Consider the following 41,804-nt stretch of genomic DNA (forward strand, 5'->3'; position numbering starts at 1 on the left):
TTGGGCTACACGCAATTCAATACTGAATCAATAAATGTAGAATTTATTAAAGAAGAAACAGATTCAAGCTACATCTATACTTGGAGTGCCAATAATACTGAAGGATTTGAAGGAGAAGATGATAGCGAAGCTATTACATATTATTTGCCTCATATTATTTTTTATATAAAAAATTATCAATATAAAAATGAAAAAATTGGTGTTTCAGGAACTTTAGAAAATTTATACAAATGGTATTTTAGTTTGACAGAAAAAATTGATGAAAGTGATTTAAATAAAGTTCATCAAATTGCAGATGAAGTTACCAAAGGTTTAACCTCAAAAGCAGAAAAAGCAAAAGCTATTTTTGATTGGGTTCAAGACAATATCAATTATATTGCCTTTGGTGATGGTTATGGTGGATTTATTCCAGCTAGTGCAGCTTCAACATGTAAAACTCGTTATGGCGACTGTAAGGCCATGTCAAACTTACTCTATGAAATGCTTAATCATGTTGACATAGAAGCTTACAGAACTTGGATTGGTTCAAGAAACAAGCCATACTCCTACTTTGAGTTGCCTTCTGTCTATGTGGATGATCATGTCATTACAACCACAATTATTGAAAATGATACAATCTTTCTTGATGCAACTAGTAGTTATGTTCCTTTTGGAATGCCAAGTTCTTTTATACAAAACAAAGAAGCTCTTATAGGCATTGATAAAGATAATTTTAAAATCGTTAAAGTTCCTGCACAAAAATCAAGTCAAAGTATAACCAATGTTATTTCAAATATGACTTTAGAAAATGAAACTGTAAAAGTTTCAGAAAAACGTTCATTGAAAGGCTATGATAAAGTTGAATTCGTTTCAGATTACATCTATAAAAAAGACAGTAAAACTGAAGAAGAATATCTTAATACAACGCTTGCACTTGGAAATAATAAAACAAAATACACCAACATTTCTAAAATAAATTTTGATAACAAAAGTTTGCCACTAATTTTAGAATACAATTTAGACATTGACAGCTATACAAGAAATATTGGTGATAAAATTTATATCAATTTGAATATTGATCGCTCACTATCTGGTAGTGATTTAGACATTAAAGATCGTAAGTATAGTAAAAAAATAGATTATCAATTTGAAAAACAGTTTACGACTAATTTCGAAGTTCCTGAAGGTTATAAAGCGAGTTATATTCCTGATGAATTATCTTTTGACAACCCAAATTACGGTTTTAACATTAGTTATGAATTGAAAGACAATATCATCACCCAAACCAAGTTTATTTATGTTAAAACCTTAAGTATCAAAAAAGACGATTTCATACACTGGAATAGTTTTATAAAAAGCTTACAAAAAGCCTACAAAAAAAGTATAATATTAGAACACATATAATGATTAAGAAAATTGCACTTATAGCCTTATTAATTACAAGTACTTCAAGTTTTGCTCAACATTACAAGACTTATGATTGGGAGAAAAAGCCAAAACTACACGAATTAACCGATGACGAAAAAAAGGCATCGTCTGTAGCTATTTTAAAGAAGGTTATTGTTGAGTATGACGTTGAAGAAAATTCACCTGAACCTAGAGTTTATGAAACGAAACATACCATTATTCGAGTTAATGATGATTTAGGAATTGCACAGCATAATACCGTTTACATACCAATGTATGATGTAAAACAGCTTATTGATGTTAAAGCTAGAACCATTAGTCCTTCTGGAAAAGTAGTTTTACTTAATGAAGACAACATTAAGGATGTTAGTAATGTTGAAGAATATGGGGATTTTAAAATATTCGCCATTGAAGGTGCTGAATCTAATTCTGAAATAGAAGTCCTATACACTGTTGAAAGAGAATTCGAAATTTATGGTTCTGAAACTATTCAATCGAATTACAAAATAAAAGAAGCTCAGTTCTTATTTATAACTGGCAAACTGCAATCTAATGTAAAAGCTTACAGAACACTTGAAACTTTCGAACCCCATAGAATTAATGGCGATAAAGCTAAGCTTTTAACTATTAAAGATATTCCTGCAATGGTAGATGAAGAATATGCAACACCAAAGGCAAATAATATTGCAGTTGTATATCAGTGCTTTCTTAAAGGACAAAGTATTACTCAAAACAATTTTTGGAGAAACGTTTCAAATAATATTGGGCGACAATTTTTCCCGGAGACTGTGGTCAGTAAAGCTAAAGAAGATGTTAATACAATTGTAGCAGGAATAACTGATCTTAACAATTTTAAGAAGGCTGCTCTTGTTGATATTTTTATCAAATCTAATTACACGATTGTAAAGAATAATAATCAGGAACTTTCCGACTTAAATTATATCCTTACAAATCGCTCATCTAGTGATTACGGAATTCTAAAAGTCTATGCACAATATTTAACAGCACTTGATGTTGAATTCGAAATTGTAATTACTTCCAATCGTTTTTTGAATAAATTTGATCCTGAATTCTTTGTGCCAGGAATGCTTAGAGATTTCTTAATCTATATTCCTTCTGAGAGAAAATATATAGCACCAGATCGCTTTGAAGCAAGAATTGGTGAAGCGCCTTTTAATATTTTAGGTAATTATGGTTTGTTTATCTCTTCAGATTTCAAGCATTACTTTTCAAAAATCATACAAGAAGATCCAGATTATAGCCGAATTAGAAGGGATATGAACATTTCATTTAAAAACAACTTTGAAAGTGTCACCATTGAACAAGATCAAGAGTATTATGGGCATTGGTCTGAAACAAGTAGAGCTGTTTTAAACCTTTCTACAGAACAAGGTATTACAGAGTACAAAGATTATTTAACGGGTTCAGGGATAGAAGATAAAGAGATTTTGAGCTATGAGACCTTCAACACAGATATGAATCAATTAGAATATAATGTGCCTTTTAAAGTTAAAACAACGATTTCTTCTGAAGTATTATTGGAAGATGTTGGTGATAGTTACATTTTTCAAATAGGATTGGTAATTGGTACGCAAAGCGAGTTATACCAAGAAACCGAACGTATCAATCCAATTGAAATGATTTATCCAAACCGCTATAATTATGAAATTATAGTTACTATTCCTGAAGGTCATACTGTAGAAGGTTTAGAATCTTTAATGATTGATAAGAGATATGTTGCTGTTAATGGAAAGGAAACTGCGAAATTTGAGTCCAATTATAAATTAGAAAAAAACAAAATTATAATAACAATTGAAGAATTCTATAAAACACATGAGTTTAATCTTAACAAGTATGAAGAATTCAGACAGGTTATTAATGCCGCATCAGATTTTAATAAAGCTGCTATTTTATTTAAAGCAGTAGAATAATAACCTTTTAGTAAACCATAAAAAAAGCGACTATAAAGTCGCTTTTTTTATTATACAATAATCTTATAATCATCTTTTGGTGGCTCATCTATGCGTCCAAATATTTTATCTTTCCAATTCGTCCATTTATAGACTTTGGAGAATATAAATAGTAGTATAGGATAGATGATAAAGACTGGTACAATCATATCAATCATAGCTAGTTCAGGCTCTGACGTGTCTTTCAAAATTGAATGTGTTTGGAACACCGTCCAATCTGTTGTTACTAGTAAAGCTGTAAATAAATTGTTTGCAGCATGGAAGCCTAAAGCCAGTTCTAATCCGTCATCCATAATTGTCATTATTCCCCAAAATAATCCAGTACCTATGTAATAAATCATGATAGTGTATCCCAATTTTCCAACTTCAGGATTTGCCATATGAAGTCCACCAAAAATAATAGACGTAATTAAAATTGGTGTCCAATTTCTTTTACAAACATTCCTTAAGCTTTCATTAGTTTTAGAAGTAAAAAAATCAAACTTTTTTAGGGCTTGAAAAACTATTATCCCGAATATTATAGCTCCAGAACCTAGTGCCAGATTGGTTAAAAGATTAATGTCAGTAAGAATATTTGCGACTACAAACAATGGAATAAATAGCATGGAATATATAAATGCAAATGGAAAGTACTTATCCTTTGTTGCTGTTCCAAAGCCTTGCATTAAATAGCCTCTAAAAAGGTACTCTTCTAAACTTGTTTGAAAAGGAATCAGTGCTATGGCAATTACTGCTAGTATAGCGAAACGTTGCCATTCAAAATTGAATTCATAATTTTCTGGTGCTAAATAAAAATAATCCAGTAATACCAAACCTGAAGATAGAATGCCCCAAAATATGAATGCAAACCAAATTCGTCTCCAATCTAATTTAGGTCGAGCTGTAGCTATAGATGTCATGGTTTGCTTATGGATATATTTTACTACAAAATAAAGTCCTACAAATGCCGCTAAAAATGAAATTAACATTAGGAATAGAAATAAATTTGAATCTAACATTGTATACATAGATTCCTCAGTAATACTTTCTAATCCTTGACCTCCATCTTGAATGCCTTTCCAAATAATAGCTACTAAAAGAGGCATTTGCCCAATTAAAGCGGCTATAAGAACAACTACAGATCCAATTAAATATCTCCAAAAATCATGTTCTACTTTAAATGCTTGTTTTATAAACATAGTCTCAAATTATATATTAAGATTGGTGATATTCCAATCTTGGTTATTATCGTGCCGCAATGTACCATTTTTTACTAATAACGGACTTTCAATATTGTTTGTGAACAAACTCCCTGTTCCTAGGCCTTGTGGTAACTTACTATTAAGGGTAAACGTCCATTGCGCAATAGCATTTAAGCCAACGTTACTTTCTAATGCACTTGTAATCCACCATCCAATATCGTTATCTTCAGCAATATCAATCCATTGTTGGCTTCCTTGCCATCCACCTATTAAACTTGGTTTTAAAATGATGTAATGCGGCTTAATCATTTGTAGTACTTCGGTTTGTTTTGTTACAGAAAACACGCCTATTAGTTCTTCATCTAATGCAATTGGTAAAGGTGATTGTTTACAAAGCGTTGCCATGGCTTCAAACTGTCCTTGTTTAATTGGTTGTTCTATGGAATGTAAATCGTAATCAGATAAGCGTTTAAGCTTTTCTAACGCGTGTTTAGGAGCAAATGCACCATTGGCATCAACGCGTAATTCAATATCATTAGCTGAAAATTCTTGTCTAATAGATTTAAGAAGTGCCAATTCGGTTTCAAAATCTATAGCACCAATTTTCATTTTGATACAAGTGAAACCAGCTTTTAATTTATCTTTTATTTGGTCTTTCATAAAGGCTTCACTTCCCATCCATATCAAACCATTAATAGGTATTGACGCTTTACCAGTTGTGAAGTCTGAAGGAAATAATTCGAATGAAGATTGAGATGCAATAGATTTAAAGGCTTGTTCTAAGCCAAACTGAATACTTGGAAATTCAATTAATTTGTCAAGCAATTTAGCTAAACCTAGATGAATATGATTGCAAGCCCATTGCAATGTTTCCTCATAATCAGGGCGATCATCAACACTCAAGCCTCTGAATAAGCCACATTCACCAATACCAGTTTTGTTATTATCAGTGATAATGATGAACCAGGTTTCCTTGGTTTTCAAAATCCCTCGAGACGTACCACTGGCATTTTTAAAATTAAGGATGTATCGATGAAAAGTTGCAGTCATTATAGGGCAAAAATAAAGGTTCTAAAATTAGAATTTGTGATGAAAACTTAATTGCAGTTGTGCTTTTCCAATTGCATTTGTTTTTTGATTCATCCAACCCAATTGAAAACGCATACCTGGCTTCAAAACATAGCCTAAACCTAAATAGGTTCGATTACGATCAAAGAACTCTACTTCTCTTCCATCTCCAATATCTTTTTGTCCGTTAACAAACAACTCATTATACAAAGCTGCATAATATGTTCCTTTTTCTAACGCCGTATTATTAAACGGAACATTTAAAAATAAGTTATAACGATATCGAGTTCTAAAGTCTTGATTTTCAACAAATCGCTGCTCATACCTAAAGCGATGCGTAAAGTGCAATCTCTTTCCTAATTTCTGAGGAATTAAGACTTCTTGGTAAATTCTACTTTCAACAGATGTTGCATTTCCGTCACCAAATTCTCCAGAGGTTATATGACCATAACCAAGCGTTAACATTACATTTGAATTTTTAGGAGTATACGTTGCTCCTGCTCTAATTAGCAATTGTTCTAAATCGCCTCCTAAATTCCAATTACGATACTGGATATCACCTTGAAAACCAAATTGACTCTCTTTAAATTGGTGGTTAAAGAAATACATATACCAAGCTCCTGTTTTACCAGATTCAACTTGAGAAAAGGCATTGCCTACAAAAAACATTGAACTTAATAGAAATAGTTTGAGTTTCATAACTTAAATTTTTATGCAAAAGTAAAGATTTTTAAGGATTTCGTACTTTAGCAAAAACCTTTGTCTTAAATGGAAGATCCTAATTTCCCAAATATCATATTATATGCCATTCCATTTTTCATATTCGCAATGCTCTTAGAGCTGTTTGTAACTATAAAGCAAGGGATCAAAACTTATGAGCCAAAAGATGCATTTTCCTCCATTGCTATGGGATTAGGGAATGTTTTTTTGGGTTTTTTCAGCAAAGCATTAGTACTACTATCCTTTTTTTATATCTATGAAAACTTTAGGCTATTCACGATTCCTATTACCTGGTGGTGTTTTATTTTAATAGTCTTTGCTGATGACTTTGCTTATTATTGGTTTCATCGTGTGTCTCATGAATGTCGCATATTTTGGGCTTCTCATGTGGTGCATCATTCTTCTCAACACTATAATCTTAGTACAGCGTTACGTCAGACTTGGTCTGGAGGATTTTACACCTTTATATTTTGGTTATGGCTACCGTTATTAGGCTTTCATCCTGCTTTAATTATGCTTCAAATGTCTATAAGTCTTTTGTATCAATTTTGGATTCATACAGAAACTATACACAAATTACCACGTTGGATTGAAGCTATTTTTAATACTCCATCACATCATCGTGTACACCATGGAAGTAACCCATTATATTTAGACAGAAACCATGCAGGTATTTTAATTATTTGGGATAAACTCTTCGGGACTTTTCAACCAGAATTAGACAATGAAAAAGTCGTATATGGATTGGTAAAGAATATTAACACTTATAACCCAATAAAGATTGCTTTTATTGAATGGATTCAAATGTTTAAGGATGCGTTTTCAGGTCAAAAATCGATAAAAAACAGAATGCTTTATTTAATCAAACCTCCAGGTTGGAAACACGATGGTACTGGAACCGTTAGTGATGACCTAAGAGCTGAATGGCTCAAGAAAAATTAAAAGCATTACAACTCAATACTTTCACCTATTTCTAGTAGCATTAAATCTTTATCCTTATCAAAGAATTTGCGTTTTGCAGCTTCATGATCAATTTCGATATAACCAAATGTATCAAAGTGATATCCTAGGACTTTATCACATTGTACAAAATCGCTAGCTAATATAGCATCGTCAATTCCCATGGTAAAATTATCTCCAATGGGTAAAATTGCTAAATCAAGTTTAGTACGCAAAGGAATCAATTTCATATCCATGGTTAAAGCTGTATCTCCTGCTATGTAAATATTCTTATGTTCGCCTTCAATAACAAAACCTCCTGGTTGTCCACCATAACTACCATCTGGAAACGATGATGTATGAATGGCATTTACATATTTCACAACTCCAAATTCAAAATCCCATTGACCACCATGGTTCATGGGATGGTTTTCTATTCCTAGTTTATCGTAATGTGTAGCGATTTCAAAATTAGACACAACAACAGCTCCTGTTAGCTTAGCAATGGCTTCAACATCTAAAATATGATCTTGATGTGCATGCGTTACTAAAATGTAATCGGCTTTAAGATTTTCGATATTAATTGTTGAAGCTTTGGGGTTTCCAGATATAAAAGGGTCAACAAGAATATGAACATCGGCGATTTTAATACCCAAGCTTGCGTGACCGTAAAATGTAATTTGCATATGAAGAGAATTTGAATGGATAATTTAAGCATTGTAAAATACGAAAAAACTCAGACAGATTAAAGATAATGTGTCTGAGTTTTAAAGCCCCAAATTTTATTGTTAACATAATAGCAAACAATGTTAACCTACAAAATTTCTGTATTAAATATAAGGATTAATTATTTGAAAACCAAACAATTGTGTTAAAAAAATTATAAAATATAACCTACTCCCAAAAGAACAGAAAATAAGAAAGTAGTTAAGGCTAACACTTTTAATTGAGAATCAAAATCATTAGGTGCCTTAGCTTTATTAATTTTAATCATATGAATACATAACGGTACATAAGCAATGAAAAAAAGTAAATTATAAAACGATGAAAAATAAAGCAATCCAAAAATAAATGAAACAACAATAGCAGAACCAATTAAAAACATATGGTATTGCTTCGCTTTTTTCTTTCCGAGTTTAACAGCAAAAGTTATCTTATTAGACACCTTATCTGAATCTAAATCTCGCATATTGTTTAGATTTAGTACACCTGTACTTAATAACCCAAGAGAGACTGCAGGTAAAAAAACATGATGGTCCAGTCCTTTGACAAACAACAAATAACTACCACCAACACTAACTAAACCGAAGAATATAAAAACAAATATATCTCCTAATCCTCTATAACCATAAGCAGATTCTCCTACAGTATAGCTAATTGCTGCATAAATGGATAAACCAGCCAGTAGGAAGAACAAGAGCGAAAGCAATAAGTGACTTACACCAAATGATGTATAAATAAGAGCAACAGCTAAACCAACAACTATTAAGATATTGTTTTTGATGCCATGCATCATTTCATGCTCACTTATCGCACCACTTTGAATTGCGCGTTCTGGACCAACTCTATTTTCATTATCTGTTCCTTTGACTCCGTCACCATAATCATTGGCAAGATTGGACAGTATTTGTAAACTGATGGTCAATAAAATAGCGATGATAAACACAAAAATATTAAATGCACCATTGTGTTCGGCAAGACAAGCTCCAATTATAATTCCAGAAACGGACAAGGGTAAGGTTCTTAAACGAAATGCGGAAATCCAAGGCTTAATTTTTTTAAACATACAATAGCGATCTATTTATGGAATCCATTTTTTGTCGAAATTAGGCTTACGTTTTTCTAAAAATGCATCACGACCTTCTTTTGCTTCATCTGTCATATATGCCAATCGCGTTGCTTCACCTGCAAAAACTTGTTGTCCGACCATTCCGTCATCGGTTAGATTCATTGCGAACTTAAGCATCTTAATCGATGTAGGTGATTTGGCTAATATGTCTTGAGCCCATTCGTAGGCAGTATCTTCTAAGTCATCATGAGGAATAACAGCATTTACCATTCCCATATCATAAGCATCTTGTGCTGAATAATTTCTTCCGAGGAAAAATATTTCACGCGCTCTCTTTTGTCCGACCATTTTTGCCAAATATGCTGAACCATAACCACCATCAAAACTAGTGACATCTGCATCAGTTTGCTTAAAAATAGCGTGTTCTTTACTCGCTAAAGTCAAATCACATACCACATGTAAACTATGACCACCACCAACGGCCCAACCAGGAACAACAGCAATGACTGCTTTTGGCATGAAACGGATTAAACGTTGCACTTCAAGAATATTTAAGCGATGGTAACCATCTTCTCCTACGTAACCTTGATGACCTCTAGCCTTTTGATCACCACCAGAACAAAAACTCCAAATACCATCTTTTGTTGAAGGACCTTCAGCAGATAACAATACAACTCCAATGTTTACATCTTCGTTAGCATCGTAAAACGCATCATAAAGTTCGCTAGTTGTTTTTGGTCTAAAAGCATTCCTAATATCTGGGCGATTAAATGCTATTCTAGCAACACCATTGCATTTTTTATAGGTTATATCTTCATAGGTTTTAACTGTAACCCATTTTGCTTTATCCATACTTAAATCTGTTTAGCACAAAAATAATGCTTTTATCTATAATATGTAAGTACTAAAACATCCAAAACTGTAAATGAAAACGTACAATAGATTCATGACTATTTTTATGTGACTAATTAAAAAAAGTCGTGTCTAAAGCTATGGCATCATTTATGATTACACTTAAAATGCAATTTAATTAGTTAAACAAATTCAAAATTAGGGATATGACAATTGTAGATTCAAACGTTACTTCACAAATTATTAAACAAGAACAATCTGATGCAGGAATGCTTCATTTTTTCAACCATATTGCAGTGGTTGAATTTAACGAAGGCTTACATTTAGATTTAAATTCAGGCAGAAAAACTATTAATGATTTAATGAATTTCTTCGGAAACACAAAACCATTTGGATTAATAGCAAACCGAGTGAATTCCTACTCTATTTCATTGTTAGAAACTCCCGAAGTAAAATCAATCTTTCCAAATATGGTAGCATATGGCATTGTTAGTCATAATGAAGCTGGACGAATGAATGCAATTATTGAAAGTAGCTTTTGTTCTTCAGACAATATCAGTTATGACAATTTATACGAAGCTTTAGATACTGTTAATAAACGAGTACAAGATAAAATCATGATGTCTCTAAACTAATCGAATTCCATCAGAATCGATAGTAATCAATCGTTGTTTATAAAGGGTACCAATTGCTTTTTTGAAGCTCTTTTTACTCATTTCAAGTTCGTCTTTAATCTGATCTGGATTAGATTTATCAGTTAAAGGTAAAAACCCTTCGCTATCTTCTAGTGTGTGAAGAATTTTTTCAGCATTAGGCTCTATATTACGATATCCTATTTGACCTAAAGTAATGTCTAATTTATTATCTGGACGTACTTTTTTCACAATACCTTTAAGTTGATCGCCTACACTTAATTCTTTATAAATATCATCTTTGAAAATTAATCCTTGATGAAGTTTATTAACTATCACATTCATACCTAGTTCTGAAGGATGGGATACAATAAGATCTACCTCGTCAAATTGTTGAACTGTTAAATCTTTATTATCTAAAAAGCTATTGGTTTTACTTGACGCTACTAACCTACCCGATTCTTTATCTAAATAGCAGAATATTAAATACCAACCACCAGCTTTCATTTTAAAGGCTTGCTCTCTAAAAGGACAAAACAATTCCTTAACCATTCCCCAATCTAAAAAGGCACCATGATCTGTGACTTGATTACAACGTAATACTGCAAAATTATCGACAGTTACAAAAGGTTCATCAGTTACTGCAACTGGTCTTTCTTCATTATCCAAATACACAAAAACATCTATTGGTTCCCAAATTTTAAATTCCTCAGGGACATATCTATTTGGCAATAGTACCTCATTTCCATCAGCATCGGCAAGGTATAATCCTTGTTCACTTTCACGAATGATATCTAGCGTATTATATTCTCCAATTTTTATCATGCGGCAAAGATACAGATATTACATAATAGAAATAAAAAAAGCGTTACAATTCTAATAGAACCACAACACTTTTTACACTTATAAAAGTTAGTTTTTAATAAACTGACTCCTTCTTAAAATGTTTAGTCAGTAAATAATAAACTACTGCTCTGTATTTGTTACGGTTTGACTTTCCGTAAGTTTCCATTACTGCATCAATACCCTTGTCTAAATCTGCATTATCTTTTAATCCTAATTTTTTGATTAAAAAATTGTTTTTTACAGTTGCTAATTCCGAATCATCAGATCCTGAAACTGTTGCAGAATCGGCATTATAGATTGATGGTCCACATCCAATAGTTACTTTTGTCAATAAATCCATATCTGGATTTATACCACATTTATCTTTTAAGTCTGCGGCATACTTTACAATTAAATCGTCTCTTTTACTCATTTTAATTAATTTTTGTGTTTTAAAAGCTATATAAAGATAGTCATTTTTAAGACACATAAATTATGGATAAGTCACAAATATTAATTATTTAATAAATTTGAAATATTCTAAAAGAATACTATCATTTTCTGTTCGTGGCGTAAAAATCTCAAGTAATTTTGGTGTTTTAGATGTCGTGAAAAACGATTTTAGGGATTCGGATAGTTCGGTTTCATCAGATGCTTTGATATATTCAAATTTATACATTTTGCACAAATGTTGAGCCGACAAATGGTGCGTAGTTTCAAAAAAATTATCAAAATTATCTGTATTCTTATGACCTGGTAAAATTCTAAAAATACCACCTCCTTGATTGTTAATGACAATAATTCTGAAGCTAGTTGGAATATAATTATTCCATAAAGCATTGCTATCATAAAAGAAACTCAAATCTCCTGTAATACATGTTGTTTTTTTATTGGGTTTAGCCACAGCACATCCTATTGCTGTTGAAGTGCTACCATCGATACCACTAGTTCCTCTGTTACAAAATACCTCTAAAGATGGATTCAAATTAAATAATTGAGCATATCGCACAGCAGAACTATTTCCAAGTTGAAGTATCGTTTTATTCGGAAGGGCTTTTAGAATTTGACTAAACACTTTAAAATCTGAAAACGGAATCTCTTTTATATATTCTAAATGTTTTTTACTTCGATGCTTTTTTGTGGATAACCATATATCAAAATAATTGCTCTTAGTCACGTGAGTAACTTTTGATAAAAACTCAGAGAAAAATTGATTTGGAGATGCTTCAATGTGCTTAGTTATGCAGAAAAAAGTATCATAGGCTTTCTTCTTATCAATATGCCAATGTTGTTTAGGCTTGTGTTTACGCAAAAACGCTTTTATCTTCTTAGACACAATCATGCCACCAAATGTGACTAAAATATCTGGTTGTAGAGTTATTAACTCGGCTTCAGATAGAGGTGCAATCAATTTATCTATACTTGGAAAAAAGTTTGGATGATGCAAATTAGAAGTGGTTTCAGTAAACACGATGACACTGCTATCATCAGCTAATTCGTCTAAAAGTTGCTGTTCAATTGCGTTTGGTTCTAGAACACCAACCAAAATCATTTTTCGTTTTGCAACATACCATTCATCAATGCAATCTTCTAATTCTGCTTCATCAATTTTAATTGGTTTTATGTCCAACGATTCTGACTTAGGATTCACTGACAATGCTTCAGTAAGTTCATAAAGTGGTTCATCTAAAGGAATATTTATATGAACAGGTCCTTTTTTTACCTTGGCTAAATTTAAAGCCATGTTTATTTCAGCTTCATTAAAAGATTGAATGCCTTGTTGCAAACCTAATATGCGTTCTAATTTATTTTCTAAACTTTTAAAAATTGGCAATTCCTCATTATGAGGAACATTGATTTCATCTTTAATATCTAGTTTTAAATTCGCTGAATACACAATATGATTTTCAAATACATTTTTCTGATTAATGGTTTGCCCATCACCAATATTAATCAAATGTTTTGGTCGATCTGCCGACAAAATTGCTATAGGAATATCACTATAAAACGCTTCGGAAATTGCAGGATAATAATTTAACAACGCACTACCAGACGTGCAAATTACAGCCACAGTTTCTTTAATTTGTTGTGCAATTCCTAAGGCAAAAAAAGCGGCACAACGCTCATCTACAATACTATAACAGGTGAAATAATTATCACTAGTAAAACCTATTGTAAGAGGCGCATTTCTGCTTCCTGGAGAAATAACAATATGCTTGATCTGTTTAAGTTTGCATAACTGAATTACAGTTTGTGCCAATGGGATTTTAGGGTGTTTCATGAAGAATCAACTATATCTTATTCAAAAATAGCCAATATTGTCATATAGAAAACTAAAAAAATAAATAATGTTATTTTAATCAGAATTTATTTACATAAAATAATTAGTTTTACTTTTTTATTTTAAAAAGTAAAGCATATGAAACGTCAGTATATTGTATTCAGTTTAATTGTCTCATCATTATTTTTCACTTGTTCAAGTGATGATGGTAACGGTAATGGTGATCAGCAAGATCCAGCTGTTGGTGGTTGTGACACTACAATACCATTTTTGCAAACTGGTAGAGTAATGACTTATGCCGTTAATGGTAATAGTGCTGGTGCTGTATTGGAATTTGGAAATTGTGATGCAAATGGTTACTATATTGATAGATCATTTGGTGGACTTATGGGTACTGATCTTTACCGACAAAATGGTGATTTTTTAGAAATTGATTCTAATAATGATGGCGATTATTTTTCTGTAACCTATAAGCAAAATGCTGCTTTAGGTGATACTTGGACATATACACAACCAAGTGGAGATATTGTAACTCGTGAAGTTATATCTGTTGATTCTACAATTACTGTTCCTGCTGGAACTTTTACATGTAAAGTAATTTCATATCAAGATTCTGGAACTATAAATACGACCTATGTCTTTTGGGATGACCAAGTTGGGCAAATAAAAGAAGATGCAGGCTTTTTTGTAACAGAGTTAGAATCCTATTAAACTATATATGTTTTTATAGTTTCACTCTTAAAGACTGTTTCTTCCCATTCTTGTTCTGGATTAGAATCTTTAGTAATTCCTCCTCCAACATAAATTAGGGCTTGACTATTCTTGATTTGCATGCATCGCAGATTAACATACAAATGGCTCACTGTTTTGACAGAGTTATAGGCATTATTTTCAACATTACGTCTGTTCGTGTTTCTTGACGTGGTCTCTTTTAAATTGAGCTCACCCAAAAACCCTGTATAAAACTCACGATTATACAATTCGTTTTCAAGAATAAACGCCTTGGCTTCTTTTACTGGCAACCCACAAACTGCTGGAGTTGGATGTAATTGTTTCAAAATGGTGTGCAATTCGGTGTTAAGTATTCCACTAATATTAGACTGCAAATGCAATAGGTTTCCAGCTCGTACTGTTTTGGGTTCAGAAATTGTAAAACTGTCTACTGAAGATTTTAATCTGTCCTTAATATAATCTGAAACAAATTGTTGTTCTTCTCGCTCCTTAGTTCGCCAAGTGACCTCAATTGAATTTTTATACGATTGCGTACCTGCCAAAGCCATTGTTTTAAAACGATTTCCTGAAACACTAATTAATGTTTCTGGTGTTGCTCCATGCCAAAGTCCAACTTTAGGATGAAACCAACAATACACAAATGCATTTGGATAATTATGAAGCAATTGTTTAAAAACCGAAATGAATTGGTTTTCAGCAAAGGGAATTGCTTCACATCTTGAAAGCACAACCTTTTGTAAATGTCCAGTTTCAATGGATTTAATTCCTTTTTTAACCAGATTTATATGAACTTCTTTTTCGTTTTGATTGCTATCAATGTTATGCTGTGGTAAATCATTAAAGGGTAAAGTACCTAATTCGCATGTTACAGATTTAGAACTATCTAAAGGAATTAAAATGGTTTGTTTGGAATCATCAAAAGGAGAAAACACAAATCCACTTTCATTAAAAACACGTGTCGAATATAAATCTTCAGTACTTTGTAACAACGCTTTAGCAATAGTATCCTTGGGCTTTCTGTAGGCTACAAAAGGTAAGTTTGTGAGGAACTGATTTTCAATATGTTTAAAGAAATCGTCTGATTGCATCCTTTATTTTTTTTTAGGAAGCGTAATCGTAGTTAGCTTACAAACAGATATTAATCTATCATTATCATCTGTGATTCGAATATCTTGTAACTGGGTTGTTCTACCTTTGTGCAAAAATGTAGCTTTTGCATATACAAATCCATCAGTAACACTTTTTAAATGATTAGCATTAATTTCAATTCCGCGAACAAAAAACTGGTCTGTATCAATAAAAATATGAGACGCAAAACTACCTACACTTTCAGCTAAAGCAACTGTTGCTCCTCCATGCAAGACTCCATCTGGCTGATGCACTTTTGGTGTAACTGGCATTCTTGCAACTAAGAAATCTACACCATAATCTATAATTTCAATAGAAAGGGTTTCCATTAGAGTGTTTTTGCTTGCCAAATTGGCTTGTGCCATTATTTCGTCTTTAGATAATTGCATAGAAAACTGTATTTTTAAAGTCGATAGCAAAAATACAAAATGAAATCTACCGAAACTGAAATTTCTTATTCCATTAACAACAGTTATTCAACTTTGAACACACTAACTAAAAACACGAAAAATGTTTGGTTTGTATGTCATGGCATGGGCTATTTAAGTCGATATTTTATTCAATATTTCAAAGAACTCAATCCTCAAGAAAACTATATTATTGCACCTCAAGCACAAAGCAAATATTATCAAGCTCCAAAGTTTAAACATGTTGGAGCAAGCTGGTTAACTAAAGAGAATACCTTAGTCGAAACCGAAAATGTGATGACCTATTTTGATGCCATATTTGAAAAGGAATCTATTCCTGAAGATAAAAATTTGATGGTTTTTGGATACTCACAAGGTGTTAGCGTAGCCATGCGATATCTTGCTAAGCGGAAATTACAGTGTACTCATCTCATATTGCATTCTGGAGGAATTCCAAAAGAATTAACACCTAAAGAATTTGAACATACTAACCCTAAGGTGACCTTAATTTATGGCACTCAAGATGAGTTTTTAAATGACGAACGTATTGCCTATGAAATAGAAAGAGCAGAAACGCTATTTGGTAATAATTTAAGCGTTCTTCCGTTTAAAGGTAAACATGTTGTTAACGTTGAGCTCATCAATAGCCTAGTATAAAATTATGATCATACCAACCTTAGAAAATGAACGCGTAAAACTATCGCCATTAACATTGGATAATTATTTTCAACTGACAATAATTGCCCAAGAAAATGATTTAATTTATTATTCGCCAAGTGATATTTCTTCTCCTGAAAAACTACGAAATTATGTAGAAGTTGCTCTGGAAGGAGTTCAGAACCAAACCGTCATGCCTTTTATTATATATGATAAACAACAACAGGATTATGCTGGAAGCACAAGATTTGGATTAATTAATTGGCACCATAAAACCTTACATATTGGATGGACTTGGATTGGTCATGATTATCAAGGTAGCGGATTAAACAAACACATGAAATTTTTGATGCTTCATTATGCTTTTGAAACACTTGAGTTTGAAAAAATAGAATTTAGAATAGATGATCGCAATCAAAAATCTAAAAAGGCTGTTGAAAAATTAGGGGTAACTTTTGAAGGTCTTTTGCGAAAAGACACCGTTATGAACAACGGTTTCAGACGCAGTACCTGCTGTTATGGTATCTTAAAAGAAGAATGGCCATTTATTAAATCCACAGTTTTTAAAGAATTTTAACCTGCCTTCTGTAGCGTTTTATTTTTTTCTTTTAATATGGTTAATTGTTTTTCTATAAACGTGATTGCTTTTTCAGTTTTATAACTTGTCTTAGAAGCCATGTTTTTTAGCTCGACCTTTAGTTTGTCTGTGCCAGATTTAGCTGCTTTAGAGACATCTTCTTTAACTTCTACAAAATCTTTAGCTATTTGATCTTTTATATCCTTGCCTTCTTTTTTTAAAGTATCTCTTGTAGTACTGCCTTTTTCTGGTGCTAACAACACTCCAGCTGCTGCTCCTATTAATACTCCTAATACTATTGCTCCTTTATGAATCATAATGTTTTTCTTTTAATTAGACTTGTTTGATTTATACGTCGTAAAACTTTTTCATTTGTTACAAATGCACTAATAATCAATCACATATATACAACAACTACTCTTGAGATGTGATGTTATTAAGTTCTTGAATCATATTTTCTGCATTACCATTTGCAGGATTAAGCTCAAGTGCTTTTTTATAGTGCTCTAATGACAAATCATATTGTTCATTTATAAAGTAAGCTTCACCAAGACTGTCATAAGGGTTTCCTTCGTTTGGAAATTCAGATACTAATAACTTAAATACTTTAATTGCATTTTCAGTTTGATCGTCTCCTAGGAGTTCATATCCAATTTTATTAAGCATTGTTGAATCTTCAAAATCAAACTCATTACTTTTCTCCAATTTTGAATTTTTATAAAACTCTATGCCTTTGTCAGTGTTTTCAATAATTTCATTTCGAATATGGAAATACACATTCTTTTTAGGATATCGTTCAATGTCGTTTATAATACTATTGGCTATTCGATTAATTAGAACTCCAGAAGTATCACCGTTTGAGTTGAAAAAGACAGTAAAGCCTGCATTGAGTTCTGGTAAAATTACGAGCCAATTTGTACTTCCATTTGTTCCTCCATTATGCATAAATTCACCATCATCATTAATTTGCCAGAAATAGCCATACATATCATCGTCTTCATCTTTAAATAAAGGTTTCTGCATTTTTGTAATGACTGGACTATCACTTTCAAGCAGATACTTAATGTATTTAATTACATCTGGAATTGTAGATTTTAAGCCAGCTCCTGCTCCAGACATAGGAATCGCAATTTGCTCAGCAAATCGACCTTCATCTGTATAAGTATTTATTAAATGATTGGTTTCTAATTCATTCAAACTCATTTTAGTTTGATTCATATTAGCTTTAGACAAAACTAGCTCTGTAAGCAATTCAGAATACGATTTATCATATACTTTTTCAAGAATCATGGCTAAAATTTCAGGACCAATAACAGGTGAATAATCATATCTCGTGCCAGGAATTGTATCTAATTCATAAGAAATTAAATCTTTCAGTAAAGCCTTTCTATCATAATTTTGAATAGTGACCTTCTCTTCTTCTGTTGCGTCCAAATCAAATAGTTTATTTAACGGTTTAGAAAAATCTCTTCTAATTCCGCTAGAATGCGTTAATAGATCTCTTATTTGAATTGGTCGATTTTCATATACTAGATTAGGATATGAATCCTCTAAGTAATTTCTAATATCATCTTCAGGTTTTAGTTTACCATCTAAAACGGCTTGAGCTGTAATAATTCCTGTAAATGATTTAGTTACTGAAGCTAATTCAAAAAATGAACTGTCATTTGGTAAGTTATTTCTGCCCTTATCAATTTCACCAAAATAACCTGTATATGTTTTTCCGTCTTTGTAAACTCCTATAGATATAGAATTAATTTCTTGGTTTTCAAGAATCAAATTGGCATTATTAATCATTAAATACTCAATGGGATTCAACACATTATTCTCAACTTCTTTATGTTCTTGATTGCAACTAAAAATGAGTAATACGGCTAAAAATAAGCTTAAAGATGTTTTCATATCTATCTAGTTGATGGTTATGTTAAAGATAGTTGGTGGTGAAGAATGTTACAGTTTAAAGGAAAATTAATCTTGATTAATTCACCAATTTCGCAACAATTTCTTTTACTGGTAAAATGGCTTTGGTATGTTCTATACTAGGTCCAGCGACCCAAACGGTTTTGTAAGTCGCTTTTGTAGCTGCTTTTTCTGTAGCTTTCATCCCTATTGAAAACCGCACCATTTTGACCCATTTTTTAAGTTTTTTGTTTTTATTCAACAGGTTTTCAATCCAAGTAGCTTTAGTTCCTATTTTTTGAACATAAGGTGTATTAATTACTGTACAAGGTGTTCCCGAAATACGTTCAGTCATTATAATATCTTTAGCGCCATAATCGACACAAGCTTGTTTATAATCATCGGTAACTCCTGCTTCAATCGAAGCGATAAACGGACTTCCAACGGAGACACCTTCGGCTCCATAACTCAACATCTTATCAATATCTGCTTTACATCCAACACCTCCTGCAGATATAACCGGAATACGTAATTCCTTACTCAATAAACTAGTAAGTTCTTCAGGAGTGAGATTTCCTCTATGTCCACCAGCTTCGTTATTTACAGCAATTGCAGCATCTGCACCCAATTGTTCAACCTTTTTAGCAAATTTTAAGTCGGTTACATCACAAAACACTTTTATTCCTACAGCACTAGCTTGTCTTATGGTTTCTTCTGGACTTCCTAAAGAGGTAATAATAAAGTCGCAACCTTCTTCACACAACACTTCTAATTGACCTTTGTATTTTATATTGGATTTATTAACGATCAAATTAAACCCAAAAGAACCACCTTCAACTTTAGCCGCTTTTAATGCCTTAATAGCAGCTCTTAATTCGTCAAGTGTTCTATAATTTAGTGCTGGAATACAACCTGCAATACCTGCATTCATTGCTTCTGTAACCATTTCTACATTAGAAACCAAAAACATAGGTGCCTGAATTATTGGATATTTAATTTTTAAAAGCTCCGTGAGTTTTGTAGATGTCATGCTTGTGATTTTTTGTAAAGATATAAAAAATACTATGCATGCATAATTTTTTATTTCTGATAAAAGATTGTAGTTCTTCGCAAAAAAGAGCGGTTTTAATTTTGCTTTATATCTTGAAATTATATCTTGCATTCTTAATATTAACTTATGATTAAATATACTTTAAGTGCTATTTTATGTTTAGCACTGACTTTTTCCTCATTTTCTCAAAAAAGAATTGAACCTGAAACTCAAGATATCACTTTAGCAAATGCGTTAAAAGAGCAATATCCAGATGACAATGTAGCACTGGTTTCGAGTAAAGATGATGTTACTTTTGGAATGAATAAACGCGACGGAAAAGTTACGGTAATGCATCATGTTAGTGAGAATATGATCAATATTGATTCTAGAGCGGATATTCAAATCTATAATTTTTACGATGGCGAATCGACCATTGAGGAATTTCAAATTCGATTTAAAAACAAAAAAGTAGCTAACTTTTATGTTAAAGATGAAGCTTATACTAGCGATGATTTATTTCATAATGATAGTCGAGTTAAATACGCAACTGTAGATTTTCCTTTAAAAGGCTATCGCTATCTAACCTCTATTAAAAAAGAATATAAAGACATTAAATATTTTACAAAACTCTATTTTAATGGTGAATATCCAACAGTAAAGAAAACCATACGCATTGAAATTCCAAATTGGTTAGACATCGAACTTAAAGAAATGAATTTTGAAGGTTACGACATTGAAAAATCTGTAAGACCAAATCAAAAGGCTAACGGAAAAATTCATACCTATACTTTAAAATATGCTCCAGCAATGTATAAAGACAATGCTTCACCTGGACCTACTTACATATATCCACATGTGCTTATTTTGCCAAAATCGTATACATTAAATGGAAACACTGTAAATATTTTCAAAGAAACACAAGATTTATATAATTGGTACAAATCTTTAGTTAACAGTTTAGAAAACGACGTAAGTCCAATAAAAGATAAAGTGGTAGAGCTCACTGAAAATGCAACTTCAGATGAAGAAAAAATAAAAAACATCTACTATTGGGTTCAAGATAATATTCGTTATATAGCCTTTGAAGATGGAATTGCTGGTTTTAAACCTGATGAAGCCTCAAATGTATTTACAAAACGTTATGGCGATTGTAAAGGAATGGCGAATCTTACCAAGCAAATGTTGATTGAAGCAGGATTTGATGCTCGTCTCACATGGATAGGCACCAAACGTATTGCTTATGATTACTCTACTCCTAACCTTTCTGTAGATAACCATATGATATGTACACTTTTTAAAGATGGAAAAACTATTTTCTTAGATGGTACAGAAAAGTTTAATGCTTTTGGAGAATATGCAGATCGTATTCAAGGGAAACAAGTTTTAATTGAAAACGGAGAGGATTATATTTTAGAATACGTGCCAAGTTCTGAAGCCGAATTTAATAAAGAGCAATTCGCCTATAGTTTAAAGCTTTCTGAAGATAATATAACTGGAACTGTTGATAAAATCTTTAATGGCGAAAGTAGATCAGGATTACTTTACTATTTCAATAGTTTGAAAAATGACAAAAAAGATGAGTTTTTAGAGTACTATCTCAACAAAGGAAATAGTAATATAAAAGTTTCTAATATCGAAACTTCCGATTTACAAAATCGAGATAGCAATATTAATATTGCCTATGATGTTGACGTTAAGAATGCTGTTTCTGCTTTTGACAATCAAGTGTATATTGATCTAGATTTCGATAAAGAATTATCTAACTTTATGATGGAAGAACGTAAAACGGATTACATTTTCAGTTTCAAAAAAGACCTAGAATCTACAACACGTTTAGAAATCCCTCAAGGCTATAATATTACCCATTTACCAGAAAATATTTCGGTATCAAGTGATAATTATAATATGAGTGTGAATTTTACAAAAGAAAACAATGTTATTATTTACAAAAAGCAATTCCGCATAAACAATGCAAAAATTGAGACCATAGATTTTGAAGAATGGAATGGTTTCATCAACAAACTTGACGCTTTATACAACGAACAAATTATACTTACTAAAGATTAATATATGACTTCTAAATATTTACTACTATTCATTCTAGCCATAACTGCAAGTTCTTTTTCTCAAACTAAAGAAGAATTAGAAGCCAAAGATTTTTTTTGGGGAGCAAATGATGCATATAAAAACGCTAATGATATTCCTACTGAATGGGAAAATGAATCGGCTGTTATCATTTATAAGAATGAAAATTATGATTTCCACAAGTTTGGTAAAAATGTAACGTACACGACATCTATAAGAAAGCGAATTAAATTATTAGATAAAGCTGCTGTTGAAGAATTTTCAGAATTCGCATTTACCAAGCGTTTTAGATCCTCTAAAGGTCGCTTTTCTTGGCGAAAAAAAGGTGACACCTTTGTTGGTGTGAAAATCGTAAAACCAGACGGAAGCGTAACAGAAATAGATGTAGAAAACGATGCTATAGAAGTTGATGGTGAAACAAAATTAGCCATTTCTAACCTTGAAGTTGGCGATATTATTGACTACTATTCATATAAAAATGAACCATTTAAAACAACGTATGCATTTGGTTTTAATCCTGTAGAAACAAGTTTAAATGAAGAATATCCTATTATGGATTTTAAGTTATTCTTTGAAACAGAGAATGATTTCTTTATCAATTTCAAATCCTTTAATGGCGCTCCTGATTTAAAGGAAATACCTACAGAAAAAAAGAACATGAGACGTTATGAACTTACTGAAACCAATATTCCGAAGCGAGAATATACACGTTGGTTTTATCCTTTAGTTGAATTACCATCTTATAAGTTTCAAGTCTATTTTGCGCGTTCTGGAAAATTTGAAAATCGCGCTTTAGCCTTTTTACCTGAGAAAGAAGACATCATTAAAACTAGTGTGTCGCAGGATGAAGTTTTAGATTTATACGACAATAGATTTAAGCCAGATGGTGATGTAGGTGATGTAAAATCATTTTTTAAGAGCAAAACTTTTAAAAATGATTCTGAAAAAGTGACAGCTGCATACTATTATATGAGACATTTTTACTTAACACGATATGTTGAAGCTTTTTACGCTAAAGAAGCTAGTATTTCAAGTTATCCTTTTATGGTTTACGGAAATAATGTGGTGTTTATTCAAAATCAAAAGCAATTTATTAGACACTTTACTGAATTCTTAAAGCGGCAAAAAATAGATTATAGTATCGTTGTTGGCAAAAAACGTTATGACGGAAGTATTGATGAATTACTCATCGAACGTAATGTCAATGTCATGGTCAAAGTCAATACGTCGCAACCTTTATACGCAGAATTTTTTAGTCCGCACACCAACATCAACGAATTCTCTCCTCTTATGGAAGGTACAGATGTGCTTTTATTGTCTTCAGAAAAAACAAAAAGAATCATAGATAAGATTGACAGAGGAACGCTTCCAACATCAAGTTATGAAGATAATGAGACTAAAAAAGAAATGATATTGAATTTAAATGATGACTTTTCTGGATTATCTATTACAGCGGTTAATAGCTTTAAAGGACATCAAAAAAGTGAACAACAATACGACAGATTATCATTTAGTGATTATGTATTTGAAGATTATAAGCGCTATGGAACTGAATCTTGGATTGAGGTTACGAGAGGTAAGAAAAACAAAATTAAATTTCAAAAAGAAATGGATGCCTTAATTGAAAAACTAAAAACAAGTCAGAAAGAACGATTTGAAAATAGTGCCAAGGGGGAATATGGTATTGATGAAGTTGAAGATTACACCTATTTGATTAATGAAAACGGTAGATATTCTCTTGATAGCTATTTTACATTTACAGAAAGTTTTACTGCTAAAAATGCTTTAATTAAAAAAGCGGGTCCAAATTATATATTGGAGATTGGAAAACTAATTGGCGGACAAATAGACTTAGATGAAAAAGAGCGTCAGCGTACAGAAAATGTATACTTACCGCACCCAAGAGTTTTCAACTATAAGGTTACGTTTAATATTCCAGAAGGCTATTCTGTAGCTGGTTTAGATAATCTTATTAAAAATGTAGATAATTCTACTGGTGCATTTATTAGTACTGCAAAAATAGAAGACAGAACGTTAATTATTACAACATCTAAGCGTTACAAAAACTACTACGAACCCAATAGTAATTGGTCAAAAATGATTGCCTTTTTAGATGAAGCTAATCAATTCACAAATGAAAAGGTGCTTTTAAAGAAATTATAATAATTACCTAGTTCTTAAGTGTTCTTGGTGCTTTACCATATAGTATGCAACTATGATATTTGGGATCCAGCACAACCAAGCTACTATTCTATAGGCCGTTATAAAATCATTAAAAAAGCCAGTTAATATTGGCAGCCAAATTCTAAGCGTTACTGCTGCAAAACAAGCAGCAAAACTATAGGTCATAAATTTCTGGTGCTTACTGATACTTCGATTTTTAATTTCTAAAAATGCTCGAAGAGACGTATACAACCAAATGATTGCAAGGCAAGAAAAACCTAATGTAGATGCCATTCCTCCTGTTGCAAAATATGCAATATATAAACCTGAAAATCCGCTAAAGAATACAGAAATCAAATACACTTTACCTAAATTTCGATGTAGATTGATATTCTTTTTCCTTAAACTTTTATTAAACTGGGTCCACCCAATTAAAAGCGCAAGTCCTCCAAGTGAAATGTGTGTATAAAAGGCAATATTCCAAATGCCATTATTTAATAACAAATTACTTTTAGAATTTAGAATCCCAAATTTAGTGTCCATTATAAAATACAAGGCAGGATAAAAGCCAATTGCTATACAGAAAGCTACAAAAATTATATAACCGAGTTTTTTTGTCATGAATTAAAATTATAAAGCATTATCAATAATTTCTTGTACAACTTCAGGATTTAAAAGTGTACTTGTGTCACCCAAATTACTAGTGTCTTTTCCAGCAATTTTTCGCAATATACGACGCATGATTTTTCCACTACGCGTTTTGGGTAATCCATTAGTAAACTGAATCTTTTCTAGTTTAGCTATAGGACCTATTTGTTCAGTAATAATTTGATTAATTTCTTTTCTCAAGTTATCTTGATTTCGGTCTTCACCACTATCTTTAAGTGTTACATAACCGTAAAGCGCGTTTCCTTTAATATCGTGAGGAAAACCTACAATTGCACTTTCTGCAACAGCTGGATGTTCGTTAATAGCATCTTCAATTGGTGCAGTTCCTAAATTATGTCCAGACACAATAATCACATCATCTACTCGTCCAGTAATTCTATAATACCCTACTTCATCTCTTAATGCACCATCTCCTGTGAAATACATGTTTTTAAATGCTGAAAAATAAGTATTCTTATAACGTTGGTGATTTCCCCAAATCGTTCTTGCAATACTAGGCCAAGGGAATTTTATACACAAGCGACCATCCACCTGATTGCCCTTGATTTCTTGTCCGTTTTCATCCATTAAAGCAGGTTGAATCCCAATAAAAGGTAAAGTCGCATAAGTTGGTTTGGTTGGTGTGGCAAAAGCAATAGGTGTAATCATGATGCCTCCTGTTTCTGTTTGCCACCACGTATCGACAATAGGTGCTTTTCTCTTTCCGACGTTATCATCATACCAATGCCAAGCTTCCTCATTAATAGGCTCTCCAACAGTTCCAAGTACCTTAATGGAAGATAAATCACGATTTTCTAAATGTTGTATGCCTTCTTTAGCTAAAGCTCGGATGGCAGTTGGAGCTGTATAGAATTGATTTATTTTATGCTTCTCAACAATATCCCAAAACCGTCCAAAATCTGGATAACTCGGAACACCTTCAAACATGACCGTTGTTGCTCCGTTGCACAATGGTCCATACACAATATAACTATGGCCAGTAATCCAACCAATATCAGCAGTACACCAATACACATCTTCTTCCCTATACTGAAATACATTTTTAAACGTATACGCCGTATACACCATGTATCCAGCAGTCGTATGAACCATACCTTTCGGCTTTCCAGTTGAACCAGACGTATACAAAATGAATAATGGATCTTCAGCATTCATTGTTTCGGCAGGACAATTTGCAGGAGCATTGTCTAGTAATGGTTGTAACCAGTGGTCACGTCCATCTTTCATTTTAATATCAGAACTGATACGTTTTGCCACCAAGACAGATGCTACACACGTACAATCTTCAAGAGCTTCATCTACAATACCTTTTAAATCAATTGTTTTTGCGCCTCTAAAAGAACCATCACTTGTAATCACCATTTTACAATCTGAATCGTTTATTCTAGTTGATAAGGCAGTAGAAGAAAATCCTGCAAAAACCACAGAATGGATTGCTCCAATTCTAGCACATGCTAATACAGAAACTGCTAATTCAGGAATCATAGGCAAGTAAATACAAACGCGATCGCCTTTCCCTATGCCTTTTGACTTTAATACATTGGCAAATCGGCAAACTTTATCATGTAATTGCTTATAAGTAATATGTTGGGCAGGTTCATCTGGACTATTAGGTTCAAAGATGATTGCTGTTTTGTTCCCTCTTGTAGGTAAATGTCTATCAATACAATTTTCAGTGATATTTAGTTGTGCACCTTCAAACCATTTGATTTCTGGTTTTGAAAAATCCCAACGTAATACATTGGTCCATTTTTTACGCCACATAAAGTGTTCTTCTGCGATTTCTTCCCAAAAAACTTCAGGATTCCGAACCGATTTTCGATACACTTGATAATATTCCTCTAGGTGCTTTATGTGATAGTTACTCATGAAAACTTAATTGAGCTTCAATTTAATAATTATTAGAAAAAAAATCCTCTTATTTTAAGATTTAATACGTGTTCTATAGGCTTTTATTTCATTTACAACTTTTGGAGCGAGTATAATTGTTGCTAACATTGTAGGTATAGCCATAAATGCAAATATGCCATCTATAAAATTAATCATCGTGCTAAACGAAGTTGTCGCGGCAAGAATAATACTTAAAATATAGAGGTAATTATAATAGTGTTTTTTATCAGCACCAATTAAAAAAGACATACATTTTGTGCCATAATAAGCATAAGAAAACAAGGATGACATACTAAAAATAAACACACAAATCATCAACAAATAGTGTCCATAACCTGGCATTGCATCTTGAAAAGCTGAAGCCGTTAAAGTTACGCCGTTATCTGCGGTGTTTTCCCAAACACCAGTCACTAAAATGGCCAATGCCGTTAACGTACAAACTATTAATGTATCAATTACAGGACCTAACATGGCAACTAAACCTTCACGAACGGGTTCATCTGTTTTTGCAGCACCATGAGCCATAGGAGCTGTTCCAATACCAGCTTCATTAGAAAATGCGCCTCTTTTTATTCCTAATAAAATTAATGCGCCTAAAACGCCTCCTATGACATCTTTATGACTTTCATCACTCATATGTCCAGCCTCAAAAGCATCAGAAAATATCATCAGAAAATATTTTGGAACTTCAGTGTAATTCAGCACTAAAATAATCAAGACTAAAATAAAATAAAGAATAACCATTGAAGGCACTAATTTAGAAGCAATGTTACTAATCCGCTTTAAACCTCCTAAAATGACAACTGAAGTTAGTACAACCAAAACACCTGCAATCAATAGGTTTGAACTCAAACTCACTTCAACACCATTTGGGATTAAAATAATATCATTTATGGCTTGTTTCAACTGATTGACATTAACGACTGGTAAAGCACCTAACATCCCAAAGACTGAAAACATAATTGCAAGGAATTTCCAGTTTTTTCCTAAACCTTCAGTAATAAAATACATTGGTCCTCCTTGCAAATCACCATTGCTATCTTTTCCTCGATACATAATAGCTAAAGTAGACGTGAAAAATTTTGTACTCATACCTACAATAGCGCTTATCCACATCCAAAACATTGCTCCTGGTCCACCAACAGAAATGGCTAGTGCAACTCCAGCAATGTTTCCCATACCAATAGTGGATGATAATGCTGTTGTTAAAGCTTTAAAGTGACTTATTTCTCCTGGATCATTCGGATCATCATACTTTCCTCTTAATACCTGAATCGCATGACCAAAAAAGCGAAATGGCAAAAATCGAGACATAATGAGGAGATATAAGCCTCCTCCAATAAGTAAAACTAGTAATGGAATTCCCCAAGCAAGGGATGAAAATTTTTCAGATAAAGCATTGAGTTGTTCCATGTATAGATTCAAAATACTCCCCTAAGATATTATTTTTGATTTAGCAATCCTTAAAAATTAAAGTATCTTTAAATTTTAAAACTATTTTTTTGAATAGCAACCGCCTTTTCTTCATAGATGCTGTACGTGCATTTGCCATTTTGATGATGCTTCAAGGTCATTTTATCGATACACTTTTAAATCCGATTTACAGAGATGAATCAAATGTAGTTTATCAGGTTTGGTCTTACTTTAGAGGTATTACTGCTCCTACATTTTTCACGATTTCTGGCTTGGTATTTTTATACTTGCTTTTACGAGCAAAAGATAAAGGCGATGACAAACCAAGAATTAAAAAAGGATTATACAGAGGTTTGCTTCTCATCATTATAGGTTATGCGTTACGAATCAATGTTTTTGGATGGCTAAGTGGTGAATTTAATAGTCATGTCTTGGTTATAGATGTCTTACAATGTATTGGACTTTCACTTATTATTCTTATTGGATGCTACGTTTTACTTCGCAAACACATTAGGCTTTTATCTATTTTACTTTTTTTTCTAGGCTGTTTGTGCTTTTTGACTGAACCTATGTATAGAAACCTAGATTTGAGTCATATTCCGAAATTATTTGCCAATTATTTGAGTAAAAGTAATGGTTCAATTTTCACTATTTTGCCTTGGTTTGGATTTACCGCCTTTGGTGGATTTTTAGCTACTGTATTTTATTCTCATTTGCATAGGAATAGATTCCGTTTGATTACTGTGATTTCATTTTTTGCCTTCGGAAGCTTACTCATCGAGTATTCATCTTGGTTCTTAATGAAACTCCACTATTTAACTGATATTGAGTTATTCAAATCTTCAGCTTACTATAATTATCTCTTTACGCGCTTTGGAAACGTGCTCTTATTATTTGGTGTTTTCTATGCAGCTGAACCCTTTTTGAAAGGATTACTTATTGGTAAAATCGGACAAAAAACCTTATCGATTTATGTCATTCACTTTATTATCATTTTCGGAAGCTTTACTGGAGTGGGTTTGAAGCATTTTTTAGCAAAATCTTTACATCCTACGGAAGCAATACTTGGAGCATTAGTATTTATGATTGTGGTTTGTTTTATATCATTTCATTATGTCAAGACCAATACCTTTATTTATAATAATGCAAGACGACTTATTAATGTGGTTAAAAATTATAGTAACACTTAAATTTTATGAGTAACTTAGTTGATAAGAAAAATTAAAAATTGCATTATGAAAAAGGTAATCTTGGTTTTAACCTTAATCGGTTTCGTTTTATCCTGTGGAAAAGATGACAATACCAATACTAACGTTGATGAAACATTCCTAATTGGAACATGGAGACTTGTTGAAAACTTGGCAGATCCAGGTGATGGTAGTGGTGTTTTTTTAGCTGTAGATAGCAATAAGCAAATCACTTTTAATAGTGATGGAACAATTACTTCAAATGGTTCGTTATGTGATATGTCAATTCAATCTGAAACACCAACTTCTGGAACTTATTCTAGTAATCTATCATTTATCAATTCTGATGATTGTATAAATCCAAATTTGAATATTGATTTTACTTTAGAAAATTCAACATTGACCATCACTTATCTTTGTATTGAGCCTTGTTTGTCGAAGTATGTAAAAATAGAATAATCTGGATGCTTTTATTTAAGGTTCAAATATGCCAAAACATTAGCCTCTATCCTACTGTGAATATTTGAAACATCGGCTTTAATAAATTTCTCTCCCATAATATTCTCATAGAGCTCAATATAGCGTTCGCTAACCGTTTCAATATAATCATTACTCATTTCAGGAACAGTTTGTCCTTCGAGACCTTGGAAATTATTTGAAATTAGCCATTGGCGCACAAACTCTTTCGATAATTGCTTTTGAGTTTCATTATTATCTTGACGTTCTTGATAACCTGCTGCATAGAAATAACGTGAAGAATCTGGAGTATGAATTTCATCAATTAAGACAATTTTCCCATCTTTAGTTTTTCCGAATTCATATTTAGTATCTACTAAAATTAATCCTCTAGAAGCAGCAATTTCGGTTCCTCTTTGAAATAATTTACGCGTGTAATCTTCTAAAACGATATAATCATCTTCCGCTACAATACCACGTTTCAAAATGTCTTCTCTAGAAATATCTTCATCATGATCACCCATTTCAGCTTTTGTAGCAGGTGTAATAATTGGTTCCGGAAATTTATCATTTTCTTTCATGCCTTCAGGCATTTCAACACCACATAACAGTCGTCGTCCAGCTTTATATTCGCGAGCTGCATGACCAGACATATAACCACGAATGACCATTTCCACTTTAAACGGATCACATAAATGTCCGACAGCCACATTAGGATCTGGAGTTGCCGTCAACCAATTTGGCACTACATCTTCGGTAGCTTTCATCATGCTCGTTGCAATCTGATTTAAAATTTGACCTTTATACGGAATTCCTTTTGGCATCACAACATCAAAAGCAGACAATCTATCTGTTGCAATCATAACCAATTCTTCATCATTGATATTATAGACTTCTCTAACTTTTCCTTTGTAAACACTTTTTTGTTTCGGAAATTTGAAATTGGATTCTATTATGGTATTATTTGACATGTTATTGTTTAAAAGACACTTCGACTGCGCTCAGTGTGACACTATCATTATTTATTAATCTCTATTCTCAATACTCTTATAAGCTTCAATGACTTTCTTAACTAATTTATGACGAATCACATCTTTATCATCTAAATAAATCATTCCAATGCCTTCAACATTTTTAAGTACTAATAACGCTTCTTTCAATCCTGAAATAGAACGTCTCGGTAAATCTACCTGACCAGGATCACCAGTCAATAAAAACTTTGCGCTTTTACCCATTCTTGTTAAGAACATTTTCATTTGAGCATGTGTTGTATTTTGACCTTCATCTAAAATGACAAATGCGTTATCTAAAGTTCGTCCACGCATAAATGCCAAAGGAGCGATTTGAATGGTTCCATTTTCTATAAAACTTGCTAATTTTTCAGCTGGAATCATATCACGAAGTGCATCATATAATGGTTGCATGTAAGGATCTAATTTTTCCTTTAGATCACCAGGAAGGAATCCTAAATTTTCACCAGCTTCAACAGCAGGACGTGTTAATATAATTCGCTTTACTTCTTTATTCTTTAAAGCTCGTACTGCCAAGGCTACTCCTGTATAAGTTTTACCTGTACCTGCAGGTCCAATAGCAAAAACCATATCATTTTTACGCATACTTTCAACCAATTTGCGCTGGTTTACCGTTTGCGCTTTAATCATTTTACCATTTACACCATGAACAATAACTTCACCACTTTTAGCAGATGTATTATAATCATCACTACTCTGACTTGTTAATACGCGTTCAATTACATTTTCATCAAGTTTATTATACTTACCAAAATGCACCATGAGCATAGTCATACGACGGTCAAATTCTTCAAGTAAATCTGCATCACCATAGGCTTTTATTTTGTTGCCTCTAGCAACAATTTTAAGTTTCGGAAAGTTTTCTTTTAGTAATTTGATATTGGCATTTTGAGCTCCAAAAAACTCTTTGGGAGTAATTTCTTCTAGTTCTAAAATAAGTTCATTCAAAAGCTATTCGATTTATAAATTAATCTGTTTTCTTTTATTAGTTTTGTGATGACAGAAAATGAAGTTCATTTAATAACATCTCTATCAAAAATAATTAAACTATTTAACTCATTTGGTTTTTGTAGGATTAAAATATTGATTAGTTTTTAACAGTTTTGTTATTCGTTAAACAAGGGTTTATATCTATTAAATAATTTTTGCATATCATCTATGGCAATCATCACATTAACAACCGATTTTGGTGAAAAAGATCACTTTGCTGGTGCTATAAAAGGTGCAATTTATTCTGAATTGCCAGAAGTAAGAATTGTTGATATCTCTCATTCTGTCGCTCCATTTAATATTCCGGAAGCAGCTTACATTATTCAGAATGCTTATAGCAGTTTTCCAAAAGGTACTATTCATGTCATTGGAATCGATTCTGAACTTAATCCAGAAAACAAACATATTGCAGTACAATTAGATGATCACTACTTTATTTGTGCCAATAATGGTATTATGAGTATGATCTGTAGAGATATTGCGCCACAAAAGATTGTAGAAATTAATATACATGATCGTGTTGCGACAAGTTTTCCAGTTCTCGATGTTTTTGTAAATGTCGCTTGTCATATTGCTCGTGGAGGCACTCTAGAAGTTATAGGAAAAGTAATTGAAACCATCAAACCTATTAAAAATTTGATTCCGTTTGTAAATGATGAAAAAAATCAAATAATTGGTAGTGTAATTTATATTGATAATTATGGTAATGTAGTTACCAATATTAAACGTGGTTTTTTCGAATCAGTTCAGAAGACTCGTAAATATGAAATCTCGGCTCGTAACTATAAGTTTAAAAAAATCTATGATAAATATAGTGATGCCATAAACTTTGATATTCCTGAAGAAAAACGTTATGATGCAGGTAAAGGGTTGGTCGTTTTTAATTCATCCGGATATTTAGAAATCGCGGTTTATAAAAGTGATTCTAACACCGTTGGTAGTGCTACAAGTTTAATGGGATTAAAGCTGAGAGATACGGTTACAATTAACTTTGTGGCAACTCCAGTAACTCCTAAAGGTAAAGAAATTTTAGAACGATAGTCTATGTTTGTACGAATTGTAAAAATGGGGTTTGATCCCTTAAAAATTGATGAGTTTCTATCAGACTTCGAAGTTGTAAAGCATAAAATAAGAGCTTTTGAAGGTTGTGAATTTTTAGAACTCTATCGTGATAAATACAATACAGACATCTTTTTTACGTATAGTTATTGGAAATCGGAATCTGATTTAGAAAATTATAGACATTCAGATTTGTTTAAAAGTGTTTGGGCAAAAACAAAACCCTTATTTAATACAAAACCAGAAGCCTGGAGTGTGGATAAGGTTGCTACTTTAAAATAAATACTATATGACTGAAAGCGAACTAAAAAAAACATGGAAAAGAACAATCACACCGTTTATTGTTTTTGTTTTATTGTTAATTGTTTCAGTGCTTTTTAATAGATTAGGAAGCAAAAAGCCAACGCCACAAACAGTTAGTCTTTTTGCTTCAGTATATAGCTTAACATTTACTATCTTTTATGGCATAAAAATCTTTAGATTTAGAAAATTTTTAAAACAGTTAAACGAACAATAAATGCTAGCCATACTTAAAAAAGAAATCAATACCTTCTTTGCGTCGCCTATTGGTTATTTAGTGATAGCAGTCTTTTTATTACTGAATGGACTATTCCTCTGGTTATTTAAAGGCGAATTTAATGTTCTTGATAATGGCTTTGCCGATTTATCAAGCTTCTTTTTATTAGCACCTTGGATTCTTATTTTCTTAGTACCAGCAGTCACTATGAGAAGTTTTGCAGATGAAAAAAAGCAAGGTACTTTAGAACTTTTACTCACAAAACCAATAAGTCATTTTAATATTGTTTTTGGTAAATATTTAGGGGCTTTAGTATTAATCATTATGGCTTTAGTACCAACCTTACTTTATGTCTTTACCATTTCTAAATTAGGAAATCCTGAAGGGAATCTTGACCTAGGAAGTATTATGGGTTCATATTTCGGATTGTTATTTTTAGTTGCGGCATATACTGCTATTGGTGTATTTGCATCAAGTCTATCTGATAATCAAATCGTAGCATTTATAATTGCAGTTTTTATTTGCTTCTTTTTCTATTTCGGGTTTGAAGGTTTATCCAATTATAATCTATTTGGAGATGTTTTTTATATTGAAAACTTAGGCATGGAATCGCATTTTAAAAGTATGAGTCGAGGAGTTTTAGATACCAGAGATATTATATACTTTTTAAGTATAACAGCATTATTTTTAATAGGAACAACATTGAATATAAAACGCGCAAATCAATGATAATTACTGTTCCTTTGGTGATTTTTATGTGCATTGTATTTGTGCTCGTATTTCTATTTGTGAAAACAATTGATAAACGGATATGGTTGACATTATTGGTGAGCTTGGTCATTACACCTATGGTCTATTTTTATGCCTTATACCCGATGCTTAATATTTTTAGCAATTACCATCATAAGAAATATTTTGCTTCAGAATTATGGATTGAAAAACCAGCTTTACGTTATGAAATTTCTGATGATATGATGGCTTCTGAAATTCTAATGGGTAAAACAAAAACTGAAGTCAGTTCGCTTTTAGGGTCTTATGAATGGCTAAGTTGGGACGACACAAAAAAAGACCACGATAATAATAAATGGAATTACAGCTTAGGAATTGAGCCAGGTGCCTTTAATACTGAAAAAGAATGTATTGAAGTTGTTTTTAAAAACTATAAAGTTGTAACCATAAAACCTTACCAAGAACAAATAAAATTTGATGATTAAGCATAAGAAACATATCATAGTATTAGTCATTACCTTGATAGTAATCATTGTTATTAATTTGATTTCTAGTCATGTTTATAAACGTTTTGACCTCACTAAAGACAAACGTTACACGCTTTCTGAAGCTGCCAAGCGAACCATTGAGGCTGTTAATGCTCCTTTGATTGTTGATGTGTTTTTAGAAGGTGATTTTCCTTCAGAATTCAGACGACTACGAAATGAAACTCAACAAATTCTTGAAGAGTTTGGGGTTTCAAATGGCAATTTAAAATTCAATTTTATAAATCCTTTAGAAGACGAATCTACACGTCAGCAAAACATTCAACAGCTTGCACAACGTGGCATGCAACCGTTTCAAATTACCGTTCAAGACAATGGCAAAACATCACAGGAAGTCGTTATTCCTTGGGCTTTGGCTAGTTATAATGAGCAAACCGTAATTGTGCCTTTAATCAAAAATAAAATTGGTGCAACAGATCAGGAGCTAGTTAATGGTTCTATTCAGAATTTGGAATATGTGTTTGCTGAAGCTTTCAAAAAATTAGTTAATCCAAAAGGAAAGAAAATAGCAGTTTTAAGAGGTAATGGACAATTAAAAGATGCTTATGTCGCTGACTTTCTTCAAAAGCTTGGTGAGCATTATTTGCTTGCAGCTTTCACATTAGATAGTGTTGCTAGCAATGCGCAAAATACATTACAAGATCTAAAGGCGTACGATTTAATTATTTCGGCTAAACCAATGGAAGCTTTTTCTGAAGAAGAAAAATATGTTCTCGATCAATACACAATGCATGGTGGAAAAAGTCTTTGGCTTACTGAAGCCATTATTATGGATCAGGATAGTTTGTATCGAAATTCTGGAAAAGCAATTGCCATCATGAAAGATCTTAATCTTAGTGATTTTTTCTTTAAGTATGGTGTTCGTATTAATCCTGTCATGGTTAACGATCTCTACTCTGCTCCAATTACATTGGCTATTGGTGAAGGTAGTAATGCCCAATTTCAACCTGTACAATGGCCATATTCGCCTTTGGCTGCCAATAATCCTAATCATCCAATTACAACTAATATCAATCCTGTACGATTTGATTTCGCCAGTCAGATAGATACGTTGAAAAACAATATTGATAAAACAATTTTATTGCGTAGTTCACAACTAACAAAATTAGTAGGTGTACCAAGTGAGGTAGATTTAGAAATTGTCACCCAAGAACCTGACCCAAAGACTTATATAAATCCGTATCAATCGTTAGCCGTATTATTGGAAGGCGAATTTACTTCGGTTTATAAAAATAGAGTGAAACCATTTCAGCTTAGTGATGATAAAACTACTAGTGTATCTACAAAAATGATTGTGATTGCTGATGGTGATGTGATTAAAAATGATGTCATTAAAAATAAACCACAAGAATTAGGTTTTGATCGTATGACTGGGAGAAGGTTTGGTAATTCAGAATTTCTTGAAAATGCTGTTAATTATTTATTGAATGATGATGGACTCATCAATATAAGAACAAAAGAAGTTGCGCTTCAATTTTTAGATCCCTTGAAAATTGAGCAAGAAAAAACAAAATGGCAAATCGTTAATATTGCTTTACCACTAGTAATTTTAGCACTTTTCGGTATTGTTTTTAGCTATGTTCGTAAAAGAAAATATACTTAACAAAAAAGACCACTTTAAAAGTGGTCTTTTTTTTATAATTGAGAAGTTCGAAACCTATTTTATAATCAGCTTCTTTACTCCTATTTGATTTCCACTATTGATTTCTACAAAATAAATTCCTGCAGATAAACTAGTCGTATCAACTATTTTTCTATCCTGACTATTAAATGATTTAGATATTAAAGCTCTACCATTAATATCATAAACTCCAAGTCTAATAGTGTTATTTTGATTTTGTAATGAAAATTCAAAGTAATCTTTTGCCGGATTTGGGAATAATTCAAAACCAACCAACTCATTTTCATCGATACTTAATGGTCCAGCAGTATCACAAAACACAATAGCAAACGTATTTAAAGATCCACCATCTCCATTAAATCCATCAACAACCTTTAGAGTCCAATCTCCTACAGAGTTTTCATTAATAAAAGGCGATAGTAAATTTTGAGCTTTCATTGTTCCTCCTACGGCAGGAAATCCTGTAGTACATTGAAAAGTCATTCCGCTATCATCAAATATAACATCAATATTATCAGAATCATCACAAGCGCCATCCATAAGAATAACTTCAGTTCCAGATGGACTAATTAAACTAATTGTCATATCTGCTAACCAGGTATGAGTCAAGTTTACCGTCACGTTAATATCTCCTATTAATACATTATCAGCAGGAAAAATCGTTAAAGTAGATTGCACTTCATTTGGTACAGTAGTTATATTTAAAGGTGTGTCTTGTGCAGTTTTAATACTAATACAATTTAAACTCTCTGTTGAGAAAGAAGAGCCATTAGAAAAATTACCATCAACACAATCTGAAACCGCTTTAACTCTCCAATAGTAAACCGAATTACTATCCAAACCTGGAACAGAAACATTCGTTTCAGTTGTTGTCGTTTGAAATAAAATTGTAGAAAAATCGGATTCTAAAGAAACTTCAACAGCATATTCTAAGGCATTTGCAACAGTATCCCAAGTTAAGGTAGGATATATAAACACATCTAATTCTCCATTAGAAGGATAATCTAGAACTGGATTAGTTAAAGGATTAGCACTTTTAACTAGCAATTCCATATCTGTTTCTTTAGTTAAGGTAGAACCAGTAGCAGTAACTGTGAAAGGATATAATCCTGCACTAATAGCATTTAAGCCTGAAATCTCAAGTATAAAATCTTGGTCAGTAGTAATTACTGAAGGTGTAAAAGTTGCAACTGTACCAGCTGGTAAACCCGTTACTGATAAAGTTGTTGGTCCATTAAAGTTGGCACTTGAAGCATAATTAAATGCATATTGAGCCACTTGATCAGAACACACTTCTTTTCTAATATTGTCTGCTGTATACGTAAAATCAGATTCCGAAATACCAGTAGCAATTAGAGAATAATCTTGAGAGCCATTGAGAAGAGTTCCATTATGAGTTACTCTTATTATATAATCTCCAGCAGGCACATCAACTTCTACTTTTTCAACATTATCAACATTATTAATACCTCTACTTGCAGGAATAGTATTTATACCTGTAATAAATCTCCAAGGATAGAATAAATTACCACTTCCATCTTCTAATTCTAAATTTAAGTCATTAACTAATCTAGGCGTCGGGTCATCTTCAGTAAATGAAGGATTTCCTGGTGGATCTGTCCAAGCAATTGTCACAATCAATGGATCAACTCCATTAGAAGTAACTGTTTTAGTGTATGTACCTCCATTTGCTAAATTGTTTTCATCAACTAATGACTCAAAACCTTCATCTAGTAATGCTTGTGCAGCAGCTTCAGTGTTTAATAATCCCCAACCAAATCGATAATCTGGTCCAGGAGAGCTACCAGCTTCTAAAGCTGTTTGTATCATCAATGCTTTTAATGTAGCAGATTTCATAAAATTGCCATGAATATCACCATGTAATTCTTGTAATAAAGCTAATGCACCTGTAATACTTGGTGCAGCCATTGATGTACCAAAATAAAATTCGTAACCGTCGTTACTACTTGCAACTGAAGAATACGTTGCCACACCTTTAGCGGAAATATCTGGCTTAATTCTTCCATCATCAGAAGGTCCCCAACTACTAAAATTTGACATAACAACACTATTTGGTCCAGTATAATTTGCAACCGTATTGACAGCAGCAACTACAATATTGTTTTTTGCGTTCTTATCTCCTGTCAAAAGATCATAACCTCCATCTGCTGAATTAGCTCCTGTATTTCTATCATTACCAGCAGAAAACACTGGTGTATAATATGGTGTATTATATAATAATTGATCTAGAGCTCTTGCTCCATTTGAATAACTTCCTAAAAAGGAAACATCTACATTGCCTGCTGGAATACCATAAGAATGATTAGATATTAAAAGGCCTGCTGCAGCTTGTGGAGTCATTTCGGCCATGGCATCATCAAAATCACTTGCAAGTACTGTCGCCTTTGGCGCCATTCCAATAGCATTTCCTCCTTCCGGAGTTCCAGAACCTATAATAGTTCCAGACACGTGAGTGGCATGGCTACTAAGACCTGTTGATCCATCTATTTGTTGCACTCTATTTTCTAGAAGTTCATGATTTGCCAAAACTAATCCACCATCCCAAACGCCAATAACCATACCTTCACCTTCAACTTCAAGGTCTAAAGTACCTGTTGGTCCAGAATATAATCTATTTGCTCTAACAGTTATCCCTGCTCCTTCATTTGTAGTTGAGGTATACAATAAAGAACCATCGGCTAAAACTTTATGTAACACTGCTATTCCTCCATTTTCTCTTTCAATAGTCACTGGAATATTATTTGCAGCTGCATAAGCTTTAGCAGCTTCAAAATCTTCTTTAAACGTTCTTGAATATTCTAGAGCTAATTGTGCTAATAGTTCTTGATCATACGTATCTGCAATGGCTTTTTTCTGATCTGGAGTTTGTGAAAACACATTAGAAGATATGCACAAACACAAGGCAAGCACAAGATGTGCCTTTAGGGTACTTTTTTTCATAGAATTTAATTTTTTCTAAAAATAATTCATTTAAAACAAATAAACTAACAACTGTTAACCTAATACATATATCTCAATAAAGAAACACAATTAAATCCTTCAAGCATAAGTGTTAATAAAATTGTATAAATAAGACTTAGTATTATCAGTTTAATAAAATATATTTGTTGTTCAATTCTATTATATAAATCACACATGAAATTTATAGTATCCAGTACATATTTGCTTAAACAACTACAAGTATTAGGTGGTGTTATTAATAATTCTAATACGCTTCCAATTTTAGATAACTTTCTTTTTGAATTAAAAAATTCGAAACTTACAGTGTCTGCTAGTGATCTTGAAACGACAATGTCTTCGACTTTAGATGTTGAAAGTGACGAAGACGGAAGCATCGCCTTACCTGCTCGTTTACTTTTAGACACTTTAAAAACGTTTCCTGAACAACCTTTAACGTTTGTTGTTGAAGATAACAACACAGTTGAAATTAGTTCAAATCATGGTAAGTATGCGTTAGCTTATGCTGATGGTAATGAATTTCCAAAAGCAGTAGAACTTGATAATCCAAGTACTACGACAATTGCAGGAGATATTTTAGCAACTGCGATAAGCAAAACGATATTTGCTGCTGGGAATGATGATTTACGTCCTGTGATGAGTGGTGTGTTTTTTCAGTTTTCTACTGAAGGTTTAACTTTCGTTGCTACAGATGCACATAAACTCGTAAAGTATACTCGTGAAGATATAAAAGCTGATCAAGTGGCAGAATTTATAATGCCTAAAAAACCTTTAAATCTTTTAAAAGGAATTTTAGCAACAAGTGATGATGCATTAACAATTGAATATAACGATTCTAACGCGAAATTTACTTTTGAAAATTCTGTGTTAGTTTGTCGCCTAATTGATGGGAAGTATCCAAATTACGAAGCTGTTATTCCTAAGGAGAATCCTAATAGACTTACTATTGACAGAACTCAATTTTTAAACTCAGTACGTCGTGTTAGTATTTTTTCTAATAAAACAACACATCAAATTCGTTTAAAAATAGCTGGTTCAGAATTAAATATTTCTGCTGAAGATATTGATTACTCAAATAAAGCTGAAGAACGTTTAACTTGTGATTATCAAGGTGATGATATGCAAATTGGTTTCAACTCTCGTTTCTTAACAGAAATGCTTAATAACTTAAATGCAGATCAAGTTCAATTAGAAATGAGCTTACCAAACAGAGCTGGAATCTTAACACCTATTGATGGTTTAGATGAAGGTGAACAAGTTACAATGTTAGTTATGCCAGTAATGTTGAACAACTAATACTAATACTACATAAATCATATAAAAGAAAAAACGCGCACTTATTAGGTGCGCGTTTTTATTTACCTCTATATAAAATATAACTAACTAATAAAATTAAGAGATAAAGGATATCTTGGTGTTTCACCATGACTTGCTCTAATTGCATTTATAATTGGATATATAAATGATAAAATACATAAGATTATAAGTCCTAAAAAGCCTAGTCCTAATGCCAATATTAATGGAATACATATTAAACTATAAATAAGCATACTAATTTGAAAGTTTAAAATATGCTTCCCTTGCTCATCCATTTTATACACATTTTCTTTTTGTGTAAGCCAAATAACTAATGGCACTAATAAGCCGCCAAACCCTGTAATAAAGGTCAATAACTGACTTAAATGTGTTAAAACTATAAGTTGATTATCTTGTCTCATGATGCATTGATTATTTTGATTGAATACACCTATTGGACGTAGAAAAACAAAAAATGTTACAGGATAATTTATCTAATTATTAATTTCTTAATCGTTGTTTTATAACCTGAAATTATTTTTACCATATACAGACCAGAATTTAAATTGAAGTCAATACGCTTTCCATTGCTAATTTTTCTTGTTAAAACTTTTTGACCAGCAATATTATAGACTTCCATTTTAGTATCATCTTTCAGTCCTTTAATATAAATGTATTTTTCTGTAGGATTTGGAAACAGTATAATGTCATTCTCAAAAGTGTCTGAAATATGTAATGTTCCCTCTACAGTAAACGTGGCTATTGCTATTGAAGTATTTCCACAGGCATCTGTCAATTCAAAAGTTACTTCTACGCTATCAGGACAAGACACAGTTGCTGGTGCATTATGGGTTACAATTGGAGTACTACAATTATCAGTTCCTGAAAAACTATCTAACCAAGAATCATAGGCTGTTTGGTAATCAATACCACAATTTACAGTGAGATCACTTTGTATAATATCCCAAATGGGATCACCATTATCTTCAACCGTTATGGTTTGAATGTGAACCGTTTCATTATTACATTCATCAGTAGCTGTCCAAGTTCGTGTGATTGTATAATCGCCTGAACATGATCCTAAAGCTGTACTTTCAT

At 32.3% G+C, this 41,804-nt stretch carries 39 protein-coding genes (1 of these 39 only partly in view); 17 read left to right on the forward strand and 22 right to left on the reverse strand.

All coding sequences use genetic code 11. From position 1 onward, the window contains the following. Nucleotides 1-1,383, forward strand: partial view of a DUF3857 domain-containing protein gene (locus tag VOI25_RS10640; protein WP_323789054.1) — the 3' portion only. It extends 504 nt beyond the left edge of the window; 1,383 of the gene's 1,887 nt are visible here — the last part of the coding sequence; its start codon lies beyond the left edge, outside the window; the stop codon is at nt 1,381-1,383. Beyond that, entirely contained in the window at nt 1,383-3,317 is a 1,935-nt protein-coding gene (locus VOI25_RS10645; protein ID WP_323789055.1) for a DUF3857 domain-containing protein, read from the forward strand. The genes VOI25_RS10640 and VOI25_RS10645 overlap by 1 nt, the downstream gene beginning before the upstream one ends. A 50-nt stretch (nt 3,318-3,367) precedes the next feature. On the opposite strand, the gene VOI25_RS10650 is transcribed toward VOI25_RS10645, so the two are convergent. From VOI25_RS10650 to VOI25_RS10660, 3 genes are read right to left on the reverse strand one after another with little or no spacing between them, the layout of a single operon-like run. Further along, complete coding sequence (locus VOI25_RS10650; RefSeq protein WP_323789056.1) at nt 3,368-4,534, reverse strand: CPBP family intramembrane glutamic endopeptidase; 1,167 nt, start codon at nt 4,532-4,534, stop codon at nt 3,368-3,370. A gap of 9 nt (nt 4,535-4,543) precedes the next feature. Further along, complete coding sequence (locus tag VOI25_RS10655; protein ID WP_323789057.1) at nt 4,544-5,587, reverse strand: o-succinylbenzoate synthase; 1,044 nt, start codon at nt 5,585-5,587, stop codon at nt 4,544-4,546. 27 nt (nt 5,588-5,614) lie between these two features. Then, the gene (locus tag VOI25_RS10660) at nt 5,615-6,304 is read right to left on the reverse strand and encodes a DUF2490 domain-containing protein (RefSeq protein WP_323789058.1); all 690 of its coding nucleotides are present in this window, start codon (nt 6,302-6,304) and stop codon (nt 5,615-5,617) included. A 69-nt stretch (nt 6,305-6,373) separates the two neighbouring features. Between VOI25_RS10660 and VOI25_RS10665 the strand changes: the two genes are divergently transcribed. Next, the gene (locus VOI25_RS10665; protein WP_323789059.1) at nt 6,374-7,267 is read left to right on the forward strand and encodes a sterol desaturase family protein; all 894 of its coding nucleotides are present in this window, start codon (nt 6,374-6,376) and stop codon (nt 7,265-7,267) included. Between the two features lie 5 nt (nt 7,268-7,272). Here the strand turns inward: VOI25_RS10665 and VOI25_RS10670 are convergent, their stop codons facing one another. From VOI25_RS10670 to VOI25_RS10680, 3 genes are all read right to left on the reverse strand, one after another. Next, nucleotides 7,273-7,950 carry a metal-dependent hydrolase gene (locus VOI25_RS10670; RefSeq protein ID WP_323789060.1) on the reverse strand — a complete coding sequence of 226 codons (678 nt, stop codon included), beginning with the start codon at nt 7,948-7,950 and terminating at the stop codon, nt 7,273-7,275. A 194-nt stretch (nt 7,951-8,144) separates the two neighbouring features. Continuing rightward, nucleotides 8,145-9,050 (reverse strand): 1,4-dihydroxy-2-naphthoate octaprenyltransferase, encoded by a 906-nt coding sequence (gene menA, locus VOI25_RS10675; RefSeq protein WP_323789061.1) that lies wholly within the window; start codon nt 9,048-9,050, stop codon nt 8,145-8,147. Between the two features lie 15 nt (nt 9,051-9,065). Further along, nucleotides 9,066-9,905: a 1,4-dihydroxy-2-naphthoyl-CoA synthase gene (locus VOI25_RS10680; RefSeq protein WP_323789062.1), complete on the reverse strand. Its 840-nt coding sequence runs from the start codon at nt 9,903-9,905 to the stop codon at nt 9,066-9,068. 206 nt (nt 9,906-10,111) lie between these two features. Here VOI25_RS10680 and VOI25_RS10685 point away from each other — a divergent pair, with 206 nt between their 5' ends. Next, nucleotides 10,112-10,540 (forward strand): hypothetical protein, encoded by a 429-nt coding sequence (locus VOI25_RS10685; protein WP_323789063.1) that lies wholly within the window; start codon nt 10,112-10,114, stop codon nt 10,538-10,540. Here the strand turns inward: VOI25_RS10685 and VOI25_RS10690 are convergent. The 3 genes from VOI25_RS10690 to menD form a co-directional block, all read right to left on the reverse strand. Continuing rightward, nucleotides 10,532-11,362, reverse strand: coding sequence for a S1 RNA-binding domain-containing protein (locus VOI25_RS10690; RefSeq protein WP_323789064.1), 831 nt, complete (start codon nt 11,360-11,362; stop codon nt 10,532-10,534). The genes VOI25_RS10685 and VOI25_RS10690 overlap by 9 nt on opposite strands. Nucleotides 11,363-11,456: 94 nt before the next feature. After that, a complete protein-coding gene (locus VOI25_RS10695) occupies nt 11,457-11,795 on the reverse strand; it encodes a DUF2853 family protein (RefSeq protein WP_323789065.1) in 339 nt (112 codons plus the stop codon). 84 nt (nt 11,796-11,879) lie between these two features. Continuing rightward, a complete protein-coding gene (menD, locus tag VOI25_RS10700) occupies nt 11,880-13,643 on the reverse strand; it encodes a 2-succinyl-5-enolpyruvyl-6-hydroxy-3-cyclohexene-1-carboxylic-acid synthase (RefSeq protein ID WP_323789066.1) in 1,764 nt (587 codons plus the stop codon). A gap of 138 nt (nt 13,644-13,781) precedes the next feature. Between menD and VOI25_RS10705 the strand changes: the two genes are divergently transcribed. Then, nucleotides 13,782-14,354 (forward strand): hypothetical protein, encoded by a 573-nt coding sequence (locus VOI25_RS10705; RefSeq protein WP_323789067.1) that lies wholly within the window; start codon nt 13,782-13,784, stop codon nt 14,352-14,354. Here the strand turns inward: VOI25_RS10705 and VOI25_RS10710 are convergent. Continuing rightward, on the reverse strand, nt 14,351-15,463 hold the full coding sequence (locus tag VOI25_RS10710) for a chorismate-binding protein (RefSeq protein WP_323789068.1): 1,113 nt from the start codon (nt 15,461-15,463) through the stop codon (nt 14,351-14,353). The genes VOI25_RS10705 and VOI25_RS10710 overlap by 4 nt on opposite strands. A 3-nt stretch (nt 15,464-15,466) precedes the next feature. Then, a complete protein-coding gene (locus tag VOI25_RS10715; protein WP_323789069.1) occupies nt 15,467-15,892 on the reverse strand; it encodes a PaaI family thioesterase in 426 nt (141 codons plus the stop codon). A 39-nt stretch (nt 15,893-15,931) separates the two neighbouring features. Here VOI25_RS10715 and VOI25_RS10720 point away from each other — a divergent pair, with 39 nt between their 5' ends. Together VOI25_RS10720 and VOI25_RS10725 are read left to right on the forward strand one after the other, a co-directional pair. Beyond that, nucleotides 15,932-16,567 carry an esterase gene (locus VOI25_RS10720; RefSeq protein WP_323789070.1) on the forward strand — a complete coding sequence of 212 codons (636 nt, stop codon included), beginning with the start codon at nt 15,932-15,934 and terminating at the stop codon, nt 16,565-16,567. Between the two features lie 4 nt (nt 16,568-16,571). Beyond that, complete coding sequence (locus tag VOI25_RS10725; RefSeq protein WP_323789071.1) at nt 16,572-17,144, forward strand: GNAT family protein; 573 nt, start codon at nt 16,572-16,574, stop codon at nt 17,142-17,144. Here the strand turns inward: VOI25_RS10725 and VOI25_RS10730 are convergent. The 3 genes from VOI25_RS10730 to VOI25_RS10740 all read right to left on the reverse strand — a co-directional run bounded on the left by VOI25_RS10730 (nt 17,141) and on the right by VOI25_RS10740 (nt 20,073). Continuing rightward, on the reverse strand, nt 17,141-17,461 hold the full coding sequence (locus tag VOI25_RS10730) for a YtxH domain-containing protein (protein WP_323789072.1): 321 nt from the start codon (nt 17,459-17,461) through the stop codon (nt 17,141-17,143). The genes VOI25_RS10725 and VOI25_RS10730 overlap by 4 nt on opposite strands. Before the next feature lie 97 nt (nt 17,462-17,558). Further along, nucleotides 17,559-19,046, reverse strand: a complete 1,488-nt coding sequence (locus VOI25_RS10735; RefSeq protein ID WP_323789073.1) for a serine hydrolase — start codon at nt 19,044-19,046, stop codon at nt 17,559-17,561. 76 nt (nt 19,047-19,122) lie between these two features. Next, a complete protein-coding gene (locus tag VOI25_RS10740) occupies nt 19,123-20,073 on the reverse strand; it encodes a nitronate monooxygenase (RefSeq protein ID WP_323789074.1) in 951 nt (316 codons plus the stop codon). A gap of 147 nt (nt 20,074-20,220) precedes the next feature. Here VOI25_RS10740 and VOI25_RS10745 point away from each other — a divergent pair, with 147 nt between their 5' ends. Together VOI25_RS10745 and VOI25_RS10750 are read left to right on the forward strand one after the other, a co-directional pair. After that, a complete protein-coding gene (locus VOI25_RS10745; RefSeq protein ID WP_323789075.1) occupies nt 20,221-22,143 on the forward strand; it encodes a transglutaminase-like domain-containing protein in 1,923 nt (640 codons plus the stop codon). A 3-nt stretch (nt 22,144-22,146) separates the two neighbouring features. After that, the gene (locus VOI25_RS10750; RefSeq protein ID WP_323789076.1) at nt 22,147-24,324 is read left to right on the forward strand and encodes a DUF3857 domain-containing protein; all 2,178 of its coding nucleotides are present in this window, start codon (nt 22,147-22,149) and stop codon (nt 24,322-24,324) included. Between the two features lie 3 nt (nt 24,325-24,327). Here the strand turns inward: VOI25_RS10750 and VOI25_RS10755 are convergent, their stop codons facing one another. From VOI25_RS10755 to VOI25_RS10765, 3 genes are read right to left on the reverse strand one after another with little or no spacing between them, the layout of a single operon-like run. Continuing rightward, on the reverse strand, nt 24,328-24,945 hold the full coding sequence (locus VOI25_RS10755) for a DUF2306 domain-containing protein (RefSeq protein WP_323789077.1): 618 nt from the start codon (nt 24,943-24,945) through the stop codon (nt 24,328-24,330). Nucleotides 24,946-24,954: 9 nt separating this feature from the next. After that, nucleotides 24,955-26,862 carry an acetate--CoA ligase gene (gene acs, locus VOI25_RS10760; protein ID WP_323789078.1) on the reverse strand — a complete coding sequence of 636 codons (1,908 nt, stop codon included), beginning with the start codon at nt 26,860-26,862 and terminating at the stop codon, nt 24,955-24,957. Nucleotides 26,863-26,916: 54 nt separating this feature from the next. Then, nucleotides 26,917-28,296 (reverse strand): alanine/glycine:cation symporter family protein, encoded by a 1,380-nt coding sequence (locus VOI25_RS10765; protein WP_323789079.1) that lies wholly within the window; start codon nt 28,294-28,296, stop codon nt 26,917-26,919. Nucleotides 28,297-28,385: 89 nt separating this feature from the next. Between VOI25_RS10765 and VOI25_RS10770 the strand changes: the two genes are divergently transcribed. After that, the gene (locus tag VOI25_RS10770) at nt 28,386-29,486 is read left to right on the forward strand and encodes a heparan-alpha-glucosaminide N-acetyltransferase domain-containing protein (RefSeq protein WP_323789080.1); all 1,101 of its coding nucleotides are present in this window, start codon (nt 28,386-28,388) and stop codon (nt 29,484-29,486) included. 45 nt (nt 29,487-29,531) lie between these two features. After that, nucleotides 29,532-29,942, forward strand: a complete 411-nt coding sequence (locus VOI25_RS10775) for a hypothetical protein (RefSeq protein ID WP_323789081.1) — start codon at nt 29,532-29,534, stop codon at nt 29,940-29,942. Between the two features lie 11 nt (nt 29,943-29,953). Here VOI25_RS10775 and VOI25_RS10780 read toward each other — a convergent pair whose 3' ends face one another. Together VOI25_RS10780 and VOI25_RS10785 are read right to left on the reverse strand one after the other, a co-directional pair. Next, nucleotides 29,954-30,910: a phosphoribosylaminoimidazolesuccinocarboxamide synthase gene (locus VOI25_RS10780; protein WP_323789082.1), complete on the reverse strand. Its 957-nt coding sequence runs from the start codon at nt 30,908-30,910 to the stop codon at nt 29,954-29,956. Nucleotides 30,911-30,964: 54 nt separating this feature from the next. After that, a complete protein-coding gene (locus tag VOI25_RS10785; protein WP_323789083.1) occupies nt 30,965-31,918 on the reverse strand; it encodes a PhoH family protein in 954 nt (317 codons plus the stop codon). A 210-nt stretch (nt 31,919-32,128) separates the two neighbouring features. Between VOI25_RS10785 and VOI25_RS10790 the strand changes: the two genes are divergently transcribed. The 5 genes from VOI25_RS10790 (at nt 32,129) to gldG (ending at nt 36,413) form a co-directional block, all read left to right on the forward strand. Continuing rightward, the gene (locus tag VOI25_RS10790) at nt 32,129-33,001 is read left to right on the forward strand and encodes an SAM-dependent chlorinase/fluorinase (protein ID WP_323789084.1); all 873 of its coding nucleotides are present in this window, start codon (nt 32,129-32,131) and stop codon (nt 32,999-33,001) included. Nucleotides 33,002-33,004: 3 nt separating this feature from the next. Next, nucleotides 33,005-33,301, forward strand: coding sequence for an antibiotic biosynthesis monooxygenase family protein (locus tag VOI25_RS10795; protein WP_323789085.1), 297 nt, complete (start codon nt 33,005-33,007; stop codon nt 33,299-33,301). 235 nt (nt 33,302-33,536) lie between these two features. Then, the gene (gene gldF / locus VOI25_RS10800; RefSeq protein ID WP_323789086.1) at nt 33,537-34,265 is read left to right on the forward strand and encodes a gliding motility-associated ABC transporter permease subunit GldF; all 729 of its coding nucleotides are present in this window, start codon (nt 33,537-33,539) and stop codon (nt 34,263-34,265) included. Then, entirely contained in the window at nt 34,262-34,750 is a 489-nt protein-coding gene (locus tag VOI25_RS10805) for a hypothetical protein (RefSeq protein WP_323789087.1), read from the forward strand. Before gldF ends, VOI25_RS10805 begins: the two co-directional genes overlap by 4 nt. After that, nucleotides 34,743-36,413 (forward strand): gliding motility-associated ABC transporter substrate-binding protein GldG, encoded by a 1,671-nt coding sequence (gene gldG, locus VOI25_RS10810; RefSeq protein ID WP_323789088.1) that lies wholly within the window; start codon nt 34,743-34,745, stop codon nt 36,411-36,413. The genes VOI25_RS10805 and gldG overlap by 8 nt, the downstream gene beginning before the upstream one ends. Before the next feature lie 54 nt (nt 36,414-36,467). Here gldG and VOI25_RS10815 read toward each other — a convergent pair whose 3' ends face one another. Next, a complete protein-coding gene (locus tag VOI25_RS10815) occupies nt 36,468-39,392 on the reverse strand; it encodes a S8 family serine peptidase (protein WP_323789089.1) in 2,925 nt (974 codons plus the stop codon). 195 nt (nt 39,393-39,587) lie between these two features. Here VOI25_RS10815 and dnaN point away from each other — a divergent pair, with 195 nt between their 5' ends. Next, entirely contained in the window at nt 39,588-40,706 is a 1,119-nt protein-coding gene (gene dnaN / locus VOI25_RS10820; RefSeq protein ID WP_323789090.1) for a DNA polymerase III subunit beta, read from the forward strand. Between the two features lie 83 nt (nt 40,707-40,789). On the opposite strand, the gene VOI25_RS10825 is transcribed toward dnaN, so the two are convergent. Both VOI25_RS10825 and VOI25_RS10830 read right to left on the reverse strand, forming a co-directional pair. Continuing rightward, a complete protein-coding gene (locus VOI25_RS10825) occupies nt 40,790-41,128 on the reverse strand; it encodes a DUF4870 domain-containing protein (RefSeq protein WP_323789091.1) in 339 nt (112 codons plus the stop codon). Nucleotides 41,129-41,196: 68 nt separating this feature from the next. After that, a partial coding sequence (locus tag VOI25_RS10830) for a T9SS type A sorting domain-containing protein (RefSeq protein ID WP_323789092.1) occupies nt 41,197-41,804 on the reverse strand: 608 nt, incomplete at its 5' end.

The organism is Psychroserpens sp. (assembly GCF_034670085.1).
GTDB lineage: Bacteria > Bacteroidota > Bacteroidia > Flavobacteriales > Flavobacteriaceae > Psychroserpens.

Excerpts from the sequence above, each read along its gene's own strand:
- acs (WP_323789078.1), bottom strand. The coding sequence starts at position 26,862 with ATGAGTAACTATCACATAAAGCACCTAGAGGAATATTATCAAGTGTAT.
- VOI25_RS10815 (WP_323789089.1), bottom strand. The coding sequence starts at position 39,392 with ATGAAAAAAAGTACCCTAAAGGCACATCTTGTGCTTGCCTTGTGTTTG.
- VOI25_RS10710 (WP_323789068.1), bottom strand. The coding sequence starts at position 15,463 with ATGCAATCAGACGATTTCTTTAAACATATTGAAAATCAGTTCCTCACA.
- VOI25_RS10680 (WP_323789062.1), bottom strand. The coding sequence starts at position 9,905 with ATGGATAAAGCAAAATGGGTTACAGTTAAAACCTATGAAGATATAACC.
- VOI25_RS10795 (WP_323789085.1), top strand. The coding sequence starts at position 33,005 with ATGTTTGTACGAATTGTAAAAATGGGGTTTGATCCCTTAAAAATTGAT.
- VOI25_RS10660 (WP_323789058.1), bottom strand. The coding sequence starts at position 6,304 with ATGAAACTCAAACTATTTCTATTAAGTTCAATGTTTTTTGTAGGCAAT.
- VOI25_RS10825 (WP_323789091.1), bottom strand. The coding sequence starts at position 41,128 with ATGAGACAAGATAATCAACTTATAGTTTTAACACATTTAAGTCAGTTA.
- VOI25_RS10670 (WP_323789060.1), bottom strand. The coding sequence starts at position 7,950 with ATGCAAATTACATTTTACGGTCACGCAAGCTTGGGTATTAAAATCGCC.
- menD (WP_323789066.1), bottom strand. The coding sequence starts at position 13,643 with ATGAAACACCCTAAAATCCCATTGGCACAAACTGTAATTCAGTTATGC.
- VOI25_RS10685 (WP_323789063.1), top strand. The coding sequence starts at position 10,112 with ATGACAATTGTAGATTCAAACGTTACTTCACAAATTATTAAACAAGAA.
- VOI25_RS10705 (WP_323789067.1), top strand. The coding sequence starts at position 13,782 with ATGAAACGTCAGTATATTGTATTCAGTTTAATTGTCTCATCATTATTT.
- VOI25_RS10665 (WP_323789059.1), top strand. The coding sequence starts at position 6,374 with ATGGAAGATCCTAATTTCCCAAATATCATATTATATGCCATTCCATTT.
- VOI25_RS10775 (WP_323789081.1), top strand. The coding sequence starts at position 29,532 with ATGAAAAAGGTAATCTTGGTTTTAACCTTAATCGGTTTCGTTTTATCC.
- VOI25_RS10755 (WP_323789077.1), bottom strand. The coding sequence starts at position 24,945 with ATGACAAAAAAACTCGGTTATATAATTTTTGTAGCTTTCTGTATAGCA.
- VOI25_RS10695 (WP_323789065.1), bottom strand. The coding sequence starts at position 11,795 with ATGAGTAAAAGAGACGATTTAATTGTAAAGTATGCCGCAGACTTAAAA.
- VOI25_RS10650 (WP_323789056.1), bottom strand. The coding sequence starts at position 4,534 with ATGTTTATAAAACAAGCATTTAAAGTAGAACATGATTTTTGGAGATAT.
- VOI25_RS10730 (WP_323789072.1), bottom strand. The coding sequence starts at position 17,461 with ATGATTCATAAAGGAGCAATAGTATTAGGAGTATTAATAGGAGCAGCA.
- VOI25_RS10805 (WP_323789087.1), top strand. The coding sequence starts at position 34,262 with ATGATAATTACTGTTCCTTTGGTGATTTTTATGTGCATTGTATTTGTG.
- VOI25_RS10780 (WP_323789082.1), bottom strand. The coding sequence starts at position 30,910 with ATGTCAAATAATACCATAATAGAATCCAATTTCAAATTTCCGAAACAA.
- VOI25_RS10655 (WP_323789057.1), bottom strand. The coding sequence starts at position 5,587 with ATGACTGCAACTTTTCATCGATACATCCTTAATTTTAAAAATGCCAGT.
- VOI25_RS10725 (WP_323789071.1), top strand. The coding sequence starts at position 16,572 with ATGATCATACCAACCTTAGAAAATGAACGCGTAAAACTATCGCCATTA.
- VOI25_RS10740 (WP_323789074.1), bottom strand. The coding sequence starts at position 20,073 with ATGACATCTACAAAACTCACGGAGCTTTTAAAAATTAAATATCCAATA.
- VOI25_RS10750 (WP_323789076.1), top strand. The coding sequence starts at position 22,147 with ATGACTTCTAAATATTTACTACTATTCATTCTAGCCATAACTGCAAGT.
- dnaN (WP_323789090.1), top strand. The coding sequence starts at position 39,588 with ATGAAATTTATAGTATCCAGTACATATTTGCTTAAACAACTACAAGTA.
- menA (WP_323789061.1), bottom strand. The coding sequence starts at position 9,050 with ATGTTTAAAAAAATTAAGCCTTGGATTTCCGCATTTCGTTTAAGAACC.
- VOI25_RS10690 (WP_323789064.1), bottom strand. The coding sequence starts at position 11,362 with ATGATAAAAATTGGAGAATATAATACGCTAGATATCATTCGTGAAAGT.
- VOI25_RS10745 (WP_323789075.1), top strand. The coding sequence starts at position 20,221 with ATGATTAAATATACTTTAAGTGCTATTTTATGTTTAGCACTGACTTTT.
- VOI25_RS10735 (WP_323789073.1), bottom strand. The coding sequence starts at position 19,046 with ATGAAAACATCTTTAAGCTTATTTTTAGCCGTATTACTCATTTTTAGT.
- VOI25_RS10645 (WP_323789055.1), top strand. The coding sequence starts at position 1,383 with ATGATTAAGAAAATTGCACTTATAGCCTTATTAATTACAAGTACTTCA.
- gldG (WP_323789088.1), top strand. The coding sequence starts at position 34,743 with ATGATTAAGCATAAGAAACATATCATAGTATTAGTCATTACCTTGATA.
- gldF (WP_323789086.1), top strand. The coding sequence starts at position 33,537 with ATGCTAGCCATACTTAAAAAAGAAATCAATACCTTCTTTGCGTCGCCT.
- VOI25_RS10765 (WP_323789079.1), bottom strand. The coding sequence starts at position 28,296 with ATGGAACAACTCAATGCTTTATCTGAAAAATTTTCATCCCTTGCTTGG.
- VOI25_RS10720 (WP_323789070.1), top strand. The coding sequence starts at position 15,932 with ATGAAATCTACCGAAACTGAAATTTCTTATTCCATTAACAACAGTTAT.
- VOI25_RS10715 (WP_323789069.1), bottom strand. The coding sequence starts at position 15,892 with ATGCAATTATCTAAAGACGAAATAATGGCACAAGCCAATTTGGCAAGC.
- VOI25_RS10790 (WP_323789084.1), top strand. The coding sequence starts at position 32,129 with ATGGCAATCATCACATTAACAACCGATTTTGGTGAAAAAGATCACTTT.